Origin of the sequence: Nostoc sp. DedQUE07 (genome assembly GCF_034530975.2) — a bacterium.
Classification (GTDB): domain Bacteria; phylum Cyanobacteriota; class Cyanobacteriia; order Cyanobacteriales; family Nostocaceae; genus Nostoc.
The window spans coordinates 1-57671 of sequence record NZ_JAVRCC020000001.1 but is presented as its reverse complement, the minus strand read 5'-3'; the positions used below and the strand labels follow the sequence as shown (position 1 = coordinate 57671).

The 57671-nt window shown below is 42.7% G+C and carries 40 protein-coding genes and 1 pseudogene (1 of these 41 running past the window's edge); 27 read left to right on the top strand and 14 right to left on the bottom strand.

What is annotated here, in order from left to right; genetic code table 11:
* On the bottom strand, nt 1-1385 hold the 5' portion of the coding sequence (locus RMZ95_RS00205) for a CHASE2 domain-containing serine/threonine-protein kinase (protein ID WP_322683166.1). It extends 988 nt beyond the left edge of the window; 1385 of the gene's 2373 nt are visible here — the first part of the coding sequence; the start codon lies at nt 1383-1385; its stop codon lies off the left edge, out of view.
* A 736-nt stretch (nt 1386-2121) separates the two neighbouring features.
* Here RMZ95_RS00205 and RMZ95_RS00200 point away from each other — a divergent pair.
* The 4 genes and pseudogenes from RMZ95_RS00200 to RMZ95_RS00185 all read left to right on the top strand — a co-directional run bounded on the left by RMZ95_RS00200 (nt 2122) and on the right by RMZ95_RS00185 (nt 6012).
* On the top strand, nt 2122-2643 hold the full coding sequence (locus tag RMZ95_RS00200) for an NYN domain-containing protein (RefSeq protein WP_041565194.1): 522 nt from the start codon (nt 2122-2124) through the stop codon (nt 2641-2643).
* Between the two features lie 102 nt (nt 2644-2745).
* Nucleotides 2746-4350: a 2-isopropylmalate synthase gene (locus tag RMZ95_RS00195; protein ID WP_322683167.1), complete on the top strand. Its 1605-nt coding sequence runs from the start codon at nt 2746-2748 to the stop codon at nt 4348-4350.
* Between the two features lie 244 nt (nt 4351-4594).
* Nucleotides 4595-5101: a GNAT family N-acetyltransferase gene (locus RMZ95_RS00190; protein WP_322683168.1), complete on the top strand. Its 507-nt coding sequence runs from the start codon at nt 4595-4597 to the stop codon at nt 5099-5101.
* A gap of 250 nt (nt 5102-5351) precedes the next feature.
* Nucleotides 5352-6012, top strand: a pseudogene (locus RMZ95_RS00185) (SnoaL-like polyketide cyclase).
* Between the two features lie 259 nt (nt 6013-6271).
* On the opposite strand, the gene RMZ95_RS00180 reads toward RMZ95_RS00185, so the two are convergent.
* Nucleotides 6272-8728: a HEAT repeat domain-containing protein gene (locus tag RMZ95_RS00180; RefSeq protein ID WP_322683169.1), complete on the bottom strand. Its 2457-nt coding sequence runs from the start codon at nt 8726-8728 to the stop codon at nt 6272-6274.
* A gap of 469 nt (nt 8729-9197) precedes the next feature.
* Between RMZ95_RS00180 and RMZ95_RS00175 the strand changes: the two genes are divergently transcribed.
* Nucleotides 9198-9968, top strand: a complete 771-nt coding sequence (locus RMZ95_RS00175) for a biotin/lipoate A/B protein ligase family protein (protein ID WP_322683170.1) — start codon at nt 9198-9200, stop codon at nt 9966-9968.
* Between the two features lie 335 nt (nt 9969-10303).
* On the opposite strand, the gene RMZ95_RS00170 is transcribed toward RMZ95_RS00175, so the two are convergent.
* Nucleotides 10304-11806, bottom strand: coding sequence for an acyl--CoA ligase (locus RMZ95_RS00170; RefSeq protein WP_322683171.1), 1503 nt, complete (start codon nt 11804-11806; stop codon nt 10304-10306).
* Between the two features lie 340 nt (nt 11807-12146).
* On the opposite strand from RMZ95_RS00170, the gene RMZ95_RS00165 reads away from it, so the two are divergent.
* From RMZ95_RS00165 to RMZ95_RS00145, 5 genes are all read left to right on the top strand, one after another.
* The gene (locus tag RMZ95_RS00165; RefSeq protein ID WP_322683172.1) at nt 12147-13214 is read left to right on the top strand and encodes a glycosyltransferase family 4 protein; all 1068 of its coding nucleotides are present in this window, start codon (nt 12147-12149) and stop codon (nt 13212-13214) included.
* 223 nt (nt 13215-13437) lie between these two features.
* The gene (locus RMZ95_RS00160) at nt 13438-14208 is read left to right on the top strand and encodes a WecB/TagA/CpsF family glycosyltransferase (RefSeq protein ID WP_322683173.1); all 771 of its coding nucleotides are present in this window, start codon (nt 13438-13440) and stop codon (nt 14206-14208) included.
* A 123-nt stretch (nt 14209-14331) separates the two neighbouring features.
* The gene (locus RMZ95_RS00155; protein WP_322683174.1) at nt 14332-16176 is read left to right on the top strand and encodes a tetratricopeptide repeat protein; all 1845 of its coding nucleotides are present in this window, start codon (nt 14332-14334) and stop codon (nt 16174-16176) included.
* Nucleotides 16177-16659: 483 nt separating this feature from the next.
* On the top strand, nt 16660-17439 hold the full coding sequence (locus tag RMZ95_RS00150) for a class II aldolase/adducin family protein (protein WP_322683175.1): 780 nt from the start codon (nt 16660-16662) through the stop codon (nt 17437-17439).
* A gap of 365 nt (nt 17440-17804) precedes the next feature.
* Nucleotides 17805-18905: an LLM class flavin-dependent oxidoreductase gene (locus RMZ95_RS00145; RefSeq protein ID WP_322683176.1), complete on the top strand. Its 1101-nt coding sequence runs from the start codon at nt 17805-17807 to the stop codon at nt 18903-18905.
* Between the two features lie 104 nt (nt 18906-19009).
* On the opposite strand, the gene RMZ95_RS00140 is transcribed toward RMZ95_RS00145, so the two are convergent.
* The gene (locus RMZ95_RS00140; RefSeq protein WP_322683177.1) at nt 19010-20362 is read right to left on the bottom strand and encodes an N-acetylmuramoyl-L-alanine amidase; all 1353 of its coding nucleotides are present in this window, start codon (nt 20360-20362) and stop codon (nt 19010-19012) included.
* 200 nt (nt 20363-20562) lie between these two features.
* Here RMZ95_RS00140 and dnaG point away from each other — a divergent pair, with 200 nt between their 5' ends.
* From dnaG to RMZ95_RS00125, 3 genes are read left to right on the top strand one after another with little or no spacing between them, the layout of a single operon-like run.
* On the top strand, nt 20563-22485 hold the full coding sequence (gene dnaG / locus RMZ95_RS00135; RefSeq protein WP_322683178.1) for a DNA primase: 1923 nt from the start codon (nt 20563-20565) through the stop codon (nt 22483-22485).
* Between the two features lie 58 nt (nt 22486-22543).
* Nucleotides 22544-22750: a hypothetical protein gene (locus tag RMZ95_RS00130; RefSeq protein WP_322683179.1), complete on the top strand. Its 207-nt coding sequence runs from the start codon at nt 22544-22546 to the stop codon at nt 22748-22750.
* A gap of 2 nt (nt 22751-22752) precedes the next feature.
* The gene (locus RMZ95_RS00125) at nt 22753-23940 is read left to right on the top strand and encodes an RNA-guided endonuclease TnpB family protein (RefSeq protein WP_322683180.1); all 1188 of its coding nucleotides are present in this window, start codon (nt 22753-22755) and stop codon (nt 23938-23940) included.
* Between the two features lie 259 nt (nt 23941-24199).
* Here the strand turns inward: RMZ95_RS00125 and RMZ95_RS00120 are convergent, their stop codons facing one another.
* On the bottom strand, nt 24200-24931 hold the full coding sequence (locus RMZ95_RS00120) for an MBL fold metallo-hydrolase (protein WP_322683181.1): 732 nt from the start codon (nt 24929-24931) through the stop codon (nt 24200-24202).
* Nucleotides 24932-25125: 194 nt separating this feature from the next.
* On the opposite strand from RMZ95_RS00120, the gene RMZ95_RS00115 reads away from it, so the two are divergent.
* Nucleotides 25126-26649 carry a site-2 protease family protein gene (locus tag RMZ95_RS00115; protein ID WP_322683201.1) on the top strand — a complete coding sequence of 508 codons (1524 nt, stop codon included), beginning with the start codon at nt 25126-25128 and terminating at the stop codon, nt 26647-26649.
* A gap of 34 nt (nt 26650-26683) precedes the next feature.
* Here the strand turns inward: RMZ95_RS00115 and RMZ95_RS00110 are convergent, their stop codons facing one another.
* From RMZ95_RS00110 to RMZ95_RS00095, 4 genes are all read right to left on the bottom strand, one after another.
* Nucleotides 26684-27940, bottom strand: a complete 1257-nt coding sequence (locus tag RMZ95_RS00110; protein ID WP_322683182.1) for an FAD-dependent hydroxylase — start codon at nt 27938-27940, stop codon at nt 26684-26686.
* Between the two features lie 197 nt (nt 27941-28137).
* Nucleotides 28138-29016: a peptidoglycan recognition family protein gene (locus RMZ95_RS00105; RefSeq protein ID WP_322683183.1), complete on the bottom strand. Its 879-nt coding sequence runs from the start codon at nt 29014-29016 to the stop codon at nt 28138-28140.
* Between the two features lie 295 nt (nt 29017-29311).
* Complete coding sequence (locus RMZ95_RS00100) at nt 29312-30379, bottom strand: leucine-rich repeat domain-containing protein (protein WP_409882115.1); 1068 nt, start codon at nt 30377-30379, stop codon at nt 29312-29314.
* Between the two features lie 703 nt (nt 30380-31082).
* On the bottom strand, nt 31083-31712 hold the full coding sequence (locus RMZ95_RS00095; protein ID WP_322683185.1) for a DUF4126 domain-containing protein: 630 nt from the start codon (nt 31710-31712) through the stop codon (nt 31083-31085).
* Between the two features lie 814 nt (nt 31713-32526).
* Here RMZ95_RS00095 and metH point away from each other — a divergent pair.
* From metH to RMZ95_RS00070, 5 genes are all read left to right on the top strand, one after another.
* Entirely contained in the window at nt 32527-36054 is a 3528-nt protein-coding gene (gene metH, locus RMZ95_RS00090; RefSeq protein ID WP_322683186.1) for a methionine synthase, read from the top strand.
* 418 nt (nt 36055-36472) lie between these two features.
* Nucleotides 36473-37114, top strand: coding sequence for a class I SAM-dependent methyltransferase (locus RMZ95_RS00085; protein ID WP_322683187.1), 642 nt, complete (start codon nt 36473-36475; stop codon nt 37112-37114).
* Nucleotides 37115-37334: 220 nt separating this feature from the next.
* Nucleotides 37335-39320: a molecular chaperone HtpG gene (htpG, locus tag RMZ95_RS00080; protein ID WP_322683188.1), complete on the top strand. Its 1986-nt coding sequence runs from the start codon at nt 37335-37337 to the stop codon at nt 39318-39320.
* Nucleotides 39321-39497: 177 nt separating this feature from the next.
* On the top strand, nt 39498-39734 hold the full coding sequence (gene rpmB / locus RMZ95_RS00075; RefSeq protein ID WP_322683189.1) for a 50S ribosomal protein L28: 237 nt from the start codon (nt 39498-39500) through the stop codon (nt 39732-39734).
* A 639-nt stretch (nt 39735-40373) separates the two neighbouring features.
* Complete coding sequence (locus tag RMZ95_RS00070) at nt 40374-43544, top strand: GAF domain-containing protein (protein ID WP_409882114.1); 3171 nt, start codon at nt 40374-40376, stop codon at nt 43542-43544.
* 195 nt (nt 43545-43739) lie between these two features.
* On the opposite strand, the gene RMZ95_RS00065 is transcribed toward RMZ95_RS00070, so the two are convergent.
* Entirely contained in the window at nt 43740-44420 is a 681-nt protein-coding gene (locus RMZ95_RS00065; RefSeq protein ID WP_322683191.1) for a DsbA family protein, read from the bottom strand.
* A gap of 82 nt (nt 44421-44502) precedes the next feature.
* A complete protein-coding gene (locus tag RMZ95_RS00060) occupies nt 44503-44871 on the bottom strand; it encodes a hypothetical protein (RefSeq protein WP_322683192.1) in 369 nt (122 codons plus the stop codon).
* Nucleotides 44872-45135: 264 nt separating this feature from the next.
* On the opposite strand from RMZ95_RS00060, the gene ffh reads away from it, so the two are divergent.
* The 5 genes from ffh (at nt 45136) to RMZ95_RS00035 (ending at nt 49556) form a co-directional block, all read left to right on the top strand.
* Nucleotides 45136-46602, top strand: coding sequence for a signal recognition particle protein (ffh, locus tag RMZ95_RS00055; protein WP_322683202.1), 1467 nt, complete (start codon nt 45136-45138; stop codon nt 46600-46602).
* Nucleotides 46603-47006: 404 nt separating this feature from the next.
* The gene (gene rpsP / locus RMZ95_RS00050; RefSeq protein ID WP_322672514.1) at nt 47007-47267 is read left to right on the top strand and encodes a 30S ribosomal protein S16; all 261 of its coding nucleotides are present in this window, start codon (nt 47007-47009) and stop codon (nt 47265-47267) included.
* Complete coding sequence (locus RMZ95_RS00045; RefSeq protein WP_322672513.1) at nt 47230-47661, top strand: KH domain-containing protein; 432 nt, start codon at nt 47230-47232, stop codon at nt 47659-47661. The genes rpsP and RMZ95_RS00045 overlap by 38 nt, the downstream gene beginning before the upstream one ends.
* Before the next feature lie 348 nt (nt 47662-48009).
* Nucleotides 48010-48963, top strand: a complete 954-nt coding sequence (locus RMZ95_RS00040) for a PhoH family protein (RefSeq protein WP_322672512.1) — start codon at nt 48010-48012, stop codon at nt 48961-48963.
* Nucleotides 48964-49151: 188 nt separating this feature from the next.
* Entirely contained in the window at nt 49152-49556 is a 405-nt protein-coding gene (locus tag RMZ95_RS00035; protein WP_322683193.1) for a ChuX/HutX family heme-like substrate-binding protein, read from the top strand.
* A 5-nt stretch (nt 49557-49561) separates the two neighbouring features.
* Here RMZ95_RS00035 and RMZ95_RS00030 read toward each other — a convergent pair whose 3' ends face one another.
* Nucleotides 49562-49900, bottom strand: a complete 339-nt coding sequence (locus RMZ95_RS00030) for a carbon dioxide-concentrating mechanism protein CcmK (RefSeq protein WP_322672510.1) — start codon at nt 49898-49900, stop codon at nt 49562-49564.
* A 116-nt stretch (nt 49901-50016) separates the two neighbouring features.
* Between RMZ95_RS00030 and RMZ95_RS00025 the strand changes: the two genes are divergently transcribed.
* Nucleotides 50017-50817: a DUF6816 family protein gene (locus RMZ95_RS00025; protein WP_322683194.1), complete on the top strand. Its 801-nt coding sequence runs from the start codon at nt 50017-50019 to the stop codon at nt 50815-50817.
* Nucleotides 50818-50905: 88 nt separating this feature from the next.
* Nucleotides 50906-52726, top strand: coding sequence for an ABC transporter ATP-binding protein (locus tag RMZ95_RS00020; RefSeq protein WP_322672508.1), 1821 nt, complete (start codon nt 50906-50908; stop codon nt 52724-52726).
* 316 nt (nt 52727-53042) lie between these two features.
* On the opposite strand, the gene RMZ95_RS00015 is transcribed toward RMZ95_RS00020, so the two are convergent.
* Nucleotides 53043-53999, bottom strand: a complete 957-nt coding sequence (locus RMZ95_RS00015) for a hypothetical protein (RefSeq protein WP_322683195.1) — start codon at nt 53997-53999, stop codon at nt 53043-53045.
* 306 nt (nt 54000-54305) lie between these two features.
* Nucleotides 54306-54980, bottom strand: coding sequence for a Uma2 family endonuclease (locus RMZ95_RS00010; RefSeq protein ID WP_322683196.1), 675 nt, complete (start codon nt 54978-54980; stop codon nt 54306-54308).
* Nucleotides 54981-55456: 476 nt separating this feature from the next.
* Between RMZ95_RS00010 and RMZ95_RS00005 the strand changes: the two genes are divergently transcribed.
* Nucleotides 55457-57562 (top strand): M3 family metallopeptidase, encoded by a 2106-nt coding sequence (locus RMZ95_RS00005; protein WP_322683197.1) that lies wholly within the window; start codon nt 55457-55459, stop codon nt 57560-57562.
* The last annotated feature ends 109 nt before the right edge of the window (nt 57563-57671 follow it).

Sequence of the window (57671 nt, the reverse complement as noted above, 5' to 3'; positions counted from 1 at the left end):
TGTTGGAAGTCATCTTGTTGGCTGATAATCTCTTGGACAACGGGTGAAGTTTTATACTTCTGAAAAATGTCTACTAATTGGCGTTTTCTGATGCTTTCTCTGATGACTGAGGTTGCCAAATAGGAAATTCCGGTCATGGCGATCGCAATCGCTGGTACGCTAGTGGGAAAAACTAACTGACCATAGACAAATAACCCATAACTAATTCCTCCCCAAGCGCCAGACAGGGCGAGGCTATAGAAAAATCTATGGATGCTACGTTTGCGTCTGCTAATCATCAAGGCTGAACTGCCAACTAGCATTAGCACAAACAAACCCTGCAATGGTGGACTCTTAATTCCTGGGGCGATCGCTTTTCCTGTCATCAAAGTTGCGATCGCATTGGCGTGAATTTCTACGCCAGACATCGGTTCAGTACTATTACTACCAGCAACTGGATAATAATCATTATGTAACCGATCTGTTGCACCAATCAGCACGATTTTGTCTTTGAACACCTTTCCTTGCTGCAAATAGCTGTTCCAGTTTTGCGGGTCGAGTACGTGCCAAAAAGGTTTTTGCTCAAATGTACCCGCAGGCCCCCAAAAATAAATGCGATCGCCTTTTGGTCGGGGATAATTTACTTGCGCTGCCTTCAGCGCGGCTTCATCAAAAGAGAGTCGCTTTTTGGTAAATAAATTATCTTCACCTAATAATTTGGGATACTCACTCGCTAATCGATGAACTTTTCCATCTACTTCTAAAGGAAAATTAACTGAACCAATGGATACTGACTTTGTACGAAACATTTGTTGTGGGTCTGTCAGTTGCGTAAAAGACCCTTGGTGCGTCTGGGAGTTTTCGTAAACGGCTGCTAAGGTAACTTTATTACCATATTTTTGCAGTACTGCCTGAAATTGGCGATCGTCTGCAACTCCATAGCTGCTTGCCGTATCAAAAACTACATCTAATGCTACAGCGCGGGCACCTGCTTCGATTAATTTTGTAATTACCTGGGAGTATGCAGCCCGTTTATAAGGATAAGATTTCAGTGTTTCTAAGTAGGCATACTGTTTCGGATCTGTTTTATAGTACTGTTCGGGAACCGATATTGACTGGTCGTCTATTGCTAAAATTACGATGTCTTCTGGAGGCGCGATCGGGCCGCGCAGTTGAAAAAAGCCAGAAAGCACCTGATTTTCCATCAATTGAACCGATTCCCCACCAGAAGCGCTCAATAGTGCGCCCCCAATTGCCCAAGTACCTGCCAGTAGATGACCTAAGCGAACCATCCAGCGAGAGTGGCGAGCAGATGCTGTTGAAGTCACTTTTGTTGGTTTACTTGACAGTCTATTGGCAGTAGAGACATAGTTTTTAGTTAAGGTAGATGTAGGTTCTTCTGCCATATCGTGTTACTGATTGATTTTAGTCCAACACTTTTATTTATTCAGACCGCGTTTTAGTGTAAGCACATTGAAATAAGACTTAAATGATAATCTTATACATTTGTAAAGTATCTTCTATTCATCAACAAAATTTTATTGGCAGAGCCAGCCCCCAAAAAATTCTTACTCAACCACTACTTAATTTATTCTTTTTCTGGTGAATGAGTTACAAGTAGTGATTGTCTCATAGATCGGAGTCGGATATACTCTACCAGTGCATTTGGTTCTGGCAAGATTTTACCCTAACCTAACCAACAAGTACGTTACTAACTGGGTGCCATACCATAAGCAGTCCAAGGCTGTCTTCTGTCTCTGGCGCAATGTTGGTAATCTCCAGAAAGCGTGTCCTGATACTGACAGCTTTAGCGAAATATAGGGTTTAATTTATATCTTACCTTAAGCCGATGTGATACCTCTTTAGGAGTAAACTTTAGGGTTATGCAGCGATGAATGCTGTTATTGGGTCAATTTTCTGGGTGGATTTTGATCGCCGGGTGGCTCTTGCTGTGCAGGGTGAATCAGGTTAACATCCTGGATCTCAACTCCAATATTGCAAGCGTTTTTATGTCTTGAAAGAGGTAGGATAAAAGCTATAGATAAAGAACTACGTTATAGATATTAGCAAACAAGGCATTTGAAAATTGCTATAATCTATTGTTCCATCTAAATTCATATATATTATTAGGTGTAAATTTGTATGGGTTCTCCAATGAATCGTCTATCTATTTTTGTAGATGGAAACAATATGTTCTATGCTCAACAAAAAAATGGCTGGTTTTTTGACCCGCGACGAGTCTTAGAATACTTCAAACATGAGCAATCAGAAACAACATTAATTAATGCCTTCTGGTACACTGGCTTAAAAGATCCACAAGACCAGCGAGGTTTCAGAGACGCTCTAATTAGTCTAGGATATACAGTACGAACTAAAATTCTGAAAGAATATTATGATGATACGTCAGGTCGTTACTCGCAAAAAGCGAATTTAGATATTGAAATTGTTGTAGATATGTTTAATACAGTAGACCAGTATGACCGAGTAGTATTATTCAGTGGTGATGGAGATTTTGAAAGAGCAATCGAACTATTACGCTCAAAAAATACACATATAACGGTAGTATCAACAGAAGGAATGATTGCTAGAGAACTACGCAATGCTACAGATAGATATATAGATTTAAATGATATCAGAGATCAAATAGAAAAAACTGAAGGTTAGTAGCTTTAACAATTATTTACAAAAATAAGAGTAAAAGAAAAACTAGGGTTGAAGATATATTAAGCCACAAGTAAACACTAAACACTAAACAACAAACGGCAAATGAGAAACAAAACAGATCGAATCATCATTTTTGATACAACATTGCGAGATGGAGAGCAGTGTCCGGGAGCGACTTTGAATATAGACGAAAAGCTAGTTATTGCCAAGCAATTAGCGCGTCTAGGTGTAGATGTAATTGAAGCAGGCTTTGCGTTTGCTAGTCCCGGAGATTTTGAAGCAGTCAAGAAAATTGCTCAAATTGTCGGGACAGAAAATGGCCCGGTCATTTGTAGTTTGGCAAGAGCGATTAAAGCTGATATTGAAGCGGCTGCGGAAGCATTAAAACCAGCAGTTAATGCCAGAATTCACACATTCATTTCGACTTCTGATATTCATTTAGAATATCAATTGCGAAAGTCACGGGCAGAAGTGTTAGCGATCGCCGAAGAAATGGTCGCTTATGCCAAATCTTTCATGACAGATGTGGAATTTTCGCCGATGGATGCGGCTCGTTCCGATCCAGAATTTTTGTACCAAGTGTTAGAGCGAACGATCGCAGCTGGTGCAACAACAGTTAACATTCCCGATACCGTAGGTTACACAACCCCTAGCGAATTTGGAGCCATAATTAAAGGCATTATCGAAAATGTCCCCAACATTGACCAAGCGATTATTTCCGTTCACGGTCATAATGATTTAGGCTTGGCAGTTGCTAACTTTTTAGAAGCCGTAAAAAATGGCGCACGGCAACTAGAATGTACGATCAATGGCATTGGCGAACGCGCCGGAAATGCATCACTCGAAGAATTGGTAATGGCGTTGCACGTGCGGCGGCAATATTTTAACCCTTATCTCGGCAGACCAGAAGATTCTCAAGAATCGCTGACAAATATCGACACCCGACAAATTTACAAAACCTCACGCTTAGTTTCTAATTTGACGGGAATGTTGGTACAACCAAATAAAGCGATCGTCGGGGCGAATGCCTTCGCCCATGAGTCTGGAATTCACCAAGATGGTGTATTAAAAAACAAACTCACCTACGAAATTATGGATGCTCAATTGATTGGCTTAACAGACAATCAAATCGTTTTGGGCAAACATTCAGGTAGAAATGCTTTCCGGACTCGGTTGAAAGAATTGGGCTTTGAACTGTCGGATACTGAGTTAAATAAAGCCTTCGTTAGATTCAAAGAAGTAGCAGATAAAAAGAAAGAAATTTCTGATTGGGATTTGGAAGCGATCGTTAACGATGAAATCCAACAAGCACCCGATTTGTTCCGGGTAGAGTTGGTGCAAGTTTCCTGTGGTAGCAACGCCCGTCCTACTGCTACAGTTACTCTGCGTACCCCAGAAGGTGAAGAATTAACCGATGCTGCGATCGGTACTGGGCCAGTGGATGCAGTTTACAAAGCTATCAACCGTGTGGTGAATGTACCCAACCAGTTGATTGAGTTTTCTGTGCAGTCAGTAACAGGCGGTATTGATGCCCTTGGCGAAGTGACGATTCGTTTACGTTATGAGTCTAAAGTGTTTTCTGGTCATGCAGCCAATACAGATATCATCGTGGCATCCGCGCAAGCTTATGTAAATGCGTTGAATAGGTTGTATGCATCTTTGCAAACTCAAGAAAAGCCAGAGGAAGTAACTGCACAGAAAGTCTGAGATCGGAATCTGTGAAACTGCCAGTTTTTAGCTGATGCTAACAAACTCTTCTCCAACTTTGGTTACGGTATACACACAAGTCTGAAATAGCTGATTAATCTGGGTTTTACCCCACCCTAACCCTCCCCTTGCAAAGGGGAGGGAACTAGATAGATTTTCTTGTTTCCCCCCTTGGCAAGGGGGGATTAAGGGGGGTAATTCGACTTCTGTGTACACGGTAGCCAACTTTGGGGAGGAGTTATTTGTGAGTTCTAAAAAATCGTTGGAAATTATGCTGACAGAAAAAAATATAACTATCAGAGAAGCTACTATCAAAGAAGATTCAGTAATTGCACAACACTTTTATCAAATGTGGCTAGATATTGGTGTTGATGAGAGTAATCTACTTGTGGAGTGGCAGAATATTACCCTCCAATTTCTAGAAGATGCGCGTCGAGATTTGTTTTACAAAGCTTTTATTGCAGAGGTTGATAATACAGTTGTGGGTTCTGTAAGTTGTCAACTTTTTGCAGGTTTATACCCGAATGTTTTCAAAGATGAATACCGCAAATTTGGATATATTTGGGGCGTTTATGTCGAACAATCTTACCGCAGACAAGGAATTGCCAAATCTTTAACTAATAGAGCAATTGAATATTTAAAAGCGATCGCTTGCACGCGAGTGCTTCTTAATGCCTCACCATCAGGTAAACCAGTTTACTCCAGTCTCGGTTTTTCTGAAGGAAATTTAATGCAATTGGATTTGATTTAAGGACAGCAATTTGTTGCCTTGTAGTGATGCTCGATCAACTTAAATTGATGTAAGAAGATATTTGTCAAACTTACGTTAAATAGGATAGCTTAAGTGTTCAGATGTATGTAGTTACTATTATTCTGATTTGTACCATAAGTCAAGTTTATTGAGTTAATTATGAATATTTTTTACTTTTTTCGATTTTTAGATTTACTTATATGCATAAAACTTTCTTCTGAGAAACGATGTTTATAGTCAGTCAGCTTGTATGAGTAGCGAAAAGACAACAGAATTGCCACTCTGGGTACAAGATAGAGATATAGTCATTACTCATGATGAAGAAGTACAGTGGCGAGAGGGAAAACGCCCGGATTATTCATCAAGAGAGTAAATTTCAGCATCCAGAAGGTTCAATAGAAGCGATCGCTCAAAACTTAGTCCGCACTTTTGAGATGGAAGCTTCTAATAAATCTAATCCTCAACAGTGGCTTTCGATTGTTACTGATAAGTTTAAAATGAGTACCAATGGGGGACAACAATTCACTGCTCAGGATGTTGCAGATGAAGGTACTTATAACCTCTTTTTGGGTAAAACTGAGCAATATGACTCTGAAACAGAAACCTTTGAATCTTCATTTCAAGTTTTTCATACAGCCTTTCCCAATGGCTTCCTTTGGGAATTAACAGAAGTTCTTTCGGGGCCGCCTAATGTTACCTTTAAGTGGCGACATTGGGGAACATTTAATGGTTCCTATAAGGACTATGCACCTACAGGTGAAACAATAGAAATCGTCGGAGTTAGTATTGCTCGTGTCACTGATGATTTGAGGATTGAGTCTTTAGAGCATTATTTTGATAATAATGTCTTTCTTCAGAAATTGACGGCAGGTGGTTGTCCTTTCCATTCTCAAAATCAAAATAATCACTAATTTTAATTTAGTCATATTCATCAAATGGCACACTCGCTCGGCGTTCTTAATAAACAGCAGCGAACGCCGAGCGAGTGAGTATAATCATTGAAAATATGCAATGCATATAGCGCTTATCGAATGGATGCAATACACTTTGACCTCTCTCCAAGCCTCTCTCCTTTTAGGAGAGAGGCTTTGAATCTTACTCCCCAACGCTAGTAGGGAAAGGGCTGGGGGTTAGGTCTGTATTTCGTGCAATTGACAACCGCTATATCATTCATGGTATTAGTGTTTGTACAGTAGTAGCTGGCGCATTTACTGAAGGTGTAAACCCAGCCAGTTTACCCGACTTTTGGGGTACAAAGTCTGTTTCTTTGCTACCTTGAACCTCAGATAAGTAGCAATCTCGCACTGCCAACAACAAGCCTTTGATGGCATCTGGTGCGCCTGTTTTAACTAAATCGTCCGCCTTTTTGAAAAAATGCGATCGCCATTTCCCATCGTTATTGCCATACAATTCGATTAAATACCAACCTGCAAGATACTCAGCTAAAGGGTCAAGACAGAAACGGATTCTGTCTTTAGCAGAACCGATAGTTTGAATCAGGTGCAGGCGCTTTTCCAGATAATTGAGGTGTGCTTCGGGGTCATCAATACCCAAAGCTGCTAATGCCGCAATGGCATCTGCACGCTTGGCGGTTCCTGGTTGATAACTTTGCTGCAAGCATTCCCAGGCGATGGTTTTGGCAATTTGATGAACAGTACGGTCATTAAATTGCTCGTCTGTAACATCACGATTGAGTTCATTTATATAACCCAGCATCAAATTAGGAATATTCTCTGGCAACGCAGAAATATTAGATGTAACATCTTTACTGGCGATTAACTGTTCAGCATAAAGTTTAGCCAGCAAGACAGTGATATTATTTTGACCGACCATGAGAGAAAGACGGTTACAAGCGTCAAAAAATTCCTGGTCAGTAAAGCGATCGCGTTTACCTCGCTGCATGAGATAAGCTTCCATAAAGGACGATAGTTTATTCGCCTCAATCCGCAAAGGTTTAATTATCGTCTTATTAACCCGCCCCAGCTTTTCCTCAATTCGGGAAGTAATCGCTAATGCATTCACCGGAAACTCTGGCGACTCCGGTTCAATTGCTTCTCGTGTAGTGGCATTCATTTCTGAGAATCGGTCTACAATCACTAGAATGCGTTTCTTTCTTAACAAACGTAACAGTAATTCTTGACAAATCGGCTCTGGTTCATCAATTAAAGCTTGCAACTGTCCTCTGATGGCTTCTAAAAGCGGTGACTTACCTTCAGTTACCCGAAATTCTTCTTCCAAAAGCACAGGTAACATCAAATGTTTGCAGAGTTGTTGGTCTTCATCTTCAGCCATTGCCCATCCAGCGATTCGACACGCTAAACTGGTTTTACCTACACCCCCTTCTCCACCAATTACTAGACAGCTACGTTGTTTCTCGAAAGTTGAGCGCAAATTCTCATTCATCAGTTGGGGAACTGTTGTACCATCCAGAACAACAGGAATGGGAATATAACAGGCGCGACTGCTAACTGTATCCTTTTTGGGAAATTGTTCGCGGGCTGCTTTGATATATTTAGCTACCCACGCATCTAATACTCTGGGATGGTAATGAAACCAGCCAACAAATAGCACATATCGCAGAGGTACATTAACGCTGATAAATGGGAGAGAAAAATCTGTGTAGGGTTTGAGGGCGTTGTTAATTTTCAACAACCATAAAGGGGCTACCCGCAAGAGAATTAACCAAATACAAGGCAATAAGATAAGGTAAGCGGCAATTCCCAAAAGTAATTTATGCTTAAATAGCGATTCCAGAACTCTATCAAAAAGGCGAGTTTCTTTTTCTGCTTTCAGGGCATTGAGAGGGCGACGTATTAGCCTAATGTCCGTTTCTGTGAATTTATCTTTGTATTTTTGTATAGTTGTCAATACCTGCTCAAAGTCTGAGATGACTTTCTGCAACTTCGAGGTAGGTAAAGCATTGGCTTTGTCCTGAAAGCCTGCCGCGATTCCTCCTAAACCTTTGATAGCACCTAAACGCACGTAAAACTGGTTATCATTCAACAGGGCAATTAAATTAGGGACAGAAGATACTGCTTCTGTACCCATTGCACCCAAAGCGTAAGCCGAATTGTAACGTACAGTGGGGTTCTTATCTTTTAAGGCAGCAGTTAATACTGGGACAGCTACTTTCGCTTCTACACCAATTTTTCTGAGTGCAGAAGGAACATAAATGCGAACGAATTGCTCCTTGTCTTGTAATGCCGCCATCAACGATGGAACTGCTGCTTTGGCTGCTGTACCAATATTTCCTAAAGCTAAGGTGGCGTACAGGCGGACTTGTCCATCTTCATCCTGCAATGCGGCACTTAAGGCTGGAACTGCTGGTGCTGCTTCTGCACCCAAATCTCCCAAAACCGAAGCCGCGTGCCAGCGAAGATTAATATCTTGATTTTTCAACGCCTCAATCAGAGACGGTACTGCTGGGGAACCGATATTAACTAATGCATCTGCTGCAAGGCTTCTGATGTGGGCATCGTTATCTATCAGCTTCTCAATCAGAGGAGAAATTTTGCTGTCAGCAATGATTTGCGCCCAACTATTGCTTGTGCATAGTAGGAACAGTGTCAGGCATAAGACAACCACCTTGAGCGCACTAAGTAATACTTGTCTGGTATGCTTTGTCATTGAATCGGATTGAATCACCCGATGAACAACTCCAGTCAGAGAAACTATACCTAAGATTGTAATCTAACTGTCAATGTGGGTTAGCGATGTCTACGACGGGCTATGACGCTCGCAGACTCGCTATCGGCGTCGCACTGGTTTACCCCCGCTTTCAACCTTTGGCTTCAACGAAAAGTCAGCACGGGAGATTATAAAGCCTTACCAAATCAACCACTCTTGTAATGGTCACAAAATTACTGACTGGGAAAAATTTGAAAAATTTGTCGAGGTTAATGGGGATAAAACTCAAGTAGAGATGGCTATTGTTTGCATAAATCCTGGAAGATTCAAAATTCAAAATTGAATACAGTTTTGCCTTTAATAAACATTTTGATGAAATTCATAAACAGATTTTTCCTGATAATCTGAAACAAAAGTATTATTAAATACTGATATTAGGATGTCAATATATTTCCACAGTCCCAAACAGATGAAACAACTAGTAACCGAATCACCATCCACCTGGCGTTTTATCCCAATGCTTCAGACATCAGGAGGAGTACAAATGGCGATCGATGCTTGGTTGTTCAACCAATGTGAAAAGGGACAGCACCCGCCTACCTTGCGTTTTTATACCTGGCATCCCCACGCCCTCTCCTTGGGACATCTGCAAAAACAATGGCCTGCCCAATGGCATAATCTGATTTATCAGGGACAGCCACTCGATCTAGTTCGTCGTCCAACAGGAGGTAGAGCTGTTCTCCACCAAGGAAACTTGACCTACTCTGTGATTACCTCAGCTAGTACTGGAAAAAGCTGGGGTACTTATGAAAAAATCTGTAACTTTTTAATCCAAGGCTGGCAAACCTTGGGTATTGAGTTAAGTTATGGTTCTGCTGGACGGGGTTACATTCATAATCCCAGTTGTTTCAACACAGCAACAGCAGCTGACTTAGTTACTGCCGATGGAAGTAAATTTATTGGTAGTGCCCAACGCAAGGGGAAAAATACCATTCTTCAACACGGCTCGATGATTTTGTCTACAGACAAAGGTTTATTTCAGCAAATCTTTGAACAACCGGCTCCGTGGAATACCTCACTTTGCAATACACAGGACGAGGATAACTGGATTGCAAAGATTGTGGAGACATTGACAGAGACGGCAAGACAATACTTTGGTATAGAACTAGTTACCCAACCATTTACCGATCTCGAATGGGAAGATATCCTCAAATTGCGATCGCTGTATGAAGTGCGTTAGCGTAGCTCACCGTAAGTATCGCCTGTTGCAAAACTTGAGATTATGTAATAAATACGTATAATACCAAAGTTTTTTGGAAGTAAAATCGCTGTACAGTGTAGTTTTGCAGTGTAAATAAAAAGTTGACATTTCAATTTACATCATTTGCTGTAAAAGCGATCGTTTCATTCGTTGCCACACCAGAACAGCGTAACTTCAGTATCACTCAGAAGGATCTGACTGTTCAATCTCTGTTTTTGTAGATTGCATAGACGTTTGTGATTTTGACGATTAGTCTATTGAGAGCGTGTTCGCTGTGGGTGTGCCAGATCGTTTAGTAAACTACCGTTATCTCCCTATTCCCCTATATTCAGCAATTTCGCCATCGCTAACCGTTGCAGTTTACCGGTAGCACCACGAGGTAGTTGCTCTAAAATGTGAATTTGCCTCGGAACTTTGAAGTCTGCCAGCATAGTTGCACAGTGAGCTAAAAGTTCTTTTTCGCTAGCTTCTGCTTTTAGAACAACAGCTGCGTGGATATCTTCTCCTAAAGATTTGTGGGGGACGGCAAAGGCTAAGGCTTCGGCGACGGCGGGATGGCGTAGCAAGACATCATCCACTTCTAAAGGAGAAATTTTTTCCCCACCCCGGTTAATCAATTCTTTAATCCGTCCAGTCAAGCGGAGGTAGCCATCTGCATCAACTGCACCCTGATCCCCTGTACGGAACCAACCATTCACAAAAGCAGTGGCGTTAGCTTCTGGATTGTTTTCGTAGCCATCTATAACGTTGGGTGCTTTTACCACCACCTCGCCCAAGCTTCCCTGAGATAACAGGTTGCCTTCAGAGTCCATAATGCCGACTTCTACGCCAAAGCCATAACCTACAGTACCTAGTTTTCTGACTTTTGGCGGTAGGGGATTGGTGGTCATTAAGTGAGATGCTTCAGTCATGCTGTAAGATTCCACCACAGGAGCATTCAGAGTTGCCTCTAACTGTTCAATGATAATCGGCGGCAAAGAAGCGCTACTAGAGCGAATGAAACGAAAACGGTTAGCTTTGACAATTTCTGTATTACGGCTAGCGCGCGCCAAAATTGTCTGGTGCATAGTTGGCGCTGCGGAGTACCAGGTGGGTTTGTAGGTATCTACCAGTTTCCAAAACTCCAAGGCATTAAAACCATTGGGACAAACTAATGTACCACCCGAAGCCAGAGTTGCTAGCAAACAGCCCACCAATCCGTGAACATGGAACAAGGGCATTAGGCAAAGTGTAGTATCAGCTGCTGTGAGTGAGTAAGCACTAATCAGATTGCCGGCTGAAGCAATTAAGTTGCGATGACGAATCGGCACACGCTTGGGACGACTGGTAGTGCCGCTAGTGTGGAGAATCATCGCTATATCATCAGCGTTGGGGGCTGTGGGATTCGCGGATTCTGCTGGTTCTGAACCTGTTTTGACTGATTCAAAGCTTAATTTGCCGTCAGTATTTATCTTGGCATTAATCACCATCATATCAGGTGTGACACTAGCAATGGCTGCTTCTGACCCCTCAGACAACGTAATCAGTGCTTTTGCTTGGGTATCTTGGTAGTAAAAGGCAAATTCTTCTTGTTTGTATTTGGGATTTAAGGGTGCAGCAGTGCCACATAAGGCAGCAGCCAAAAAGGTAATTGCCATTGGTGAACCGTTAGTCATGGCAATGGCAATGCGTTCTCCCCGTTTCAATCCAAAGCTGTTGAGTTGAGATACCAGTGCAATAACATTCTCGCGCAATTGCTTATAGGTTAGCGATCGCCCATCAGGTGTAACTAGGGCTGGATGATTGTCTTCTCCTACTAAAAGCTCAAATAAATTCATTGGTTTTTCCAACCTGTAAATATATGATTTAGCTTAAACAAAAAATTGTTACTTAGCTTTGAGTTATGAGAGAGTGCTAGAATGCTGTTATTAACAACAATGTTTTAAACATCCTCATAACAATTTCTCTGACAGATTTTTGTTATGGAGATCATCCTGTAAAATCATAAAAGTATACATTGAATAAATTTGTGGCTCTGCGCTCAAACAGATAGAGTTATTAGGATTAATTCTCAAAATGCTTTGGGAGTACGCCCTTGGATATAAACTAGAATAAATTCATTCAATAGTTTATATAAATATCTATGTACTCAATTTTCAAAATATATTAATAGCAATTATGAGTACCATAAAAATTACTATGTTGGGCGAAAGCTTGGAGCGCCAAGGTGGAATAGTTTCTGTGGAAAAGCTCATTCTTGAAGAAACTACTTCTGATATTCAAATTAAACACATTACAACTTTACCAAATGGTTCTACTGTCTATAAAGTGTTAGTGTTTTTGCAAGCAATAGGTGAGTTATTTTGGAACTTATTAAACCAAAGAGCTGACCTAATTCACATCCATGTTTCAGATAGAGGTAGCGCTTTTCGTCATTCAATCACTACTCTGATTGGTTGGCTATTTCAAAAGCCAGTAATTATTCATACTCATAGTGCTGATTTTCATTTGTTTTACTCAAAACTACCCCAATGGCTTAAGCAGTGGCTAAGTTGGTCGTTTTGTAAATGTACGCGTTTCATCGTTTTATCAGATAGCTGGAAAAAATTCTACATTGAGAATCTTGGCTTGAAATCAGAACAAGTTATTGTTCTGCCTAACCCGGTAAAAATTCCCGCACAAATACCACAGCGAATAGATTCCAAACAAATATTTTTCTTATTTTTAGGGCGCATTGGTGAGCGCAAAGGCACTTTTGATTTAATTAAAGCATTTGCTTCTATGCCTGTTGCTCAACAAAGCCAAGCTAAGTTAGTTATAGCCGGGGATGGAGATGTAGAACAAGCTCGTAGTTTGCTCCCAACTCTAAATCTTACTGACTACATTACTATTCTTGATTGGGTAGATCGAGAAAAACGCGACGATCTTTTCACTAAAGCTGATGTCTTTGTGTTACCTTCCTACAACGAAGGTTTGCCTATGGCACTATTAGAAGCAATGAGTTGGGGTTTGGCAGTTATCACTACTGGAGTGGGAGGAATACCCGAAATAGTTACTCAAAATCAGAATGGTTTATTAATTGATCCGGGGGATATTCAACAATTGTCAGAGGCAATGCAATCTTTAATTGCAAACGAAAATCTGAGAATATCTTTGGGAAATAATGCACGAGTCAGAGTTAAAGACTTGGACATCAACAAATATCTTACATCTTTAAGAGGTATTTATACAGCAGTTATCAATTGATAACCATCTTGATGAAAGTAGGTTTAAGTTACTTACCCTATGTATTAAACACCAAATTCAAAAACGACGTAATTTATTCTGTATGCAAGGATAATAGATGTTATCAAGGAAGGAATTTAATTTAAAATTATGAAAATTTAAGGTAGCGATAAAGGTATTATTATTTTATTGTTCTGATTCTTCTAAACTTGGTATACTGGCTAATAAGTGAGGAAATGCAGAAATGAAAACTTTTCCGGAAGTTAAATTGCTTGATACAAGATTTCATAAAGTTCAAGTACAAGAATTAGTTGATTATTTAATAGAAGCAGCAAAAAATAAAAAAAAGACAGTTGTAGGACATGTGAATATCAGAGCAATGAATTTCGCTTATGAAAAGTCTTGGTATCGAGATTTTTTGAATAAAGCTGATTTAGTATTTTGTGACGGATTTGGTGTAATGGTAGGAGCTAGATTCAATGGTTATTCAATGCAATCTGCACATCGAATGACAGCACCAGATTACATAGAAGATTTAGCATTCAAGTGCGAGCAAGAAAACCTTTCTTTATTTTTGTTAGCTGGAAAACCTGGCGTAGTAGATAAGGCAATTACTAAGTTAGGATTGATTGCGCCTAATTTACGCGTACAAGGACATCATGGTTATTTTGATAAATCAGGAAAAGAGAATGATTTGGTAATAGAAAAAATTAATAAATTCCAACCAGATATTTTATATATTGGTTTTGGTATGCCATTACAGGAACGCTGGATTTTAGATAACTTCAATAAAATTGAAACTATTGTATTTTTACCTTTAGGTGCTTGTCTAGATTTTTATACTGACTCTATATATCGCGGCCCGCGTTGGCTGACTGATAATGGTCTGGAGTGGTTAACACGCTTAATTACTGAACCTACTCGTTTAGCAGACCGTTATATTGTAGGCATTCCATTATTTTTTTATCGCGTAGTTAAAAAGCGAATCACTCAAGGAATGATAACAAATCGCTAAATAAATTTTTCTAAATTTTGCATTTGTTATAACCATGACTGCCCAAAAGTGGCTAATTCTTTCCCCTACCTGTGCAGCCAAGACTAGAATTAGAATTGACGTGACATTCTCCTAGTAGCCAAAGTGCCAGACTCTCTGCCATTAAGCGATCGCTATCTTGCCTTAATCGATGAAATTGTCGAAACCACCCTCAAGGGCAAAATTAGCTCTGTAGAACAGGTGTATCAAATGCTGCTTAAAGGAATCTCTTCCGGTACAGGGGAAGTCTTTGAGCTAGCTTTGAGCGATCGCCTGAATTCCCTCCAAAGTCAAGTAGATAACGAAAAAGACGAACTCAAGAAAGCCAAGGCGACTCGCTCTTTGAGAGCCATTAAGACGATTCAAAGCCAATGGCAACGCTGGCAAGAGCAAAACAAAGCAACAGAAGCGATCGCCTCCGCAGTTACAGAAATCACCACAGCCACCGCTGCCGAGCGTCTAGCGACATTTATCCGAGTTACTGACCCCAATCAGAAGTATCCGCTAAATTTACAACAGTTACAGCAGTTGTCCAAGGCATTGCAGCAATTTGCCCAGGCAGATGCTGATTTACAACAATTTTCCGAAGGGATTACCCGTGGTTTAGCTTCTTGGCAGCGATTGCAAGACAACTTGCTCAGTTGGATGTACGAGCAAAAAGAATCTCTGGGGTTTGGCGGTGTACCGGGAGAACGCGGCCCTTGGGCAAGTTGGGCAAAACAACTCAATAGTGAGTTACCCCAAGCACTGCTTCGCACTTTAGCTAGGGAAGAATCCGCAATTGAGTTTGCCGAACGACAGCGTGGTATTACCCTCAGAGATTGGGTGGAAATGGCATTAATTTTACAGTTCTTGCAACGGGGACTAATTAGCTGGTTTGACCAACAAGCTTACGATATTAAGGCTGGGCCAAAGTTGTCTATTTCCACTTTTTTGACCTTTGCGGTGATTTGGAGTCAGTTAGCAAGTGGTTTTAGGAGCATTGGAACAATATACAGCGATGCCTGTTCTCAAATCATGCTCCAGATTTTACGAACCTTTGCCCAGCGTCCGTATTTTCCTTTTTACGGCGGGATTTTTGCCTCTTTTACTGGCACTTATTTACGAGATGCCCTAGATTATTTAGATGAACCGCTGCGACGAGGCGAGGGAACCCAGGAAAAAGCGCGAATTTTGACACTTTTAGGTTATTCTCAGCGTGCTTTGGGACAATACCAGCGCTCCATTGATTTTCATCAGCAAGCGCTAGAGATAGCCAGGAATGCAGGCGATCGCACCTGTGAAATTGCCAATCTCAACCACCTCAGCCGCACCTACGTACAACAGCAAAATTATGCTGAAGCAATTAATTACAGTCAACGAGCATTAATACTGAGTCGGCAAGCAGGCGATCGCACAGGAGAAGCAAACGCGCTGGTAAATTTGGGTTACAGCGAAGTCATGCAAGCTCAGGAATTGGAAAACTTAGAACCCGAAACCTATGAAGCCGCAATTAATTATTTGGAACAAGGTTTAAAATTATCAGAAAAATTAGGCGATCTGCAAAGTAAAGCCTTATGTGTCAGCAGCTTAGGAATTGCCTATTTAGTAATAGGAGAACACCAAACTGCAATTAAATATCTGGAAGATGGTTTTAAAACAGCGCAAGTTTCCGGTGATTTGTATCTCCAAGGGCGGAACTTAGCTTATTTAGCAGAAGCTTATTATCATCTGCAAAATTCTGAAAAAACTGTTTATACAGGTTGCTTGGGAATGTATCTTTTAGAGCAAATTGCTTCTAATGAGTGGCGTCAAGCAGCAGGATTACTGACAATTTTACAAGGACAAATCGGGGCAGAAGCTTTCCAAAAGTTCTTACAACAACATCGCCCGAAAATTATTGCGGTTATCGGTGTAGATGGTTACGATCACATTCCGCAATTGTTAGAAGAATATAAAGGAGATATGTGAGAACCGAAAAAACCAGGCGATCGCTCGCTCCACAGCTTAACAAATCACAACAGTCTCCTCAAGTATATTTTCTAGCAGAACTCTATATTTAGCTTGCTTATTTAAATGAACTGTGGTAATTTCATTGTAGTTAAAACTACTGTAATTCGATCGGTTTGCAGTAGTTTGCTACACTACTCTAGTTAATAAATTTGTTGTCAATAGGTAGTTGAAAAGCTGGTATCAGTAAATTAGTAACGTATTTACGGTTATTAGCCAAAAGTTATTTGTAGCATTGTCCACTGGACATGATTAAACAATACGTCTTTGCAGCGATAAAAACTGCGTAGTTTACCGCCGTAGGCATCGCCCACCGAGCCATAATTCTTTATTGTTATCGCTAGTTTAATGGTGAAGCGATCTCTATCGACAAACCTTGAGGCTTTCAGCAGCAGTGAGGCAACGCTGTAGGTCTACCCAATCCATACGTAGGAGTTGAAAATTATGGTGCAAACTTCTCTCGTCCGCCCCAGCAATCCCTTTCAGCCACCGACTTTCGTTTCCATTGAATCAGAGCGTCGCCATCGCCAAGAACGCTTGGCAGCAGCTTTTCGGGTATTTGCGCGTTTGGGTTTTGCTCAAGGATTGGCAGGACATATCACTGCCCGCGATCCCGAACTTACCGATCATTTTTGGGTAAATCCCTTTGGGATACACTTCAGTCGCATTCGCGTATCAGACCTGATATTGGTAAATAGTGAAGGTCAGGTAGTCCAAGGTGACGGCAAAGTTAGTCAAGCAGCATTTGCCATTCACTCTCAAATCCACGAAGCCCGCCCCGATGTCATCGCAGCGGCTCATGCTCATTCTTTCTATGGCAAAACTTGGTCATCTTTGGGCCGGTTGCTCGATCCGATTACCCAAGATTCCTGTGCTTTTTACCAAGATCATGCTCTATTTGATGATTTTACAGGCATTGTCTTAGAAACAAGTGAAGGAAAACGCATTGCCCAGGCACTAGGAACGAGCAAAGCGGCGATTTTACGCAACCACGGAATATTGACCGTGGGACACAGTGTGGATGAAGCCGCTTGGTGGTATATCAGGTTAGAGGATACCGCTAAGGCGCAATTGCTAGCAGAAGCTGTAGGAAAACCCATCCTAATTGACCACGACATCGCCTTAAAGATCCAACAACGCGGTGGTACTCACCAAGCAGGCTGGGGTGGATTCCAGTATTTATGGGATGAAATTACCCACGACCAACCAGACTTATTGGATTAGGGAATAGGGATTGGGGATAGGGCATTGGTCGAATGGTACTAAGAAAACCCTAAAGGCTTGTTTCGTCTTGTTCCCAGCCTAGAGGCTTGAGAATGTATTTAAAGTGGGCTTCTGCCTCTTGTCAAGCTACTGGAGGCTCCGCCTCCTAGAATGAGTTCCCAGCTTAGAGGCTCTTAACCAGTCAGAACGAGACTTATTGGATTAGGTATTGGCCAAACAGGGTATGGAGAAGAGACAAAGGAGACAAGAAAAAAGGGGGACACAAGGGAGAGATTTTCAATAATTCCTCCTTGTCCCCCTTGTCCCCCTTGTCCCCCTTGTCTCCCTTATCCCCCTGCTCCCCAACATTTTTAGGAGAATTAATTATGCCAATTGAATTTATTGGATTGATTCGGACAAAACGGACTTCGGAATTAAATAGTGCATCAGGTGGTCTGGGCGATGACATCATCGATCCAGCTTATGTTCGTGAATTTGCCAAAGCCCATGAAGAAGGAGGCTTTGACAAAGTATTGATTGGCTATAGTTCTAGTAGCCCGGATGGTTTGACTGTTGCTAGTTTCGCAGCTTCAGCAACCGAGCGATTGGGCTTTTTAATTGCTCATCGTCCGGGTTTTGTGGCACCAACTCTGGCAGCTCGCAAGGCAGCTACCCTTGACCATTTTACCAACGGTCGGATCGCAATCCATATTATTACCGGTGGCAGTGATGCCGATCAGCAGAAAGATGGCGATTGGCTAGATCATGACAGCCGTTACCGTCGCACCGATGAATATTTAGAAATTGTTCGTCGTGTCTGGACAAGCGACACTCCCTTTGATTACGAAGGTGAATTCTACCGCATCAAGGATGCTTTCTCTGCGATCAAGCCGCTGCAAAAGCCCTACATCCCGCTTTACTTTGGTGGTGCATCTGGGCCAGCCGTACAGGTAGGAGCCAAACACAGTAATGTCTATGCCTTGTGGGGTGAGCCAATTGCCGCAGTTAAAGAACGAATTGCAGAGGTGCGTGCTGCCTTACCACTCGATCGCTCCATTCGCTTCAGTGTCTCTCTGCGACCGATTCTTGGTGCTACAGAACAACAGGCTTGGGAAAAAGCACATAGTATTTTAGCGCGAATTCAAGAGTTACGAGGAGGCGCAAAATTAGCTACCCCAGCTAGACCACAGGCGGTAGGATCGCAACGTCTGCTAGATTTTGCCGCCAAAAATGAGATTTATGATAAGCGTCTATGGACACCGATCGCCGCAGCTACTGGTGCGGCAGGTAACACTACTGCTCTAGTAGGTACACCAGAACAAGTAGCAGAGGCTTTGGTTGATTATTACGATGCAGGTGTGACTACTTTATTGATTCGGGGCTTCGATCCTTTAGAGGATGCGATCGCTTATGGGCGTGATGTTATACCTTTAGTACGTGCAGAAGTCGCACGACGAGAACGGCAAACAGTTGGAGTAAGCAGTTAATACCCCGGTAAACAAAGATAAACTAGGCTAAAGCCCTCTTGCTTCTTGCTTTATTCCAACTACAAATTTTGACGCAGACCTACTTGGAATAATTTACTCAATACTCAAAGAAGTCCTGCTGATTCATATAATCGTTTAAGCATTGCTGAAATTTTTGTACCATAATCTAAATCTGCTGACCATCGCCCTGATAGCTGATCGATTAATGGCGCAATCCCGCGTGTGACAAAACGAAATCTGGGATCTACTACTTCCTGTACCAAAGGTTCTAAACTAGCGTAAGCTTTCAAATGTTGAACGTGCGCCCTAACTCCAATTCTTGCACTTGGGAAAGACGCAGCCTCCGAACCGCCACCGATCGCACCTAAGCCTGCAAAGTTATTTTGTTCAGGTTTAATATCACCACCAAACCGTAAAAATCCCGTTTCTACACACATTTGGCAAAAGGCAATATCATAGTTCACTCCCTCTATACCTGCTTCTTCCCGATAAAGTTTGGGGATATCAGGAAACTTTGTTATAGCATTTTCATTATTATTTCTCAAAAATAATTGTAACTGTACTTCGGAAGTATTACCGTTCGACATTACCCGCGAAAATTGACCGGGGCAAACTACTAAATTCGAGCGCAAGCTAACAGTACGCGTCGCCGCATCCCAATTAACTGCAACATTAAAATCTCGCAGTTCGATTGCTTTGACATAAACTACTTTGTGATAGGTAATGCGATTGACATTAGCCGCTTTTGAAAGGTCAATTCGGAGAAGGTCTACTAAATCAATGGGGATGTAAGCATTCCCATTAACTAAAATTCCTTGCTCGGTGTAACTTTGTCCATTAATATTAATATTAATAGGTGGATAATTTACTTGGGCTGGAGTTCCGGGAGTGGGGTCAATTACACGACTCCAAGTCACCAATCCATCAACAATTCCCAAAGCAAAATCGCGGCGACGAGTTTGTAGCAAAGCCCGATCCTCTGGATTGCTGAGAAACCCCACTTGTATTACCAAAGCTGGCAGCGTTGTCTGACGACAGAATGCTAAACTACCCAATCCACTATCTGTATCTGGCTTGACTCCCCGATTCGGTAATTGGGGTACGCGGCGCAACAATCCTACTAGTAACTGTTCAGCATTGCTCTTGCGATCGCTATTATTAGTGATGTAGAAAACGCTAGCCCCACGCACAGAAGGGCTGTTAGCGGCATTAGCTGCAATTTCTAGGGCGACATCACCCCGGCGCCCGCGGGAATTGATCCAAGAGATAGTTTGGGCGGCGCTTAAGTCATCAGGAACCGCTAAAATTTCCAAACTCCGCGCTCTCAGTTCCGTGACAATCAAATCTCGCAGCAAAATCATTTCTTTTGCTTCACTTGTACCACCTGCGATCGCACCTTGGTCTATTCCTCCCGCTTCTTTGCCTCCATGAGCTGCTGATATAAAAATACGCCCCATTTTCAGTATTTCCTCTGATAAAATTAAGTTTAAGCAATTGTATACATCATTCTTGGTCTAGCAACAAGAATATAATAGCGATCAGAAGTCATTTGTCCTTTGTCCTTTGTCCTTTTTTCAAAGTTAATGCCCAATGACCAATGACCAATGACCAATGACCAATGACCAATGACCAATGACTAATGACTAATGACTAATATATGCAAATCCCCCGCTTGCACCCAGACACAATTGAGGAAGTTAAACTACGGGCTGATATTGTAGATGTCGTCTCGGAATACGTAGTTTTACGCAAACGAGGAAAGGATTTTGTCGGTTTGTGCCCTTTCCATGATGAGAAATCTCCCAGTTTCACCGTTAGTCAAACCAAGCAAATGTATTATTGCTTTGGCTGTCAAGCTGGGGGAAATGCGATTAAGTTTGTCATGGAGTTGGGAAAGCGTTCTTTTGCTGATGTGGTGCTGGATTTAGCGCGGCGTTACCAAGTACCTATACAAACTCTCGAACCCGAACAACGCCAAGAATTACAGCGTCAGCTATCTTTGCGCGAGCAGTTATATGAAGTTCTCGCTTCTTCAGCACAGTTTTATCAACACGCCTTGAGACAATCCCAAGGACAAAAAGCACTTGAATATTTGCAATCTAACCGCCAACTCAAAGAAGAAACTATACAGCAATTTGGTTTAGGTTATGCTCCCGCAGGTTGGGAAACTCTTTATCGTTATTTAGTGGATGATAAACATTACCCAGTGCAAATACTGGAAAAAGCGGGATTGATTAAGCCACGAAAGGAAGGTGGTGGGTATTATGATGTATTTCGCGATCGCTTGATGATTCCCATCCGTGATGTTCAAGGGCGCGTCATTGCCTTTGGTGGGAGAACTTTGACTGATGAACAGCCTAAATATTTGAATTCACCCGAAACCGAACTTTTTAGTAAAGGTAAAACCTTATTTGCCCTCGATCGAGCCAAAGATGGTATTTCTAAACTCGATCGAGCCGTGGTGGTGGAAGGATATTTTGATGCGATCGCTCTCCACGCTGCTGGTATTAATAACGCCGTCGCCTCACTCGGTACAGCTTTAAGTTTAGAACAAGTCCGGTTAATATTACGCTACACCGAATCAAAACAATTAATACTCAACTTTGATGCTGATAAAGCTGGAATCAATGCCGCAGAACGGGCGATTGGTGAAATTGCCGAACTCGCATACAAGGGCGAAGTTCAGCTAAAAATTCTCAATTTACCCGATGGCAAAGATGCTGATGAATACTTGCATAGTCACACTCCAGAAGATTATGGAGAACTGCTAAAAAATGCGCCACTTTGGCTAGACTGGCAGATTCAGCAAATTATTCAAGACCGAGACTTAAAACAGGCTACTGATTTTCAGCAAGTCTCCAAACAGCTAGTAAAGTTATTAAAAAACATTAATAATATTGATACACGCGACTATTACATTGACCAGTGTGCTGAAATACTCAGTTTTGGAGATGATATACTTAAACCCTTACGAGTAGAAAATCTTTTAACTCAGATTGCGCCAGTTGCCACTTCCCGTAAGCCAATGTCTTTACGCAAGCAGCAGTCTATAAACGTCAATCAAAGAAATGCTCTTACTGGAGGCAGTCTTTTAGAACTGGCAGAGGCTTTATTGCTGAAGATTTACCTACATTGCCCCGAACAGCGTCAAGCGATTATTGACAAACTAGAGGGGCAAAATTTAGAATTTAGCCTTTCTCATCACCGATTTTTGTGGCAACAGATTTTAGAGTTTAAGGTGGAGCATATAAATTTAATATCAAATCTGCAAGACAGATATCTAGAATTGGCAGAGGAATTGGAATTAGTTTGCCATTTGTTTCATCTAAATGAGAAAAGCAAGAAAGAAATATTGCGTACCTCGCACGTGGTTCAAGCTGCGATCGCTTGTATGGAACTGGTGATGAGTCAAAAGCGCTACCGTCACTTAGAGGAACAATGGAAACAAAGTGATGAGAAAGCTGAACCGGAGCGATATGAATACTATGGTAAGGCTTTTCCAGCCGAAAAACAGCGATATCTGGAGTTAAACGAACAGCGTAATTTTTCCATAGAAGAAGTACAAAGATTTAGTGATTAAGGCTGTCATGAATCTTAGTTATCTCAGCTAAATCATTTGCTAGTTGCTTATTCCGCAAGTGGTTCAAGCTGTGATCGCTTGTATGGATTTAGTGATGCTTGAAAAACGCTATCGTCACTTTTTGGAACTCTGGCAACAAACCGATCCAGAAGCGGAACCAGAGCGGTATCAATATTATTATCAGAAAAATGGGTTTAAAACCCCGCCGTTTACGGTCAGTGCTTTGATTAATTTTTGTTCTTACAGAATATCGAATATAATGTAAGAATGACACAAAAAGCTTTCAAATACCGATTCTATCCAACACCTGAGCAAGAGACTTTGCTTCGGCAAACGATGGGATGTACTCGTTTAGTCTATAACCGCGCTCTCGCCGCAAGGACACAAGCATGGTATGAAGACCAGAAACGAGTTGGTTACATTGAAACTTCAGCAATGCTGACTAATTGGAAAAAGCAAGATGACTTACAATTTCTTAATGATGTTAGCAGCGTGCCATTACAGCAGGGCTTACGACATTTGCAAACAGCATTTAGCAACTTCTTTGCAGGACGGGCTAAATATCCGAACTTCAAGAAAAAACACAACGGGGGTAATGCTGAATTTACCAAGGCAGCTTTTAAGTTTAGAGATGGGCAAATATTTCTTGCTAAAAGTCCGACACCATTGGCTATTCGTTGGAGCAGACAACTACCCCAAGGTGCGGAACCATCCACGATTACAGTAAAACTTTCACCCTCTGGACGCTGGACTGTTTCAATATTAGTAGATGTAGAAATCTGCATATTACCTAAATCTACTAGCTCTATTGGCATTGATTTAGGTATCACCAGTTTAGTTGCCTTAAGTACAGGTGAGAAGATCGCTAATCCCAAGAGGTTTAAGGCAAAAAAAGCTAAATTGCGTAAGGCACAAAAAGCGTTAATTCGTAAGCAGAAAGGTTCTAATAATCGCCATAAGGCTCGGCTTAAAGTAGGCAAGATCCATGCCGAAATAAGTGATGCACGAAATGATTTTCTTCACAAGTTGACAACTCGATTGGTACGTGAAAACCAAACGATTGCTATTGAGGACTTGGCTGTGAAGAATATGGTGAAAAATAAAAAACTCGCTTTCTCTATTAGTGATGCTAGCTGGGCTGAATTAGTCAGACAACTTGAATATAAGTGCGATTGGTATGGTCGTACTTTTGTCAAGATTAACCGATGGTTTCCTAGTTCTAAGCGTTGTGGGAACTGCGGATACATTGTTGATAAACTGCCTCTGAATATCAGAGAGTGGGATTGCCCAAAATGCAGCATACGTCACGATCGGGATATTAACGCAAGTAAGAATATTTTGGCTGCGGGACTCGCAGTTTCAGTCTGTGGAGCGAATATAAGACCTGACAGCCTTAAGGCTGAAGGGCAGTTGCAAAAAACCCGTAAGGGAAAGAAACAGAAACCTAAGTCGTGAGTCTTAGGAATCCCCGACCGTTCACGGCGGGGTGGATGTCAACAGGCTTTCTACGCTGAAAAAATCAAGCTTCAACCAAATAGACCGACAACGGTTATTTTCTATCACAGAGCTGTTGTAGCCTTGCACTCACGCTCAACCTAAATCTTGATTAGTAGGGCGCAAGGCCTTGTGCCCTACGACAGGTATGGTTCAAATACATGAAAACTGCTGTCTTGACAAAATTTCATCCTTGCGGTTTTCAATAGCCATACGACTTCTAAAATGGTTGTATCCCCAGCAAACCTGGTAAATCCAGAGAGGCGAGGTGTTGATAAGCTCGATCTATAACTCGCTTACCTCTAAGAAATCCTGTATTAGCTCCAGGACAAATATACTGGAGAGTTTCTGGTGTAAAACGTTCTAACAATAATCGAAGACTCTGAATTTGCCTTGGCCAGTGAAAGGTTTTAGCTGTCCGTAATGGTACTGCTTGACCGTGCTGGTTAGGGAGTAAATGGCGACCAGAAAATAATATACCCCCAAGTTCGCTGTAGTAGAGACAAGATGAGCCGGGAGAATGCCCTGGTGTCCAAATCACTTGCATAGCTGCATCAAGAGTAAATTCTTGTCTAAAGGTAGTTACGGTTAAGCCTGGTAATAAATACGCTTCTTGCTCTTGAATCAGCACCTCGCAGCCAAAAGCTTGCTGAAATTCAGCAGTCTTGCCAATAGCACCGCGATGGGTGACAAATAACCAACGCACGCCTCCATGCGCTGCTAAAAAATCTTGATTTGTTTTTTCTAGTGCAGGGCAATCTATGAGGATATTGCCTTCATTTCTTACAATAAAATAAGAGGTTCCCCCTAATGTGTCCCGATTGGGTGGAAAGGCAAAAATGCTCTCTTGTGCGAAGTCCGATTGCAGAGAACCTCCGCTGAAAACTTCGTCCGGGAAGACAGCCCGTGGTGGCTTAGTTGTATGACTTGGCTGTTGAGGTAAAGGGCACATAATCAAAGAACCGAAACTGAGGAGTTGTGGACAATTTGATGACAGTGTGGAAATTCTCAAGAATTGCAACTTGAGCGTTAACCAGCACTGTTAACCGTTGTGAAAAAAAATTGGGATTTGAGGTCTGCCTTGTAGTTAATGCTATGGTGCTGAAGCTACTGGTGGGGCGTTTTGTCAAAATTACTGAAGAGAACATGGCATTTTGGTTTCTGTTTATCCTCCTGCTGGGGCTTGCTACTTATCTAATGGTGCAGCGCAGCGTTGCTCGCATCACCCGCACACCAGTATGGTTGTTGTGGCTGGTTTTAATGACACCAGCATTTCTGTTGAGTGGATGGACGCTAATCTACGGAGCGAAACAACCTCCACCGCCAGGGCTGATCCTCTGGTCAGTATTTGTCTGCACAGTCTTGTACTGGGTGTTGTTTCAATGGGGGCGTCAAGTACCAAGAGATACGCAGACAGACGAAGCCCAAACCCCAGCCTCAGAATCACAACCGACTATCCAGCCTATCCCAGAACCAATAGTGCGTCCCATTGAACCAGCCGAAGAAACTCAACTGCGAAATTGTTTTCCTTGGTCTGTATACTACGTTCAAAATATTGAGTATCGTCCACAATCTGTGATTTGCCGGGGTCAGTTGCGAACTAAAGCTAGCAACGCTTACCAGCAGATTAAAACTAATATTGAAGCACAATTTGGCGATCGCTTCTTGCTGATTTTTCAAGAAGGCTTCAATGGCAAACCTTTCTTTGTCCTAGTTCCCAACACTCAAGCTGCGAAACAGACAGATACACCACGACGCAACCAGGAACGATTAACTCGACCAGGATTAGCGCTGATGCTGCTAGTAGCTACTTTGATCACTACTACCTTGGTGGGAGTGCAAAATACTGGTGTTACTCTGCCGCCTATCTGGCAAATTGGATCTTTGTTCAAACTTCTATCTAACCCAGATGTCCTATTCAAGGGATTGCCTTATGCTTTAGGACTGATGGCTATTTTGGGCACTCACGAACTTGGGCATTATTTAACAGCTAAATTTTACAAGATTCGCTCGACGTTGCCTTACTTTATTCCCGTGCCTTTCTTCTTGGGAACTTTTGGCGCATTTATTCAGATGCGTAGTCCTATTCCCAACCGCAAAGCTTTATTTGATATTAGTATCGCTGGGCCAATTGCAGGTTTTGTTGTCACCTTGCCACTACTAATATGGGGTTTGGCTCATTCTGATATAGTTTCCCTGACTGAAAAAACCCGACTTTTAAATCCTGATGCTCTCAATCCTAAGTATTCAATTTTACTGGCTATACTCTCGAAGTTAGCTTTGGGAAGTCAGTTAACAGCAACATCAGCCCTCGATTTGCATCCAGTTGCAGTAGCAGGTTTTTTAGGACTAGTTGTCACAGCGTTAAATTTAATGCCTGTGGGACAATTAGATGGAGGTCACATTGTCCATGCAATGTTTGGACAACGAACTGCGATCGTAATTGGTCAAATCGCTCGTGTGTTGTTGCTGTTACTTTCTTTAGTTCGGGAAGAATTTTTGGTGTGGGCGATTATCTTATTATTTATGCCGTTGATTGATGAACCTGCACTGAATGATGTCACTGAATTGGATAACAAACGTGACGTTTGGGGGTTACTGGCAATGGCTTTGTTGATTGTAATTATTCTGCCATTACCGCAGGCGATCGCTAACTTTTTGCAAATTTAAAAAGTAAACATATCAGCGATCGCATTCTCAAACTTTATCGTTTTGCTAACTCTGGAGTCCGCCCTTTTAAGCCAATCATCAATTTCAGCATAAATACTTTTAATATAGGTACTCGCTGCAAGAACCATAAACCCAAGCGACGAACTACCACCACGGGGAAGAAATTATTAGAGAACATCCGATCTAACAAATCGGTGAAACCTAAAATTGTCAGATTCTCTAGCTTGCGCCAGCGTTCATAACCTTTGAGAATCTGAATATCGCCAATATCTTTACCCGCTTTGTGCGCTGCTTGAATTACTTGCGCCAAAGCTGCGGCATCCCGAATACCCAAATTTAAACCTTGTCCGCCGACGGGATGGCAATTGTGCGCCGCATCACCAATTAATGCCAGTCGCGGGAGAACGTAGCGATCGCTTTGCATGAGTTGTACTTGAAAAACAAAGCGATCGCCGAGTAATTCCAGTTTCCCCATCCGATCGCCATAGCGGCGGCTTAGTTCTGCCAAAAATTCCTCATCATTTAAAGCACACAAAGCTTTTGCTTCTTCATGGGGGGCTGTCCAGACAATGCGGCAACGGTTCCCCGGTAAAGGTAAAATCGCAAAGGGGCCACTAGACCAAAACCTTTCGTAAGCGGTGTTATTGTGGGGCTTTTCTGGTTTGACAAATGCCACAATGCAAGACTGCCAATATTTCCAGCCCGAAGTTTTGATTCCAGCCGCTTGCCGAATTGGCGATCGCGATCCATCTGCTGCTACAACTAATTTGCTGCGAACTGTCTTTAGTTGATCGGCAACTTTTATCTCAATGGCGACTATATTCTGCTGGTATTGCGTATTTACCACTTCCGCCGGACACAAATAAGTCACATTGGGGCAATCTTGGACGAAATCTTGCAACGGCTGCAACAAAGCTTGGTGTTCCGCTACATAACCCAACTCTGCTGTATTTATATCATCTGTGGTAAATTCCACCACATCGGGGTGATCGGCATCCGAAAGACGGACTCGGCAATACTTGGCTATTTGAGGTAACATTTTGTCCCAAACACCAATTCCTTGATAAATTAGCGACGAAAGTTTGTGAACTGCATAAGCTTGTCCCTTGGCTACCGCCGCAGATGCTACTTTCGCCTCAATCAGCAAGACACTCAAGCCAGAATCTTTTAAAGCAGAGGCTAGAGTTAACCCAATAATCCCACCGCCGACAATTACCAGATCGTATTCATATCCCCGCTCATTTGGCGGTGTTAATTGAGGGGAAATTTGCTCAAGCTGCGTTGTGGTCATTGTTAAGTTAGATTACAGCGTCTTAACTCTTATTTTGACGCGATCGCGCCTTCTTGAGCAAGTTAACAATTCAAAATTAAATAGGACTTACGCACCCAAAAACCTGAAAACTTGATCCCCCCTAACCCCCCTTAAAAAGGGAGGGATATAAAAAGCCCCCTTTTTAAGGGGGTTGGGGGATCTCTTATTCATCTGAATTATTTGCTGACTCGATAGACTGGTCTAACCTGACGATAAGTATTAAGTAAGCTCAGAAATTTCTGACCATCAAAACTTATCGGGTCAACTTTTTTACCAGAACGGTCTACTAAATGGTGCGTAGTGATGCGATCGTCTGGAACTTGACTTTGAGCAATTAACCAAGCAAGAGAATGATATTGAGCTTCCGTGTAGCCGCTATGGGTTTGTTGGCTGCTACTGTCATAACTATCTGGCGGTGTTTCCAAAGAGACGTGATAAGCAAAATTATTCACAGACGCGGGTAAATTCGGATTAGTCTGTACAGTTTCCACTCCCTGCGAACCATCAAACACAGAGTTAGCTGCACCAAAAGCCCGCTTGTCTGGCGGTACTAGATAAACTACCGTTCCGTCTAACTTGATTAAAGCGTGGTAACTTGCTTGCACACCTTCATCGCTATGGGCTACTTGAAAGAAATTGATGGCGCTAGAAGCTGAATAACCAGTTTCATGGATGACGATAATTGGTTGATTGTTGAGAGGAACGCCGTTAACATCTTGGGCGTAACGTTCACCGTAGTTACTTGGATCGACTGAGACAACTTGATAATTAGGTCTGTACTGTGCAAAAGCTTGAGTGGTTATGTATCTTGCGACAGGCTGGTTAGTCTTGACTGGGGACTTGATAACATTTTGAAATTTCTTCTCTGGCTCTTTCGCTGATTGAAATTGCGCTTGGGGATATTTACTGAAAGCTGTAACCTGTGGATTGGCTGCACGGGAGGTTGTCGGATTGTTGTGTAATTTTGTTGCTCGTCCAATTAGCAGCACTACAATTAGAGTGGCGAACATCAGCCAGATTAGTAGCACCCTAGTCACCCAGTCTGTAAACTTCATTTTTCTAATACCCGTAAAACCGTAGATATTAATTTATAGCTAAACTGGCGTGTCAGTTGTAGAGGCGCACTTCTGTAAACCCCCTACCGCTTATAGTATCCAAATAATAATCGCTATAATACCTTAATTCTAGTCAAATATACCTTGATAATCCCTGCAATGGTACTGTTAAAAGCCATTTAATTTCAATGCCGTGGGTAGTGAATTCGTAAGTGTGAAAATCTTCATCGTGTAGCGCTCTTAATGATGTTTTACCCACATCCTCTTCACCAATGACTAGCAGTTTAGAAAGATATTATCCTTTGGCTTCTAACCTGGCTCGAAGATAGTTCAAAATTGCCTGCGTTCCCTGCTCAACAATTTCAGGCGGCGGCGAGCTTAGTTGTGGATTGTTCTTGAGGAATAGCCTTGTCAAGTTTGAGAGTTGACAGATTTCTAGCGGTAGGCTGCTGAGTTGATTGTTAGAGAGGTATAGCTCAGTCAAGTTTGAGAGTTGGCAGATTTCTGGCGGCAGACTACTGAGTTGATTGTTAGAGAGGTATAGCTCAGTCAAGTTTGAGAGTTGGCAGATTTCTGGCGGCAGACTGCTAAGTTGATTGTCAGAGAGGTCTAGCTCAAGCAAGTTTGAGAGTTGACTGAATTCTGTCGGCAGACTGCTGAGTTGATTGTTAGAGAGGTGTAGCTCAGTCAAGTTTGAGAGTTGGCAGATTTTTGGCGGCAGACTACTGAGTTGATTGTGATTTAGGACTAGCATTGTCAAGTTAGAGAGTTGGCTGAATTCTGACAGCAAACTACTGAGTTGATTGTTAGAAAGGTATAGCTCAGTCAATTTGGAGAGTTGGCTAAATTCTGGCGGCAGGTTGCTGAGTTGATTGTGATTGAGGGCTAGCGTTGTCAAGTTGGAGAGTTGGTTAAATTTTGGCGGCAGGTTGCTGAGTTGATTGTGATTTAGGGCTAGCGTTGTCAAGTTGGAGAGTTGGCTAAATTCTGGTGGCAGATTGCTGAGTTGATTGTGATTTAGGGCTAGCGTTGTCAAGTTGGAGAGTTGGCTGAATTCTGACGGCAGACTGCTGAGTTGATTGTTAAAGAGGGATAGCCATCTCAAGTTGGAAAGTTGGCAGATTTCTGGCGGCAGGCTCCTTAGTTGATTGTTATTGAGGTCTAGCGCTGTCAAATTGGAGAGTTGGCAGACTTCTGGCGGTAAGCTACTGAGTTGATTTTGATCGAGGGCTAGCGCTGTCAAGCTTGAAAGTTGGCTGATTTCTGGTGGCAGACTGCTGAGTTTCTTGTTATAGAGGGATAGCACCGTTGCTTTTTCCCTGGCAGCTCGTTCAATAATTTGCAACAGTTCTTCGTTTGTCACCTGCAAACCTCACCAACTTTGTAGCGATATTTACCAGATTAGTGTATCGCAGGTTATGGGGAGTGAGGCTAGATTAATGTGTTCTATCTGCGTAGAAAGGGCTGTAATATTTAAATTTGCAGGGTGCTTAGGATACAATACTTGTCGTAGGCGATCGCTTGGCAATAACATTTACTCCTTAACGGAGTTCAAAGACTCGTTAACGGAGCTAAAAGACTCGTTAACGGAGTTCAAAGACTCATTCACGGAGCTAAAAGACTCGTTAACGGAGCTAAAAGACTCGTTAACGGAGCTAAAAGACTCGTTCACGAGTATAAAAGACTCGTTAACGGAGTTCAAAGACTCATTCACGAGTATAAAAGACTCGTTAACGGAGCTAAAAGACTCATTCACGAGTATAAAAGACTCGTTAACGGAGTTCAAAGACTCATTCACAAAGTTCAAAAGGTGTGCTAGCGCGAAAGCGGAACACATCCTACAACTACGATCGCTTTATAATTGCGATCCTAAATCATTCGTGAAAAATTAGATCCCCGACTTGTTCGAGAAGTCGGGGATGTGGACATCGCGCATTTTCACAACTCATTTAGGATTGATATAATTGCGATGTCTACGATGGTCACTGAGCTTGTCGTTCGCGGAGCGTCTCGTAGAGAAGTGCGGGCTATTCGGCGTCGCAGCTATAAAACAAATCCATAAGTACTTATCCCAATTCTCTTGATGGAGAAACGGTTTCGTTAATTTGAGAAGACGGTTTATTCAAGAAGAAACTCCAAATTCTTTGAATAGCTATTATTAGAAAACCAATCACGATCGTTCCTGCTACCACTGGTAAAGCTAGCGCCAGCACAGACAGTCCGATGGCGATGAGCAGCTCAATGGTTGACACAACAGGATTGGTTAATCCACCGGAAACGCCTGTAGAACTTATCCGCAATATATTCGTTAATCCCTGAGTTAATCCTGCGGTTCCACCACCAGCAACTAAAGCTAACGTCCATTGCGCCAGTGGATTCATCTCTGGAGCAACAGATGCTGTGACAATTGTCCCGGTGATAAATGCCGCAGGAGTGGCAACAACATCCAGCAGATGATCCAACCAAGGAATGTAATAACCGATAATTTCTAGCGAACAAGCGACTGCAAAAACAATTACAGCTTGAGGTGTTTCCACCCAATCAAAGTTAGTCGGTAAATCTAAATGTCCAAAAACTGAAGCCACACTCAATGCTAGCAGTGGTACAAATACTCGAAAGCCAGCCGCCGCGCTCAAACTAATCCCCAGTAATAATTCAATAAATGTATTTAGATTGAACAAAGAATTTAAATCCATAGTAAGACTCAAGTTATACTCCTAGTGTTTTTTCCATCTTTGAGCTGAACGGAGTAACAACTCTAAGCTGTGATCCCAAGATAAGAAACTTGGCAGAAATATTTCATCTGACTATATGTAGAATCAGTTAAATCCCACCTGTGTCAATACTGCGTAGGTTTTGCCTAAAAAATAACTCCAATGTAGGTTGCGTTTCGTTCCTCGGTAAATTACCCCCCTTAATCCCCCCTTATAAAGGCTACCGTGTATACACAAGTCGAGTTGGCAATCAAATCAACAAAAAACAACAGAAAATTTTTTTTAAAATCTTTGATTTTCCGTTAGGACTCTATCAATAAGCTGACACTATTGATAATCAGTTCGCTTAACTCAAAACCTTGCCTACCAAGGCTTGTATCTTACCAGACAATGATTTTAGGACTTGTGTATACACCGTAGCCTTATAAAGGGGGGAAATAAGAAATCCAGTTCCCTCCCCTTTATAAGGGGAGGGTTAGGGTGGGGTAAAAGCTTGGTTAATAAGCTATTTCAGACTTGTATGTAAACCGTAGCCTTAGCAAGGGGAGAGGAGACAAAGCGTATCTTTGGTGGGGTTCTTCGGCTCTAATAAGCAATCAAGCCACATGATATAAGGACGCTTTTGCATAATTCTGCCGTCGCCAACCTTGATAAATCAGGTCAAAATGAGCCAATGGTGAGTTTCAGCAAAACAGACTTTATGAAAAGATGCCGAAAATATCACAATCTTGGAAAATAATAAAGTAAGTCGAGTATCACAAGACTCACTTGATATCCTCATTTATTCTAGGAAAATATGACTCATTCTTTCCTTGAACGCCTGCGTAGTCCAGATAGCCCAGTCCTCGTTTTCGACGGGGCGATGGGAACCAACTTACAAACCCAAAACCTGACTGCTGAAGACTTCGGCGGCCCGCAGTATGAAGGTTGTAACGAATACTTAGTCCACACCAAACCCGAAGCTGTCGCTAAGGTTCACCGAGACTTTCTTGCGGCTGGTGCTGATGTCATTGAAACCGATACCTTCGGCAGTACATCCCTTGTGCTGGCAGAATATGACTTGGCAGACCAAGCCTATTACCTCAGCAAGACAGCCGCAGAATTAGCCAAGCGTGTGGCTGCGGAATTCTCCACGCCAGAAAAACCCCGGTTTGTGGCAGGTTCCATCGGCCCCACAACTAAACTCCCAACTTTGGGACACATTGACTTTGACACCATGAAAGCTACTTTTGCCGAACAAGCAGAGGCGCTGTGGGATGGTGGTGTCGATTTATTTCTGGTGGAAACTTGCCAAGATGTGCTGCAAATTAAGGCAGCGCTGAATGCCATTGAAGAAGTGTTTGCCAAAAAAGGCGATCGCCGTCCGTTGATGGTGTCTGTGACAATGGAAAGCATGGGGACAATGTTGGTTGGTTCAGAAATCAGTGCTGTGCTGACAATTCTGGAACCTTACCCAATTGATATTCTCGGTCTAAACTGCGCCACAGGCCCAGACTTGATGAAACCACATATCAAGTATCTGGCAGAACATTCACCTTTTATCGTTTCCTGTATACCCAACGCGGGTTTACCTGAAAACGTTGGCGGTCAAGCGCACTACCGCCTGACACCGTTAGAATTACGGATGTCGCTGATGCATTTTGTTGAAGATTTGGGTGTCCAAGTGATCGGGGGTTGCTGTGGGACGCGTCCAGAACACATTCAACAATTGGCAGAAGTCGCTAAAGGTTTGAAGCCAAAAGTTAGACAACCAAGTTTAGAACCAGCAGCAGCATCAATTTACACCACTCAGCCCTACGACCAAGATAATTCCTTCTTGATTGTTGGCGAACGTCTCAACGCCAGTGGTTCCAAGAAATGCCGCGATTTGCTAAATGCGGAAGATTGGGATGGACTCGTTTCAATGGCGAGGGCGCAAGTCAAAGAAGGCGCACACATCCTTGATGTCAACGTCGATTATGTGGGACGCGACGGCGTGCGCGATATGCACGAATTAGTTTCGCGCATTGTCAATAATGTGACATTGCCTTTAATGCTTGACTCCACCGAATGGGAAAAGATGGAGGCGGGTTTAAAGGTTGCTGGTGGTAAGTGTTTGCTGAACTCCACCAACTACGAAGACGGGGAACCGCGCTTTTTGAAGGTGCTGGAGTTAGCGAAAAAATACGGTGCTGGTGTAGTCATTGGTACTATCGATGAAGATGGAATGGCGCGGACAGCAGACAAAAAGTTTGCGATCGCTCAACGCGCATACCGTCAAGCTGTAGAATACGGCATACCACCCACAGAAATATTCTTTGATACCCTTGCCTTACCCATTTCCACCGGGATTGAAGAAGACCGAGAAAACGGTAAAGCTACAATTGAATCAATCCGGCGGATTCGTCAAGAATTGCCTGGATGTCATGTAATTTTGGGTGTTTCCAATATTTCCTTTGGTTTAAATCCAGCCTCGCGGATGGTGCTGAACTCGGTGTTTTTACATGAAGCGACGACGGCGGGAATGGATGCAGCCATTGTCAGCGCTAATAAAATTTTACCGCTCTCGAAGATTGACGCCCGCCATCAAGAAATCTGTCGCCAGTTGATTTATGACGAACGGAAATTTGAGGGTAATGTTTGCGTTTACGATCCCTTGGGAGAGCTTACCACAGCGTTTGCCGGGGTAACAACTAAACGCGATCGCTCCTTAGATGAAAGTCTCCCCATCCCAGAACGTCTCAAACGTCACATCATCGATGGCGAACGCATCGGCTTAGAAGAACATCTGAAAAAAGCCTTAGAAGAATATCCCCCCTTGGAGATTATCAACACCTTCCTGCTAGATGGCATGAAAGTTGTCGGGGAATTATTCGGTTCTGGACAAATGCAGCTACCCTTCGTTTTGCAATCTGCGGAAACCATGAAAGCGGCGGTGGCGTTTCTCGAACCGTTCATGGAAAAATCAGAATCGGGTAACAATGCCAAGGGAACCTTTATCATTGCCACAGTCAAAGGCGATGTCCACGACATTGGTAAAAACTTGGTGGATATCATCTTGTCCAACAACGGCTACAAGGTGATTAACTTGGGGATTAAGCAGCCGGTGGAAAACATCATCAACGCTTACGAACAGCATAAAGCTGATTGTATTGCAATGAGTGGTTTGCTGGTAAAATCCACCGCCTTCATGAAAGAGAATTTGGAGGTATTCAACGAAAAGGGAATTAGTGTCCCTGTGATTTTAGGTGGTGCGGCGTTAACTCCCAAGTTTGTCTATGATGATTGCCAAAATACCTACAAAGGTAAAGTTGTTTATGGCAAAGATGCCTTTTCTGACTTGCACTTCATGGATAAATTAATGCCAGCAAAGGCAACTAATAACTGGGAAGATTTGCAGGGATTTTTGAACGAAGTTGAAACTGCTGAAGTTTCGACTAATGGCCACAAAGAACCAAAAGCGACAACTGCTGAAGAAACATCTGCTGAACCAAAAGTAGTAGATACAAGGCGTTCCGAAGCTGTGGCAATAGATATTGAACGTCCCACACCGCCTTTCTGGGGAACGAAGTTATTGCAGCCTAGTGATATTCCCATCGAAGAAATATTCTGGCACTTGGATTTACAAGCTTTGGTTGCTGGACAGTGGCAATTCCGCAAACCAAAGGAACAATCTAAGGAAGAATATCAGGCTTTCTTAGCGGAGAAAGTGTACCCAGTTTTAGAAAGTTGGAAACAGCGGATTATTGAGGAGAATCTGTTACATCCGCAGGTGATTTACGGATATTTCCCTTGTCAAGCCGAGGGGAATTCTCTACATATATATGACTCAGAAAGTCAATCACAACAGATTGCAACTTTCGAGTTTCCCAGACAAAAGTCTTTAAGGCGGCTGTGCATAGCAGATTTCTTTGCACCGAAGGAGTCGGGAATTATTGATGTCTTCCCAATGCAAGCGGTGACTGTCGGGGAAATTGCCACAGAGTTCGCTCAAAAGTTGTTTGCTGCCAATCAATACACCGATTATCTGTATTTCCACGGTATGGCGGTGCAGGTGGCGGAAGCTGTAGCTGAGTGGACACACGCTAGAATTCGCCGGGAGTTAGGTTTTGCTGCTGAGGAACCCGATAATATTCGGGATATATTAGCACAACGCTATCGTGGCTCGCGGTATAGTTTTGGGTATCCAGCTTGTCCAAATATCCAAGACCAATACAAGCAACTGGAGTTATTGCAGACTGACAGGATTAACTTGTATATGGATGAAAGCGAACAACTTTATCCAGAACAGTCTACCACTGCGATTATTACCTATCACCCGTTAGCCAAATACTTTAGCGCGTAAAATCCTACTCGTTAAAGTAATACGTTTGGTGTTAGTGATATTTTGCCCTGAAAAATCCCCCTTCAAAGCCTCTCTTCTTCTAGGCTACGGTGTGTATACAAGTCCTTCTCACCCCCTCTAACTCCCCCTTGCTAAGGGGGAGAACCGGATATTTCCCTCCTTAGTAAGTAGCAGAACCGGATATTTCTCCCTTGTAAAGGGGGAGAACCGGATATTTCCCCCCAATACATCGGGGGGATTAAGGGGGGTAAATCCAAGGTTTGGGCTTCATTACCAAGATGTGTGTGTACCGTAGCCTTCTAGGAGATGTAGTGTATACAAACGAAACAAGGTACTGTTATTTTGATGATTGTTCCGGGAATCCTGTAGTTGTATACCCACCAAATTTATTAATCTCTCAGCTTAGGTAGGCTTATTTATGCAACTCATCACCTCGTTAGATATTAGAAATTCAGAATATTTATCAAAAAATCGCCTCATCAGTTATCATCACCAGTTGCGTTTAATTTTTTCGCTGGGTAATCAGGTAAAAAACGTTCTGGAAATTGGGATTTTTAATTCTCTATTAACAGACATCCTGAAGAATAATGGATACAACGTCTCCACTGCTGATGTTGACCCCAGCCTCAAACCAGAAATAATTTTAGATTTGACTACAGATTTTTCCTTACCAAAAGATAAATTTGATGCGATTGTCTTATTTCAAGTGCTGGAACACTTCCCCTACCCTGAGTCAGAAGAAGCATTGAGAAAACTTGCTATTGCAACCAAGAAATTTTTGGTGATTTCAATTCCTTATTGCACTCAATACCTCTCGTTTCAGGTGAAAACCTCTTTCTCCGGCAGACCAAGGCATTTACTATTCAATGTGCCAAAATTCTGGAGTACAACGCCAGTCTGTGACGAACACTGCTGGGAAATGGGTTTAAAAGGATATCCGAAAACGCGGATTTTAAACTCTGTTGCCAAAGCTGGGTTAACTGTTAAGCAAGAATTTATCGATCCCACTTATCCATACCATTATTTTTTGGTGTTGGAGAAGAATTCTAGTAATACTTAAACAGCAATCTGGGGAGTGGGGAGTCGGAAGTAGGGGAATCCGAATCAGAAAATGGCGGCAAACAATGCTCAAAAAAGGTGCGATCGCCTAAGCTATGCTTTTAAAATCCTAATTGGTATCATGTCCTTCTGTGTTCTCCGGGTTTATCCTGGAAAACAGATGGCTAGGTTGTATTACCTACTATCATCGTTTCAGATACTAACATCGAAAATTACCAATTATGCTAGAACAAGGCACTATCAGTATTCATACTGAGAATATTTTCCCGATCATTAAGAAGTCGCTCTATTCAGATCATCAAATCTTCTTGCGGGAACTGGTATCCAACGCTGTAGACGCCATCCAAAAGCTAAAAATGGTATCCCGCGCCGGCGATTATGCTGGAGATATCGGCGAACCAGAAATTGAAATTGCCATTGACAAAGATAAAAAAACTCTATCCATCTCCGATAACGGTATCGGAATGACCGCAGATGAAGTTAAGAAATATATCAATCAAGTTGCCTTCTCTAGTGCTGAAGAATTTATTCATAAATATGAAGGCAAATCAGATCAACCGATCATCGGTCACTTCGGTCTTGGTTTCTACTCTTCTTTTATGGTGGCGCAAAAGGTAGAAATTGATACCTTATCCTATCAAGAAGGGGCACAGGCGGTTCACTGGTCTTGTGATGGTTCTCCAGCTTTCACCCTGGAAGAATCGCCCAGGACAACTCGCGGTACTACTATTATTCTCAGCCTGCAAGGGGAAGAAGAAGAATTTCTCGAATCTGCACGAATTAAGAATCTTGTCAAGACATACTGCGACTTTTTGCCAGTCCCGATTAAACTAGATGGCGAAGTAATAAATAAGCAAAAAGCACCGTGGCGAGAGTCTCCGAGTAATCTGACTCAAGAAGATTATTTAGAGTTTTACCGCTACCTGTATCCTTTCCAGGAAGAACCATTGTTATGGGTACATCTAAATACAGACTATCCCTTTATCATCAACGGGATTCTGTATTTCCCGAAAATGCGACCGGATGTAGATGTTACCAAAGGGCAAATCAAGCTATTTTGCAATCAAGTTTTTGTTAGCGACAACTGCGAAGAAATTATCCCGCAATTTTTGATGCCGATGCGGGGTGTAATTGATAGTACTGATATTCCCCTAAACGTTTCGCGGAGTGCCTTGCAAGGCGATCGCACCGTGCGGAGAATTGGTGACTACATTGCCAAAAAAGTAGGCGATCGCCTCAAAGAACTTTTCCGCGACAACCGCGAACAATACATTAGCGCGTGGAAAGACCTCGGCACTTTTGTAAAATTCGGCGTTCTCAACGACGAGAAATTCAAAAAACAAATCGAAGATATCATTGTCTTCCGCACCACCGCCAAGTTGACAGAAAAAGTTGCTGCTGAAACTCCAGTCGTTGAAGTACAGTCTTCAGACGGCGATGCTTGGCAAGATGTCACTCCTTCACCCAGTTCTGACTCAGCACCCAGCGCTCCTTATACTACGCTGAAAGAGTATCTAGAACGCAACAAAGAACGCAACGAAAATCGGGTTTTCTACAGCACCGATGAAGCAACCCAATCTACATACATAGAACTGCACAAAAATCAAGGTTTGGAAGTCCTGTTTATGGACTCCTTCATCGACACCCACTTTATCAACTTCCTAGAGCGGGAATATCAGGATGTCAAGTTTACGCGGGTAGACTCAGATTTAGATAATACTCTGCTGGAACAAGATAAAGATAAGGAAATTGTCGATCCCAAGACGAATAAAACTCGGAGTGAGACGATCAAAGAGTTATTTGAGAAATCCCTCAACAAACCCAAACTCAACATCCGTACCGAAGCTTTGAAATCAGACGATCCTCAAGGTACACCACCTGCGATCGTGCTTTTACCAGAGATTCTCCGCCGCCTGCGCGAAATGAACGCCATGATGCAGCAGCAGTCAGCTGAGTTTCCCGAAGACCACATTTTGCTGGTGAATACTGCTCACCCGCTAATTCAAAATCTGGCAAATATTAACCAAGGTAGTATCATTCAAGGTAACGGTGAATCGTCTACAGATCAGTTAGTCAACTTGATTTGCCAACACGTCTACGATTTAGCGCTGATGTCTCAGAAAGGATTTGACGCTGAGGGAATGAAATCCTTCGTCGAGCGATCGAATGAGGTACTCACCAAGCTAACGGAACAAGCGAGTAAATAGTGGTGAGTGGGCATTGGGCATTGGGCATTGGGCATTGGTTCAATAACTAATAGTTATTCTTCCCCTGCTCCCCTGCCCCTCTGCCTCCCCTGCTCCCCCTCCTCATCTCCCCACTTCTGCTGCCTAAGACCTAAAATGGAAAGGCTGTATTAAAATAACAATCTGGAGATAGTAGCTATGTCCCGTCGCTGCGAACTAACTGGTAAGAAGGCAAATAACGCTTTTTCTGTTTCTCACTCCCACCGCCGTACTAAACGCCTTCAGCACGCTAATCTGCAAGACAAGCGGGTTTGGTGGGAAGCCGGAAATCGCTGGGTGAGATTAAAGTTGTCTACCAAAGCAATTAAAACCCTACAAATTAATGGGTTAGAAGCAATGGCAAAAGAAGCTGGCATTAACCTAAATCATTACTAAGTAATCTGGATTTCATAACCTGAAACTTTTGTAAGTTGGAATATAGGTGATTTGTAGGGGCGCACAGCTAGCTGTGTGCCCCTAGTGTTTATTACACCTTGAGTAGCAGGCTCTCTATATTTTGAATTCTGTTGGCAGTAAGAGAGAAATATAGGAATCCATTTTGATTTGGAGAACTAACTTGGTTTTGCAGGCAAGAGGCAAGACCAAAAAGACTCTTTGAATTATACTGAGTTTTTTCACGCAATCAAATATGAGTTCTTTATGTAATTTTTACACTACGGATAAATCCCGGTGTCTCTGAATAAAAATACTTACCAGTTTTCTATTTTTCATAATTGAAGTTAGACCGCTCTATACCCAAAATTAATTATGAATTGATTTTGTAATTGCTCAACACTCTTAACAAGAGACCGAGATAGAGATTAACTGAATAAATAGAAAAACTGCCCGACCTCAAACAACTATCGAACAAGGCAAAAGAAGCCTTGATAGTAAAGCTATGAAAGAAAATCTAGAAACTAAAAACCGCAGAGCAAACTACAAGTAATCAAGACTCTCCACTAACTAAGACTAGTTGAGCAATTACAAATAAACAAGGGAATACTTAAAGTAGGTAGTCTATTTTATTTATAATTTATGACAGCGAACAGTTATGAAACGTCGAATCACTTAGGCCTGCAAGAGTGTCACAAACAGCTACAGCTAACGGTTCAATATCAAAAAATATTGGCGAGGATTTTGGCTAAGATTCGTGCATCTGTAAATATAGAATCTCTCTGTTCGACTTCTTGTCAAGATATTTGTCGGCAATTGAAGATTGAGCGAGTTGCAATCTACCGCTTCAATGAAGATTGGAGCGGTAGTTTTATCGATCGCTTGGGCTTTGCAGAACATCCTTGGGATGCATTGACCGCCTTTGGACAGGATTTAGTTTGGGAAGATTCACATTTGCAAGAAACTCAGGGAGGGCGATATCGCAAAAATGAGCCGTTTGCTGTAGCTGATATTTACGATGCAGGGCACGCTCGTTGTCATATTGAAGTATTAGAACAGTTTCAGATTCGGGCGTATGCGATCGCACCGATTTTTATTGGTGCAAAATTGTGGGGAATGCTGGCAGCCTATCAACACTCCGCTCCTCGGCAATGGTGTCCTCACGAAGTTGAATTCTTCACTCAAGCTGCCAGCCATCTTGGTATAGCAATGCAGCAGACAGAAACCCTAGAACAAACCAAACAACGCACAGCAGAACTGCAAGATGCGATCGCACGCCAACGTGCGTTGACGGAAGTGGTAGGAAATATTCGCTCCTCTGTAAATACTGAAATTATTCTAGATACTGCCTGTCAAGAACTCTGCAAACTCCTGAAGTTAGAGCGGGCAGCAATTTATCGCTTTAATGAAGATTGGAGCGGCGAATTTGTCAGCCAATTCGGCATGGTAGAGGCGCAGTGGGATAGAATCAATCCCTTTGGCAGAAATCTCGTTTGGCAAGATACCCACCTCCAAGAAACGAAAGGTGGACGCTACCGCAATAACGAAAGTTTTGTTGTCAACGACATCTACCAAGCCGGACACTCGCGTTGTCACATTGATATTCTGGAGCAATTTAAGATTCGAGCATATACCTTAGCGCCCATCTTCATCGGCCCAAAACTGTGGGGATTGATAGCAGCATATCAACACTCTGGGTCGCGTCAATGGGCAAATTACGAAGTGGAGTTCCTCGGACAGGTAGGGGCACAATTGGGAGTCGCGATTCAGCAAGCCGAGAATTTGGCTCAGTCAAAACAACAGGCTTCTGCCCTACAAGATGCGATCGCAAGGCAACGAGCATTAACTGAAGTGGTTGGGAAAATTCGCTCCTCTTTAAATATTGATTTAATTCTAAAAACTACTTGCCAAGAAGTATGTAAACTGCTGCGAGTTGAGCGGGTTGGCGTTTATCGCTTTAATCCAGACTGGAGTGGCGAATTCGTCAGTAATTTTGGTATGGTTGAGGCACAGTGGGACAGTATTAATCCCTTTGGCAAAAATCTCGTTTGGGAAGATACCCACCTTCAAGAAACCAAAGGCGGACGCTACCGCAACAACGAAAATTTTGCTGTAGAGGATATTTATCAAGCTGGACACTCGCGCTGTCACCTAGAGATTTTGGAGCAGTTCAAGATTCGCGCTTATGCGTTAACCCCAATTTTTGTAGGACGGAATTTGTGGGGATTGCTGGCTGCCTATCAACATTCCGCACCGCGCCAGTGGGATAGTGTGGAAGTGGAATTTTTGGGACAGGTTGCTAGCCAACTGGGAGTGGCACTGCAAAGTTCTCAAATGGTGACTCAAATTCAAACTCGCGCTGATGAACTGCAACAATCGGCTGAACAGCGCCGGATTTTATTTGATTTGGTCGTCAAAATTCGGGAATCTTTGGATTTGGAGACGATCCTTAAGACTACAGTACAGGAAGTGCGGCGATCGCTAAATACAGATCGAGTTGGCATTTTCCGCTTCGATCCTAATGTTGGTTTTTGCAGTGGTGAATTTATTGCTGAAGATGTCTTACCCAAGTTCGATTCTGCCCTCGCTGTGAAGGTGCAAGACTATTGCTTCGGCGATCAATACGCACCCCAATATCGCCAAGGGCAAGTGCAAGTAATATCTGATGTCAACAGCGTTGGCTCGAAAGTACCTCATCTGGATGTGATTGAGCGATTCCAAGTCAAAGCACAGATTATTGTGCCATTGATGGAAGGGGATGAACTGTGGGGGTTGTTGTGCATTCACCAATGCACCCATACACGTCATTGGGAAGAAGCGGAATTGGAATTTGTCACTCAAGTGGCGGCTCAACTCAGTGTAGCGCTGCGTCAAGCCAACTTATTTCAACAATCTAGTTTGCTGGGTCAAACTCGTGAAGAAGCGAATCAACTCGCCCAAGCACTGAATGAACTGCGTACTGCCCAAATGCAAATTATCCACGCTGAAAAAATGGCCAGTTTGGGGCAACTGGTGGCGGGAGTTGCCCATGAAATTAATAACCCGATTAATTTTATCCACGGCAACTTAGAACACGCTCATCAATACACGCAAGAATTGCTTCGCTATGTGCAACTTTATTGGCATCATTATCCTGATGCCGCACCAGAAATCCAAGAGTTCTTCAAAAAAGCCGAAATAGCGTATTTGGTCGAAGATTTACCTCAATTATTCCAGTCCATGCAGGTCGGCACTGAACGCATTCGGGAAATTGTCACATCTTTGCGGAACTTCTCGCGCCTAGACGAAGCTGACTTCAAACCAGCCAATATTCACGAAGGCATCGACAGTACATTAATGATTTTACAAAACCGTTTGAAGCCTTCAGCTGATAGCCTCACCATTCATGTGAGCAAAGATTATGGTACTTTACCTCTAATAGAATGCTATCCCGGTCAGTTGAATCAGGTATTTATGAATTTGCTGTCCAATGCCATTGATGCTCTAGAAGAACGAACCACAAAGGAATCTTCTGAAGCACTGGCAAAAAACCCCTGCAAAATCCGAATTTCTTCCTCCCTGCTCAATAAAGATTGGATTGTCATTCGCATCGCCGACAACGGACTCGGCATAGATGAAAAAGTCCTTTCTCGACTGTTCGATCCATTTTTTACTACTAAGGTTGTCGGTAAAGGTACAGGTTTGGGACTGTCTATCAGCTATCAGATAGTTACAGAAAAACACAACGGTAAAATATACTGCCAATCTGAGCTTGGCAAAGGTACAGACTTTGTGATTGAGTTGCCGATTCGTCAGGTAACAACTAAAAAATAACTAGCTAATAGCAATTCTTTATGAAGGCGCATAGAAAGAACCCCACCGCCTGCGGCACCTCCCCTTGCTAAGGGGAGGTTGGGAGGGGTCAAAATAATGTGTAGCCTCATGTAAAATTGGTATCAGGTCAAGGAGTTAGACCAGGAATAAACAAAGAAGCAAAGTGATGATTTTTCCAACTCACCTGAAAAATTATCACTCGGCACTCAGTACTGTTTTGGTAACAGCAGTATTACATAATTGTTTTACCTTTTCTGTTACCCAATCAACACGATCCTTTCCCCAAAACCTCTCACCTTCAACTACCCAAGTCGGGACTCCGGGACAGCCAAACTGTTCGTATTCTGCCAAAGCTGCCACTGCTGCAAGTTTTGCTGCTTCCCCGTAGATTAACTCAAGAATGCGATCGCCATTCAACCCAACATCATCTGCAACTTTCTTAATCACAGACTCATCGTTGACATCAAGCTGATCGATGTACGTCGCTCGAAAGAACGCGGCATCAAGCAGATGCTCCTTCCCAGTTCCACAAGCCGCGTAATACGCTCTTGCAGGAAGTTCTTCGCGGCCAAACTTCATTTTCTCCCAGCGTTTTACCCACCGACCAAATTCTTCAAACTCCTTGAGCCGAATTTCAATGCCGTACTTTTTTGCCCACCGTAGACAATCTTCTTTGTGATACGACGATAACAGGGCGTTTTCACTTCGTCCTTGTAAATCAACTATCTTTATACCTCGCTCCTTTGGTATGTAAATTGGTCGTCGTTCAATATCAACAGGTAAACCCTGCAAAGCTTTTTCAGCAAGAGCGATACCAATATATGAATTTGACGAATGGTATATCGAGTATGAGTATACTTTGATTCGCTGCGACATCTTGGCTACCGTAGCTACCTAACTGATAAATAATTTTTGAATTTATTCTTGCTGAAGCTTGTCAATTCTACCTAGAATCGAGTCAAAGAGAAAGACTTTTCCAGTAATTTAATGCCCATTCAAATGAACGCTTATCAAACCTTTTACTAATTTGATATATCTCTTCCCAAGAATATACTTTTTTTGAAACTCTCTCCTGTGTGCCTGCTAAGTTGGAGATTACTATGTAGTATTTACCTCGTCCATGAACCTGCTCCTTGATTGTATCTACTACTCTACCTGCTGGTCTAAAAGTTATTTGAACATCATCAAGTGCTGGTTGCTTGCTGAGTGTTACTGCGGGATGACCTTCTGAGCATACACAGTCTCCTTCATCTTCAGGGTCTTGTTTATCCTTGAAAAGAGTCCACTGATGCCCAAAGTCACACATATATGCTCTATATTCTTTCATATATTTTTGCTCTCCTACACTTTCTCAACTATTCACACTAAACTACTGACTTCATCTGTAGTGTTGGCATTTTCCCTCTGAAAAAATCAAAATTTCCACCTAAAGGACAGTTTGCCAGTTCAATAAAGGAAGGTATCTGATTGCTACAGTCGCGGTGAAAAATACTAAGCTGGTAGATAGCACGTTAAAACTTTAGTGGAAATTCGCGATCGCATTCATCGGCGGTTTAGAATTCCCCATTGGCGAACTACCTGTAATTACATTATGTTTGATGCATTATCTGACCGTTTAGAATCCGCCTGGAAAAAACTGCGGGGACAGGACAAAATTTCTCAATCCAACATTCAAGATGCATTGCGCGAAGTGCGCCGCGCCCTGTTGGAAGCAGATGTCAATCTCCAGGTAGTAAAAGATTTTATTAGCGAAGTCGAAGCCAAGGCACAGGGAGCCGAGGTGATTACCGGCGTGCGACCTGACCAACAGTTCATCAAAATTGTTCATGATGAACTGGTGCAGGTGATGGGAGAAGAAAATGTTCCCATCGCAGAAGCCCAGGCACAGCCTACTATTATTCTGATGGCTGGGTTGCAAGGTACTGGTAAAACCACAGCTACCGCTAAGTTAGCCTTACATCTGAGAAAATTAGAGCGTAGCTGCTTGTTGGTGGCGACAGACGTATATCGCCCAGCAGCGATCGACCAGTTGCTAACGTTGGGTAAGCAAATTGACGTACCAGTATTTGAACTAGGAAGCGACGCCGATCCCGTAGAAATCGCAAGGCAAGGTGTAGAACGCGCCAGAGCAGAAGGTGTCAACACGGTAATTATTGATACTGCTGGTCGTCTGCAAATTGACGAAGATATGATGGCGGAATTAGCCCGCATCAAAGCAACCGTCCAACCCCATGAAACTCTGCTGGTCGTGGACGCGATGACTGGTCAAGAGGCCGCAAATCTTACCCGCACCTTCCACGAACAGATTGGAATTACTGGGGCAATTCTCACCAAGTTAGATGGTGATAGCCGTGGTGGTGCTGCGCTTTCGGTGCGAAAGATTTCGGGAGCGCCGATTAAATTTGTGGGCGTGGGTGAGAAAGTCGAGGCACTGCAACCGTTTTATCCCGATCGCATGGCATCCCGAATTTTGGGAATGGGCGATGTGCTAACTTTGGTAGAAAAAGCCCAGGAAGAGTTTGACTTAGCTGATGCTGAGAAAATGCAGGAGAAAATTTTGTCAGCAAAGTTTGACTTTACTGACTTTCTCAAGCAGCTGCGGATGCTAAAGAACATGGGTTCTCTGGGAGGCTTGATCAAGATGATTCCAGGGATGAACAAGCTTTCAGACGATCAACTCAAACAGGGAGAAACCCAGTTAAAGCGCTGTGAGGCGATGATTAACTCCATGACTCGCCAAGAACGCCACGACCCCGATTTATTAGCCAGTTCTCCCAGTCGGCGGCGGCGGATTGCTGCTGGCTCAGGCTATAGAGAGTCAGATGTCAGCAAACTGGTGGGTGATTTCCAAAAAATGCGATCGCTCATGCAGCAAATGGGTCAAGGCGGCTTCCCTGGAATGCCGGGAATGTTCGGCGGTGGCGGCGGTATGGGCAACGCCTTCGCCGGTGCTGGTAATCGTCCCGCAGCCCCAGGATGGCGAGGTTATGATGGTGCCTCAGCCACAAAAAAGAAAAAACCCAAAGATAAAAAGAAAAAAGGCTTTGGCAATCTTTAGTCATTAGGCATGGGGCATTGGTAATTTGCTAATGAGCGAATGGCACTAACGAAAAGGCGAAAGGCTTGTGTCACCTCGTTCCCAGTCTTCAGACTGGGAATGTATTCCAAGAGGCTCTGCCTCTGGTCAAGCCACTGGAGGCGGAGCCTCCAGGCTCTTAACCCGTTAGGGTAAAGCTTATAGCTTTACAATCGTGCCATTCGCTAATGACCAATGACAAAGGACAAATGACTAATGACAAATAGCAGCAAATGCTAGGCAGTGCTAAAATTAGCATTTCGACCTCAGAATTTATTAGCAGAGGAAACTAACCCTTAATTTATCGGCAGCAGCCAGATTTAGGTTACTTCCTCACCAATTAGTTGCTAATTAATATCTAACTACAGGAGAATGATTCTTCAACCATGATCAAACTGCGCTTGAAACGATTCGGTAAAAAGCGGGAAGCAAGTTACCGCATTGTCGCCATTAACAACCTCGCTCGCCGCGATGGCCGTCCCTTAGAAGAATTGGGTTATTATAACCCCAGAACTGATGAAGTGCGACTAGACGTTCCCGGTATCGTCAAGCGACTACAACAAGGCGCTCAACCCACTGATACCGTTCGTCGCATTCTAGTAAAAGCTAATGTTTTTGAGCAGGTCAGTGCAACAGCCGCATCATAATTTCGGAACAAAACTCCCAACAGCTAGCCCCAACTATGTTGAGCTGGTTCGGTTTTTGGTACAGCCGTTTTTGGAATCTCCAGAAACATTAAGCGTCGATTGTGAAATTTCTCAGGCCCTCAACCGGGTTTGGGTTCGCATCGCCTTTGAAAGCACAGATAAAGGAAAAGTGTTTGGTCGAGGGGGACGCAATATTCAGGCAATTCGTACAGTAATTGCCGCAGCCGCAGCCGCAGCTGGGCAATCAACATACCTGGATATCTACGGCAGCACCACTCCGGGCCGGGAGGGTATGTCTTTTGATGAAGACACTGAAGATCGATCGCCACCGCCGATTAAGAGAGAACCGCGAAATGATGGGCCTAAACCCATTGTTAAACCGCGCCTCCGTTAGGTTGAAACTAAAGAGTAAATCTGAGCGGTTGTTGTTACCTCCGCTCAGAATTTTTATAAAGATGGAAAGTAACAAAAAGATTTTTAAATCTTTTTTTGAACTCTTCACCAGTAGGGGCTATGCCCTCACCCCCAGCCCCTCTACCATGTTGGGAGGGAGTAAATTCTCCAGTTCCCTTTCTCCCTATTGGGAGAAAGGGTTAGGGGATGAGGGCAAGCTGTACGCCCCTATGGATGATTAATTTGTTGCAAATATTTTTCAAAATGTAGGTAATAAAAGTATAAATTCGCCGTTAGCGAGAAAAATTAACCTTTGTCAAATACAGATCCTCACCAATTAAGAAATACTATGGCAGGTGCCTTAACAATTCAGCTGCCGAATATTACCAGTGCGATCGCTCTAGCTGGAGATGGAGAAGAAAATCTCAAAATCTTATCTCAGCAAACAGGAGCCACTTTAGTGCTACGCGGACAGGAATTAGTGATTTCTGGTACTGAAAAGCAAATTGATTTGGCTTCTCGATTAGTGCGATCGCTTGAAGACCTTTGGATTAAAGGCAATACTATTTCCAGTGCTGATATTTTAACAGCCCGTCAAGCCATAGATAGCGATCGGCAAGGGGAACTACAAGATTTACAGCGAAATGTCCTCGCCAAAAGTCGCCGGGGTGAAGAAGTCCGTGCCAAAACCTTCCGCCAGCGTCAATATATCGACGCACTCCGCAAACGCGATCTTACCTTTGGAATTGGCCCTGCTGGTACTGGCAAGACTTATCTCGCTGTTGTTGTCGCCGTCCAAGCACTCCTTGCCAACCAATTTGAAAAGCTAATTTTAACTCGCCCTGCTGTCGAAGCTGGTGAAAAGCTCGGTTTTTTGCCTGGAGACTTACAGCAGAAAGTTAATCCCTATCTTCGTCCACTTTACGATGCTATTTATGAATTTATCGATCCAGAAAAAGTACCCAGTTTAATGGAACGCGGTGTAATTGAAGTCGCACCACTGGCTTATATGCGGGGACGCACCCTTAATAACGCTTTTGTAATTGTAGATGAAGCGCAAAATACTACACCTGCTCAAATGAAAATGGTTTTGACTCGTTTGGGTTTCCGTTCGCGGATGGTGATTACAGGCGATATGACACAAACTGATTTACCACTTCACCAACAATCGGGTTTAGGAGTAGCTTTACAAATTTTAAAACACGTTGAAGGTATTGCTTTTTGCGAATTTTCTCAAAAAGATGTCGTGCGCCATCCGCTAGTTCAGCGCATTGTTGCGGCTTATGAACAATACGAAAAATAGGGATTGAGAATGGGGCATGGGGCATTGGGCATTAGTTATACCAATTTGAAAAAAGAATGCGACAAATAAACCATTTGTAGAGACGCGATGAATCGCGTCTTTACCCAAGGATATGTTGCAATCATTAATTGAATTGGTATTATGAATCATCGTTTAACCAACGACAAATGACAAAGGACAAATGACAAATGACCACAACATTAAAAGACTTTTTAGAAGCTTGTGAGACTCTTGGAACTTTGCGTTTAATTGTTACTAGCAGCGCGGCTGTATTAGAAGCACGGGGCAAGATTGAAAAGCTATTTTATGCAGAATTACCAAAGGGTAAGTATGCAAATATGCACACCGAAGGCTTTGAATTTCATTTGAATATGGACAGAATTATTCAGGTTAAATTTGAAACAGGTGAAGCGAAAAGAGGTAACTTTACAACCTATGCCATTCGATTTTTAGATGATAAACAGGAGTCTGCTTTAAGCTTATTTTTACAATGGGGTAAACCAGGAGAATATGAACTAGGACAAGTGGAAGCTTGGGAAACTTTAAAAGAGAAGTATGGGGAAGTTTGGCAACCTTTACCAGCAGAAATTTAATACAGCTAAACTGATAGGGGTGGAGGAAATCGGATATCTGCACTGAACTGCTCGATATTAACGCTGCGATGAATCGGTAAAACATATTCTAAATTTTCGTGGGGACGGGGAATAATGTGATTAGAAAGTACCTCGCCACCGTCAACTCGCAGCACCGCCTTTAATCCTGCTGTCACTGCTACATTCACCTCGCCTATAGCTCCTCGAATTAAGACAGTAATTCGTCCCAAATCAGTGTTTTCATAACCAACAAGGGTTACACGGGCAGCTTTACACATGGCATCTCCCACTTCCACTGCTGTGGGAACGCCATAAACTTCAATCATACCTAATGCCAATGTCATGCTATCACTATAAATTCGGGATAGGGCTAATTATCTCACTACAAAGTTTTAATTTATTACAGAAAATTACTTAATTTTTAATCGGTAAACAATAACCATTAAATACAAAACTGCTAATGCTTGTAATCAAGATAATTTGGAGTTTTTGCTTGCTGTTTTTATTCCTTCTGTGGGATGGTGAAGCTTTTGCAGGAGAGTTATCTCAAAGGTTAGCAAATTTTCCCCAATGGGAAAAACTAACTTCAGTGCAACCTGCTTCGGGTGATTTAGTTTACCCTGAATGGATGGCTGGAACTTGGAAAGTTACAAGTACCTTAGTAGATTTAGCTGCGCCTTTAGCACCAGAAATTGTAACACCAGGGTTTGAAGGTAATCATCGGCAATTAAATCAGCCTGTGAGTTTTGTAGTAAGATTTGTGAAACAGCAACCACCTATTTCTGGATTAAAAATACTTACTCAGATAGGTGACAAATCCCCAATTTTAGTAGCGGATAGAGCGTTTAATAGCTTGAATTTGGCAAGAGCTTATTTAGGGGATAAAGCAGTGTTATCAGTCAAAGTAGATCCAGATTCACCTAATCGTCAAATTACGTTCTTGCGTAGCAGTCGCCAACTAGTTTCTATTGTGACTGCACGTGCTACAGAAACTACCCCTGATGGCAAGTTCATCACCACAGAAGTGTTTCAACAACTATTTAAAGGCGGTTCGCGCCCCTATTTAAACTCTGTAGAATCTACTACGGCTTATCATCAAGTTTCAACATCTAATCCGGTGATTGAAGCAGATCAAGTTACTGCTGTCTATCTTTCATCCCAAGATCCAGATTACTTTAAAGCTGGTTTTCGACCAGTTGCTCTCTACCGCTATCGCCTCGAATTTTTCCCTCAAGAGCTACCAACTACTCCCAAAGAGTGATTTGTCATCTAGCTCTTGACTACTTTTGTAATACCTTTGTAGTATATAAATTCCAAGTTTACGATCGCGCTCTTGGACGGTGTGCATCATGGCCAAATTTCAAGATATTGTCAATTACTTTCGCTCTGATTGGAAGCTGAGTCTCTTTAGTATTGGAGCATCCAGCGTTTACGAAGTTATTGATTTGGTTGTCCCTTATGCGATCGGACAGATTTTAAACATTTTATCTGCTCAACCCTTGGACAAACCACTTCAAAGTGCGATCGCAACTTTTTCGGACATCACCAATTACCCAGTTAATAAAACTCTATCTTTGGGTGTATTACTGGGTTTAATTTTCGTTGTCACCGTAGTGAGAGCGCCAACACAACCCTGGTTAACCAATTGGTTTCATTGGGATATAGCTTTCAGGTCGCGTCGAGAGAAAAACGAAACAGCGATCGCTAAAGTTCTGACTCTGCCACTAGAATTTTATGATGAAAATAACCCTGGACGCATTGCCGGCAGAGTAGCTAGAGGTGTTGCTAACCACACTTGGGCATATCCCGAAATCGCCGGACAGTTGATTCCTAAACTGGCTCGTGTACTGGGGATTTTTGTGTTTATCTTGTTCATTGAGTGGCGGATTGCAATTTTGTATCTAATTTCCTTTGTAATTATTCTCAGCTTCAGCTTGAAGGGTTTACAACAGCTAATTAGGTACGAAACTCGTCTGGATAAATATGGAGAGAACACCGAAAGCCGCACTTCCGAATTAATCACCAATATCAAAACGGTGAAAGCATTTGCTACAGAAGCTAGAGAACTGAAGCGGCAAAAGCAACGTTTGAATCGCGAACTAATGGTGCTTGATTATCGCATCCACAAAGGTTATACGATATTGGGTACTTGGCAAAGAACCGTAATTCAGTTTTGTGTGTTTGCAATACTGGGTTTAACTTTAGCAGCAACAGTAAATGGGAGAATTTCTCTCGGTCACTTTGTCATGACCTTAACTCTTTCTAGCATGGCTTATGCCGAATTAGAACCTATTGGTAGCTTGGCAGAAGTTTTTGCCCGTCGTTATTCTTCCATGCTGCGGTTTCACGAATTTCTGCAAGAGCCAACTGCATCTGATTCAGCTAGTCTCTTAGAAGAAAGCAACCAGACAGAATCACCTTATAAATTTACTGGAAAAATTGAGTTGTCGCACCTCACTTTTGGATATGATGCCAACCGTCAGGTTTTGCAAGATATCAACTTGTTGATTGAGCCATACCAAACAGTGGCATTAGTGGGGCGTTCTGGTTCTGGTAAATCTACTTTAGTAAAATTGCTGTTGCGATATTTTGAACCTCAAGCAGGTCAAATTCTGATTGATGGTCAAGATATTCGCACTTTGGATGTCGGTAAGTATAGACGAAGATTAGCGATCGTTCACCAAGAAGTAGACGTTTTCAACGGTACTATCTTGGATAACCTGACTTATGGCAGAACGAATGCCACTTTCGAGCAGGTTCAAGAAGCCTGTAGAATTGCCAGAGTCGATGAAGTAGTGCAGCACTTACCCAAAGGTTATTACACTGTCGTGGGAGAACGAGGTGTCAGGTTATCTGGAGGACAAAGACAACGCTTGGGAATTGCTAGAGCATTGTTAGTGGAACCAGACGTGCTGATTTTTGACGAAGCCACCTCTAGTTTAGATTATGAGTCTGAGCGTTCAATTCAGCTAGCGATGCGATCGATTCAGGGCACTTGCACCACCATTGTTATTGCCCATCGTTTAAGCACAGTCCGGGAAGCTGATAAAATTGTCGTTCTAGAGCAAGGAAAGATTGTAGAAGTGGGTAGCCACGATGAACTCTTGCGTTACGAGGGTATTTACCGCCGCTTGCACTCCCTGCAAGAAACAGGAGAACTCATAAGTTAGAGAACATACACATTTTGGATTTTGGATTAACCCCATAAATGAATCCACCTGATTAAATCGACTTTATTCACAATAAGGTCGATTTCTTTATAGATATCTTCAGAAATTAAATATGTGTTATCTAAAACCCTTTCGCGCCTGTTCGGTGGTATAACTAATATTATCAAGTGGGGAATTTGCTCCTATTCCCCAAGAAAAGCGTTAGCCATTGAAATTAGTTTTACGCGCTTGGATGAAGCGCGATAAGTAAAGTAAACGATCCATTGATCGCTACTGGAATACTAATCACTAATCGAAGTCTTCCAATCAGAAAAAATTAAGATTTACTCTTATCTGCTTCTTTCTGTGCCGCCTCACTGTATTTTTTATAAAGTTGAGTACGAATTTTAGCTTCTTGATAACGGCTGTGGGTTTGTGGTACCGTACTCATTAAATCTGAAGCCCGTTGCCACTTAGCAGCAATCTCTAACCACTGAGTTGAGGTTGTAGCTGTTTTTCCAGATGCAGAAGCTTGGTTGGCAATTCGCACAGATATTTGAAATGGATCGTCAGAAGGCTCAGAAAAGGTATTGTTAGGAGCGCGAGACGGTATTTGGGCTTTGCTATCGTTAGTGTTTTCTGTAGTTAAAGATTTGGAAGTTTCTGGTTGTATTAGGTTTTTCAATTTATTACCTAGCTGGGCATAAACAACCCAACTAAGCAATAACAGCGAGCATAAACCTGCTGCTGCTAATATCTTTGTTTTAGGTTTATTTTTGTATTTTTCTTTGTTAATGAGTACTAAAGGACGAGAGACTTGAGTTTTAGGATAATTTGGTTTTCCTAGTTCAGCTTGAGCTTCTGTGAAATCTTTAATTAATTGCTTTACAACATTTGGCTGAATTAATGTAATTTCCTGTGACCAAAGCAATTGATTTTCGCGATCGCTATCTATTTCTTTTAACCACAGCAATTGTTGTTCTCGAACAATCCGACTGTTGATCTTGACGCGGCGAATGTGACGTGGGGCGATAGACTCAAGAATTTGCTGGATTTGTTCTACCAGGGGAGATTGCTCAAGTTGCTCTACTTTAGCTGCCTCGCACAGAATTTGTAAGACACCATCAGAAAAAATGGCTCTAGTTCTGACACACGACTGGGCTAGCTTTTCGTTCAATAGCTGAATAATCGCCGCAACGCTGCCTTGGTGAGCTTGCCAAGCTATATCGTTTATCCGGTCTATCACCTGAAATTTAGTGATAGCTCTTCCACCCTGACTGATTAACGTATTCATTAATTTAGGGACTCTTTTCTACTGACCTTGATCTTGTCTTCGATTTTACGAGTAAAAAGATGAGTTGCCAAATAATATCATAAATATGGAAATATAGAGCCTTCCTTTGCGGTTTGTAAGGAAGCTCGCTGATGGTCAGTTAATTTGTACGCTTACACGCCTTGAAAATGTGGAATTCTTCGGTTGAAACTGCGCTTTCAAGGAAACGCCTATGCTGACGGACAATTTACCTGTTTGATATAGTACACGATCGCGTCTTTTTGTGATAGTGCGAAGCACCCGCCACATGCGATCGCAAATGTATAGCTAGATAATATCAGGGTCAACGCCAAGCGATCGCAGTTGTTCTTTCAACCTTTCCACCTGCGACTCTGCTTGTTCTCTCGCCAATCTTTCCTGTTTCAGTGCCTTTGCCAACTCCTCTGGAATCAGCAACTTTTCTCCAGTGTCTTCTCGATAAAAACCAATCAGTTGCCCTTCTATTTGCAAGCGCAGCTGCAAAGGTTCACATCGACTATCTGTAATTGGCTCATACACCTCACCTCGCAGTCGATACCCTTGCAATTTCTCCTTAATCCACTCTCCCTTGGGATCAAATAACCAGTACTCTATTACGCCTAACTGTTCATAGAGCGTCTTCTTGAAACCCGTGTCCTGGTTTTTAGTACCCTCGGAGGTCATTTCAAAGATTACTACAGGCACTTGTCCCTCTTCCCATATCTTGTAATTATCCCGTCCTCCAGGAGCGACATTAAAAATCACCATTACATCAGCAGCTACCCATAACCTTGGAAAACCCTGAGCATAATAGAGAAACTGGTTACTCAAAACCGTTGCTTGCCGATCCAGCAAATATTGCCTCAATACTTCTAAAGTTGCCAGTAAAGCACATAAATGAGCATAACTTTCTGCTAAAGGTTCACCATCCGAGCTTGGATAAAAAACTTCTGTTGATTGAGAACTGGGTAAGAGGCTAGTCACGTCGCTTCTCTTCGAGACGCCAAGGGCGAACGCTCCGAATTCAAAATTCAAAATTAACAATTTCCATAAATAAATTTAGTTGCCTGTATCCTTTTCTGTTTCGGTCATCATTAGCCACCTGTTGAGAAGATGCCTGGATGATTATATTATCTCAGGCACTTTCCTTGAAATTTCTAGAACTGCCGAGTAAATGAAGAAGACAAAGGTGATGAGAGAGAATAACCATGTCCAATGTCCCTCAAGAGTGCTGAGTGCTGTTAGCGGCTAGCTAAGGTTTTGCCCAATGCCCAATCCCCAACAATGTTGTTCCAATACCAAACAAAATAGTTATATCGGGATACTTTTGTGAGGAATTATCGTTTTTTTTAGCTTTTTGCCACAATGGCAATACTAAATAGCACAGCGATCGTTACATTAGAAGATATATAAATAAAAATCAACAATGATTTTTTTTCGTTCGCAGTTCACACAAAATCATGAGTGCAAGTACCATTATTTCCGATAATCCCTTACTCCAAGGCACTGGTTTACCTGCCTTTACAGAGATTAAACCAGAACGAGTAGTACCCGCCTTCAATCAGTTGCTAGCAGAACTTGACCAGCAACTTGCCACCTTAGAGGCTAATGTACAGCCGACTTGGAGTGGTTTAGTAGAACCCTTAGAAAAGCTGACGGAACGGCTTACCTGGAGTTGGGGGGTGGTAAATCATTTAATGGGTGTTAAAAATAGCCCGGAACTGCGCGAAGCTCATGAAATCGTACAGCCACTAGTCGTACAATTTATCAACAAACTCGGTCAAAGCCAACCCATCTACAATGCTTTTAAGGCACTTCGTAGCAGTGATAGTTGGGCAACTTTAGAATTAGCCCAACAGCGCATTGTAGAAGCCGCCATTCGAGATGCAGAACTTTCTGGGGTTGGCTTAAAAGGAGAAGCAAGAGACCGTTTCAACGCCATTCAGATGGAGTTGGCAGAACTTTCTACTAAATTCTCTAACCATGTACTTGATGCCACAAAAGCCTTTAGCTTAACCCTGACAACAAAAGCAGAAATTGACGGTTTACCACCAAGTTTGGTGAGTTTAGCCGCTCAAGCTGCACGAGCAGCGGGAGAAGAGAACGCCACACCAGAAAATGGCCCTTGGCGCATTACTTTAGACTTCCCCAGCTACGGCCCTTTCATGCAGCACAGTACCCGTCGAGATTTGCGTGAAAAGCTCTACAAAGCTCATATCACTCGCGCTTCTAGTGGCGATTTAGATAATAACCCGTTAATTGTGCGTATTTTGGAGTTACGGCAAGAACTCGCAGATATACTTGGCTTTAAGAGTTTTGCCGAATTGAGCCTTGCAAGTAAAATGGCTCCTAACGTTGAGGCAGTTGAAGCACTATTAGAAGAACTACGCCAGGCCAGTTATGATGCTGCTGTCAAAGACTTAAAAGAACTCCAAGCTTTTGCTGCATCTTATGGAGAAGAATATCAAGATTTAAAACATTGGGACATCAGCTTTTGGGCAGAACGCCAACGAGAAGCAAAATTTGCCTTTACCGCTGAAGAATTACGTCCCTATTTTCCCCTTCCCCAAGTGCTAGATGGCTTGTTTGGACTTGTTAAGCGGCTATTTGGTGTTACAGTAACCCCTGCTGATGGCCAAGCCCCAGTATGGCATGAAGATGTCCGTTATTTTCAAATAGCCGATGAAACTGGTTCTCCCATCGCTTACTTCTACTTAGATCCCTATAGCCGTCCAGCAGAAAAACGTGGTGGTGCTTGGATGGATGTATGTATCAATCGTGCCAAAAATGAAAATGATGCAACTGGCATCCGTTTGCCTGTGGCTTATTTGATATGTAACCAAACTCCCCCAGTAGATAGTAAGCCGAGTTTGATGACTTTCTATGAAGTAGAGACTTTGTTCCACGAGTTTGGTCATGGATTGCACCACATGCTCACCAAGGTTGACTATGCGGGAGCCGCAGGTATCAATAATGTGGAATGGGATGCAGTGGAACTACCCAGTCAGTTTATGGAAAACTGGTGTTATGAGCGACCCACTTTGTTTGGTATGGCTAAACACTACGAAACTGGAGAAGCTCTACCAGAGCATTATTATCAAAAGCTGCTAGCGGCGCGTAATTATATGAGTGGTACTGGTATGTTACGCCAAATTCACCTTAGCAGTGTTGATTTAGAACTACATTACCGCTATCGTTCTGGCAGCAATGAAACTCCAGCAGATGTGCGTCATCGCATAGCTAAGACTACTACTGTTTTACCACCACTTCCAGAAGATTCAATCCTGTGTTCTTTTGGGCACATTTTTGAGGGTGGTTATGCAGCAGGTTACTACAGTTATAAATGGGCTGAGGTACTAAGTGCTGACGCTTTTGCCGCTTTTGAAGAAGCTGGGCTAGAAAATGAAGAAGCTATAAAAGTGACAGGTCGGCGTTATCGGGATACGGTACTAGCACTCGGTGGTAGCAAGCATCCAATGGAGGTGTTTAAAACTTTCCGGGGTCGTGAACCAAGTACGATCGCTTTGCTCAGGCACAATGGTTTAGTAAGTGCTGCTGCAAACTAAACAACACAACTGTAGAGATGTTGTATTGCAACGTCTCTACATCAAATCTTTGCTTATATCCCTCTTCTGTCACTTTCCGACATAAGCAAGTAGTAAATAACTGAAATTA

Bases quoted from the DNA above. Each gene is read 5' to 3' on its own strand.
- RMZ95_RS00200 (WP_041565194.1), top strand. From the start codon at position 2,122: ATGGGTTCTCCAATGAATCGTCTATCTATTTTTGTAGATGGAAACAAT.
- RMZ95_RS00195 (WP_322683167.1), top strand. From the start codon at position 2,746: ATGAGAAACAAAACAGATCGAATCATCATTTTTGATACAACATTGCGA.
- RMZ95_RS00180 (WP_322683169.1), bottom strand. From the start codon at position 8,728: ATGACAAAGCATACCAGACAAGTATTACTTAGTGCGCTCAAGGTGGTT.
- RMZ95_RS00175 (WP_322683170.1), top strand. From the start codon at position 9,198: ATGAAACAACTAGTAACCGAATCACCATCCACCTGGCGTTTTATCCCA.
- RMZ95_RS00170 (WP_322683171.1), bottom strand. From the start codon at position 11,806: ATGAATTTATTTGAGCTTTTAGTAGGAGAAGACAATCATCCAGCCCTA.
- RMZ95_RS00165 (WP_322683172.1), top strand. From the start codon at position 12,147: ATGAGTACCATAAAAATTACTATGTTGGGCGAAAGCTTGGAGCGCCAA.
- RMZ95_RS00160 (WP_322683173.1), top strand. From the start codon at position 13,438: ATGAAAACTTTTCCGGAAGTTAAATTGCTTGATACAAGATTTCATAAA.
- RMZ95_RS00150 (WP_322683175.1), top strand. From the start codon at position 16,660: ATGGTGCAAACTTCTCTCGTCCGCCCCAGCAATCCCTTTCAGCCACCG.
- RMZ95_RS00145 (WP_322683176.1), top strand. From the start codon at position 17,805: ATGCCAATTGAATTTATTGGATTGATTCGGACAAAACGGACTTCGGAA.
- RMZ95_RS00140 (WP_322683177.1), bottom strand. From the start codon at position 20,362: ATGGGGCGTATTTTTATATCAGCAGCTCATGGAGGCAAAGAAGCGGGA.
- dnaG (WP_322683178.1), top strand. From the start codon at position 20,563: ATGCAAATCCCCCGCTTGCACCCAGACACAATTGAGGAAGTTAAACTA.
- RMZ95_RS00125 (WP_322683180.1), top strand. From the start codon at position 22,753: ATGACACAAAAAGCTTTCAAATACCGATTCTATCCAACACCTGAGCAA.
- RMZ95_RS00120 (WP_322683181.1), bottom strand. From the start codon at position 24,931: ATGTGCCCTTTACCTCAACAGCCAAGTCATACAACTAAGCCACCACGG.
- RMZ95_RS00115 (WP_322683201.1), top strand. From the start codon at position 25,126: ATGGCATTTTGGTTTCTGTTTATCCTCCTGCTGGGGCTTGCTACTTAT.
- RMZ95_RS00110 (WP_322683182.1), bottom strand. From the start codon at position 27,940: ATGACCACAACGCAGCTTGAGCAAATTTCCCCTCAATTAACACCGCCA.
- RMZ95_RS00105 (WP_322683183.1), bottom strand. From the start codon at position 29,016: ATGAAGTTTACAGACTGGGTGACTAGGGTGCTACTAATCTGGCTGATG.
- RMZ95_RS00095 (WP_322683185.1), bottom strand. From the start codon at position 31,712: ATGGATTTAAATTCTTTGTTCAATCTAAATACATTTATTGAATTATTA.
- metH (WP_322683186.1), top strand. From the start codon at position 32,527: ATGACTCATTCTTTCCTTGAACGCCTGCGTAGTCCAGATAGCCCAGTC.
- RMZ95_RS00085 (WP_322683187.1), top strand. From the start codon at position 36,473: ATGCAACTCATCACCTCGTTAGATATTAGAAATTCAGAATATTTATCA.
- htpG (WP_322683188.1), top strand. From the start codon at position 37,335: ATGCTAGAACAAGGCACTATCAGTATTCATACTGAGAATATTTTCCCG.
- rpmB (WP_322683189.1), top strand. From the start codon at position 39,498: ATGTCCCGTCGCTGCGAACTAACTGGTAAGAAGGCAAATAACGCTTTT.
- RMZ95_RS00070 (WP_409882114.1), top strand. From the start codon at position 40,374: ATGACAGCGAACAGTTATGAAACGTCGAATCACTTAGGCCTGCAAGAG.
- RMZ95_RS00065 (WP_322683191.1), bottom strand. From the start codon at position 44,420: ATGTCGCAGCGAATCAAAGTATACTCATACTCGATATACCATTCGTCA.
- RMZ95_RS00060 (WP_322683192.1), bottom strand. From the start codon at position 44,871: ATGAAAGAATATAGAGCATATATGTGTGACTTTGGGCATCAGTGGACT.
- ffh (WP_322683202.1), top strand. From the start codon at position 45,136: ATGTTTGATGCATTATCTGACCGTTTAGAATCCGCCTGGAAAAAACTG.
- rpsP (WP_322672514.1), top strand. From the start codon at position 47,007: ATGATCAAACTGCGCTTGAAACGATTCGGTAAAAAGCGGGAAGCAAGT.
- RMZ95_RS00045 (WP_322672513.1), top strand. From the start codon at position 47,230: ATGTTTTTGAGCAGGTCAGTGCAACAGCCGCATCATAATTTCGGAACA.
- RMZ95_RS00040 (WP_322672512.1), top strand. From the start codon at position 48,010: ATGGCAGGTGCCTTAACAATTCAGCTGCCGAATATTACCAGTGCGATC.
- RMZ95_RS00035 (WP_322683193.1), top strand. From the start codon at position 49,152: ATGACCACAACATTAAAAGACTTTTTAGAAGCTTGTGAGACTCTTGGA.
- RMZ95_RS00030 (WP_322672510.1), bottom strand. From the start codon at position 49,900: ATGACATTGGCATTAGGTATGATTGAAGTTTATGGCGTTCCCACAGCA.
- RMZ95_RS00025 (WP_322683194.1), top strand. From the start codon at position 50,017: ATGCTTGTAATCAAGATAATTTGGAGTTTTTGCTTGCTGTTTTTATTC.
- RMZ95_RS00020 (WP_322672508.1), top strand. From the start codon at position 50,906: ATGGCCAAATTTCAAGATATTGTCAATTACTTTCGCTCTGATTGGAAG.
- RMZ95_RS00015 (WP_322683195.1), bottom strand. From the start codon at position 53,999: ATGAATACGTTAATCAGTCAGGGTGGAAGAGCTATCACTAAATTTCAG.
- RMZ95_RS00005 (WP_322683197.1), top strand. From the start codon at position 55,457: ATGAGTGCAAGTACCATTATTTCCGATAATCCCTTACTCCAAGGCACT.